Origin of the sequence: Streptomyces cyaneofuscatus (assembly GCF_042718795.1) — a bacterium.
In the GTDB taxonomy this organism is placed as follows: Bacteria; Actinomycetota; Actinomycetes; order Streptomycetales; family Streptomycetaceae; genus Streptomyces; species Streptomyces cyaneofuscatus_A.
Genome location: NZ_JBHXOX010000009.1, coordinates 79,227 through 135,602, shown reverse-complemented (window position 1 = coordinate 135,602; position 56,376 = coordinate 79,227). Strand labels below are relative to the sequence as shown.

Annotated in this window: 51 protein-coding genes (1 of these 51 cut by a window edge); 23 read left to right on the top strand and 28 right to left on the bottom strand. The window is 70.2% G+C overall.

What is annotated here, in order from left to right:
- From ACFWRT_RS12345 to ACFWRT_RS12325, 5 genes are all read right to left on the bottom strand, one after another.
- Positions 1-683: the 5' portion of a hypothetical protein gene (locus ACFWRT_RS12345; protein ID WP_380951702.1), read on the bottom strand. Its footprint begins 25 nt before the window's first position; 683 of the gene's 708 nt are visible here — the first part of the coding sequence; it begins with the start codon at positions 681-683; its stop codon lies beyond the left edge, outside the window.
- A 326-nt stretch (positions 684-1,009) separates the two neighbouring features.
- A complete protein-coding gene (locus ACFWRT_RS12340; protein WP_380951700.1) occupies positions 1,010-1,729 on the bottom strand; it encodes an ABC transporter permease in 720 nt (239 codons plus the stop codon).
- A 30-nt stretch (positions 1,730-1,759) separates the two neighbouring features.
- Complete coding sequence (locus ACFWRT_RS12335; protein WP_356755977.1) at positions 1,760-2,671, bottom strand: ABC transporter ATP-binding protein; 912 nt, start codon at positions 2,669-2,671, stop codon at positions 1,760-1,762.
- A complete protein-coding gene (locus ACFWRT_RS12330) occupies positions 2,668-3,576 on the bottom strand; it encodes an ABC transporter permease (protein ID WP_380951699.1) in 909 nt (302 codons plus the stop codon). The genes ACFWRT_RS12335 and ACFWRT_RS12330 overlap by 4 nt, the downstream gene beginning before the upstream one ends.
- Positions 3,573-4,655, bottom strand: coding sequence for an ABC transporter ATP-binding protein (locus ACFWRT_RS12325; RefSeq protein WP_380951800.1), 1,083 nt, complete (start codon positions 4,653-4,655; stop codon positions 3,573-3,575). The genes ACFWRT_RS12330 and ACFWRT_RS12325 overlap by 4 nt, the downstream gene beginning before the upstream one ends.
- Before the next feature lie 220 nt (positions 4,656-4,875).
- On the opposite strand from ACFWRT_RS12325, the gene ACFWRT_RS12320 reads away from it, so the two are divergent.
- From ACFWRT_RS12320 to ACFWRT_RS12305, 4 genes are all read left to right on the top strand, one after another.
- Entirely contained in the window at positions 4,876-5,799 is a 924-nt protein-coding gene (locus ACFWRT_RS12320) for a M24 family metallopeptidase (protein WP_380951698.1), read from the top strand.
- A complete protein-coding gene (locus ACFWRT_RS12315; protein WP_380951697.1) occupies positions 5,796-7,568 on the top strand; it encodes an SDR family oxidoreductase in 1,773 nt (590 codons plus the stop codon). The genes ACFWRT_RS12320 and ACFWRT_RS12315 overlap by 4 nt, the downstream gene beginning before the upstream one ends.
- Complete coding sequence (locus ACFWRT_RS12310) at positions 7,565-8,572, top strand: MerR family transcriptional regulator (RefSeq protein WP_380951696.1); 1,008 nt, start codon at positions 7,565-7,567, stop codon at positions 8,570-8,572. Before ACFWRT_RS12315 ends, ACFWRT_RS12310 begins: the two co-directional genes overlap by 4 nt.
- Before the next feature lie 148 nt (positions 8,573-8,720).
- On the top strand, positions 8,721-9,263 hold the full coding sequence (locus ACFWRT_RS12305) for an RNA 2'-phosphotransferase (RefSeq protein WP_380951695.1): 543 nt from the start codon (positions 8,721-8,723) through the stop codon (positions 9,261-9,263).
- Between the two features lie 13 nt (positions 9,264-9,276).
- Here ACFWRT_RS12305 and ACFWRT_RS12300 read toward each other — a convergent pair whose 3' ends face one another.
- Positions 9,277-10,179: an LLM class flavin-dependent oxidoreductase gene (locus ACFWRT_RS12300; RefSeq protein ID WP_380951694.1), complete on the bottom strand. Its 903-nt coding sequence runs from the start codon at positions 10,177-10,179 to the stop codon at positions 9,277-9,279.
- Between the two features lie 148 nt (positions 10,180-10,327).
- Here ACFWRT_RS12300 and ACFWRT_RS12295 point away from each other — a divergent pair, with 148 nt between their 5' ends.
- Complete coding sequence (locus tag ACFWRT_RS12295) at positions 10,328-11,173, top strand: Cof-type HAD-IIB family hydrolase (protein ID WP_380951693.1); 846 nt, start codon at positions 10,328-10,330, stop codon at positions 11,171-11,173.
- A gap of 154 nt (positions 11,174-11,327) precedes the next feature.
- On the opposite strand, the gene ACFWRT_RS12290 is transcribed toward ACFWRT_RS12295, so the two are convergent.
- The 5 genes from ACFWRT_RS12290 to hisC form a co-directional block, all read right to left on the bottom strand.
- Positions 11,328-13,040 (bottom strand): sensor histidine kinase, encoded by a 1,713-nt coding sequence (locus ACFWRT_RS12290; protein ID WP_380951692.1) that lies wholly within the window; start codon positions 13,038-13,040, stop codon positions 11,328-11,330.
- 122 nt (positions 13,041-13,162) lie between these two features.
- The gene (gene cydD, locus ACFWRT_RS12285) at positions 13,163-16,732 is read right to left on the bottom strand and encodes a thiol reductant ABC exporter subunit CydD (protein WP_380951691.1); all 3,570 of its coding nucleotides are present in this window, start codon (positions 16,730-16,732) and stop codon (positions 13,163-13,165) included.
- Between the two features lie 81 nt (positions 16,733-16,813).
- Entirely contained in the window at positions 16,814-17,815 is a 1,002-nt protein-coding gene (cydB, locus tag ACFWRT_RS12280; protein WP_324794806.1) for a cytochrome d ubiquinol oxidase subunit II, read from the bottom strand.
- A gap of 18 nt (positions 17,816-17,833) precedes the next feature.
- Positions 17,834-19,345: a cytochrome ubiquinol oxidase subunit I gene (locus ACFWRT_RS12275; RefSeq protein ID WP_380951690.1), complete on the bottom strand. Its 1,512-nt coding sequence runs from the start codon at positions 19,343-19,345 to the stop codon at positions 17,834-17,836.
- Between the two features lie 274 nt (positions 19,346-19,619).
- Positions 19,620-20,699, bottom strand: a complete 1,080-nt coding sequence (gene hisC / locus ACFWRT_RS12270) for a histidinol-phosphate transaminase (RefSeq protein WP_359528954.1) — start codon at positions 20,697-20,699, stop codon at positions 19,620-19,622.
- 409 nt (positions 20,700-21,108) lie between these two features.
- On the opposite strand from hisC, the gene ACFWRT_RS12265 reads away from it, so the two are divergent.
- From ACFWRT_RS12265 to ACFWRT_RS12255, 3 genes are all read left to right on the top strand, one after another.
- Entirely contained in the window at positions 21,109-22,221 is a 1,113-nt protein-coding gene (locus ACFWRT_RS12265; RefSeq protein WP_076967683.1) for a LacI family DNA-binding transcriptional regulator, read from the top strand.
- A 224-nt stretch (positions 22,222-22,445) separates the two neighbouring features.
- Complete coding sequence (locus ACFWRT_RS12260) at positions 22,446-23,624, top strand: metallophosphoesterase (protein ID WP_380951689.1); 1,179 nt, start codon at positions 22,446-22,448, stop codon at positions 23,622-23,624.
- Positions 23,625-23,805: 181 nt separating this feature from the next.
- Positions 23,806-24,627 carry a hypothetical protein gene (locus ACFWRT_RS12255; RefSeq protein ID WP_380951687.1) on the top strand — a complete coding sequence of 274 codons (822 nt, stop codon included), beginning with the start codon at positions 23,806-23,808 and terminating at the stop codon, positions 24,625-24,627.
- An 88-nt stretch (positions 24,628-24,715) separates the two neighbouring features.
- On the opposite strand, the gene ACFWRT_RS12250 is transcribed toward ACFWRT_RS12255, so the two are convergent.
- Positions 24,716-25,072 carry a DUF805 domain-containing protein gene (locus ACFWRT_RS12250; protein WP_380951686.1) on the bottom strand — a complete coding sequence of 119 codons (357 nt, stop codon included), beginning with the start codon at positions 25,070-25,072 and terminating at the stop codon, positions 24,716-24,718.
- Between the two features lie 303 nt (positions 25,073-25,375).
- Positions 25,376-27,166, bottom strand: a complete 1,791-nt coding sequence (gene thiC, locus ACFWRT_RS12245; protein WP_380951685.1) for a phosphomethylpyrimidine synthase ThiC — start codon at positions 27,164-27,166, stop codon at positions 25,376-25,378.
- A gap of 196 nt (positions 27,167-27,362) precedes the next feature.
- On the opposite strand from thiC, the gene ACFWRT_RS12240 reads away from it, so the two are divergent.
- Positions 27,363-28,715 (top strand): YibE/F family protein, encoded by a 1,353-nt coding sequence (locus tag ACFWRT_RS12240; protein ID WP_380951684.1) that lies wholly within the window; start codon positions 27,363-27,365, stop codon positions 28,713-28,715.
- A 30-nt stretch (positions 28,716-28,745) separates the two neighbouring features.
- On the opposite strand, the gene ACFWRT_RS12235 is transcribed toward ACFWRT_RS12240, so the two are convergent.
- The 4 genes from ACFWRT_RS12235 to ACFWRT_RS12220 all read right to left on the bottom strand — a co-directional run bounded on the left by ACFWRT_RS12235 (position 28,746) and on the right by ACFWRT_RS12220 (position 31,024).
- On the bottom strand, positions 28,746-29,183 hold the full coding sequence (locus ACFWRT_RS12235) for an SsgA family sporulation/cell division regulator (protein WP_015609883.1): 438 nt from the start codon (positions 29,181-29,183) through the stop codon (positions 28,746-28,748).
- 101 nt (positions 29,184-29,284) lie between these two features.
- A complete protein-coding gene (locus ACFWRT_RS12230) occupies positions 29,285-30,055 on the bottom strand; it encodes an IclR family transcriptional regulator (protein WP_380951683.1) in 771 nt (256 codons plus the stop codon).
- A gap of 270 nt (positions 30,056-30,325) precedes the next feature.
- A complete protein-coding gene (locus ACFWRT_RS12225; protein ID WP_380944861.1) occupies positions 30,326-30,538 on the bottom strand; it encodes a DUF5326 family protein in 213 nt (70 codons plus the stop codon).
- 168 nt (positions 30,539-30,706) lie between these two features.
- Complete coding sequence (locus ACFWRT_RS12220) at positions 30,707-31,024, bottom strand: cupin domain-containing protein (protein WP_380951682.1); 318 nt, start codon at positions 31,022-31,024, stop codon at positions 30,707-30,709.
- Between the two features lie 87 nt (positions 31,025-31,111).
- Between ACFWRT_RS12220 and ACFWRT_RS12215 the strand changes: the two genes are divergently transcribed.
- The 4 genes from ACFWRT_RS12215 (at position 31,112) to ACFWRT_RS12200 (ending at position 34,206) form a co-directional block, all read left to right on the top strand.
- On the top strand, positions 31,112-31,489 hold the full coding sequence (locus ACFWRT_RS12215) for a phage holin family protein (protein ID WP_380951681.1): 378 nt from the start codon (positions 31,112-31,114) through the stop codon (positions 31,487-31,489).
- A 55-nt stretch (positions 31,490-31,544) separates the two neighbouring features.
- Positions 31,545-32,669, top strand: coding sequence for a cystathionine gamma-lyase (locus ACFWRT_RS12210; RefSeq protein WP_380951680.1), 1,125 nt, complete (start codon positions 31,545-31,547; stop codon positions 32,667-32,669).
- A gap of 44 nt (positions 32,670-32,713) precedes the next feature.
- The gene (locus tag ACFWRT_RS12205; protein ID WP_380951679.1) at positions 32,714-33,193 is read left to right on the top strand and encodes an NUDIX domain-containing protein; all 480 of its coding nucleotides are present in this window, start codon (positions 32,714-32,716) and stop codon (positions 33,191-33,193) included.
- Positions 33,194-33,321: 128 nt separating this feature from the next.
- Positions 33,322-34,206 carry a GNAT family N-acetyltransferase gene (locus tag ACFWRT_RS12200; RefSeq protein ID WP_380951678.1) on the top strand — a complete coding sequence of 295 codons (885 nt, stop codon included), beginning with the start codon at positions 33,322-33,324 and terminating at the stop codon, positions 34,204-34,206.
- 24 nt (positions 34,207-34,230) lie between these two features.
- Here ACFWRT_RS12200 and ACFWRT_RS12195 read toward each other — a convergent pair whose 3' ends face one another.
- Positions 34,231-34,653: a GlcG/HbpS family heme-binding protein gene (locus ACFWRT_RS12195; RefSeq protein ID WP_380951677.1), complete on the bottom strand. Its 423-nt coding sequence runs from the start codon at positions 34,651-34,653 to the stop codon at positions 34,231-34,233.
- 56 nt (positions 34,654-34,709) lie between these two features.
- On the bottom strand, positions 34,710-35,921 hold the full coding sequence (locus ACFWRT_RS12190; protein ID WP_380951676.1) for an MFS transporter: 1,212 nt from the start codon (positions 35,919-35,921) through the stop codon (positions 34,710-34,712).
- Positions 35,922-36,061: 140 nt separating this feature from the next.
- On the opposite strand from ACFWRT_RS12190, the gene ACFWRT_RS12185 reads away from it, so the two are divergent.
- Together ACFWRT_RS12185 and ACFWRT_RS12180 are read left to right on the top strand one after the other, a co-directional pair.
- Entirely contained in the window at positions 36,062-36,520 is a 459-nt protein-coding gene (locus ACFWRT_RS12185) for a MarR family winged helix-turn-helix transcriptional regulator (protein ID WP_380951675.1), read from the top strand.
- A 28-nt stretch (positions 36,521-36,548) separates the two neighbouring features.
- Entirely contained in the window at positions 36,549-37,001 is a 453-nt protein-coding gene (locus tag ACFWRT_RS12180; RefSeq protein WP_380951674.1) for a GNAT family N-acetyltransferase, read from the top strand.
- Between the two features lie 85 nt (positions 37,002-37,086).
- On the opposite strand, the gene ACFWRT_RS12175 is transcribed toward ACFWRT_RS12180, so the two are convergent.
- Together ACFWRT_RS12175 and ACFWRT_RS12170 are read right to left on the bottom strand one after the other, a co-directional pair.
- Positions 37,087-38,466 (bottom strand): serine hydrolase domain-containing protein, encoded by a 1,380-nt coding sequence (locus ACFWRT_RS12175; protein WP_380955822.1) that lies wholly within the window; start codon positions 38,464-38,466, stop codon positions 37,087-37,089.
- Between the two features lie 71 nt (positions 38,467-38,537).
- Positions 38,538-39,122 (bottom strand): dihydrofolate reductase family protein, encoded by a 585-nt coding sequence (locus ACFWRT_RS12170; protein WP_380955823.1) that lies wholly within the window; start codon positions 39,120-39,122, stop codon positions 38,538-38,540.
- Positions 39,123-39,279: 157 nt separating this feature from the next.
- Between ACFWRT_RS12170 and ACFWRT_RS12165 the strand changes: the two genes are divergently transcribed.
- Positions 39,280-39,855 carry a TetR/AcrR family transcriptional regulator gene (locus ACFWRT_RS12165; protein WP_380955824.1) on the top strand — a complete coding sequence of 192 codons (576 nt, stop codon included), beginning with the start codon at positions 39,280-39,282 and terminating at the stop codon, positions 39,853-39,855.
- A 20-nt stretch (positions 39,856-39,875) separates the two neighbouring features.
- On the opposite strand, the gene dnaB is transcribed toward ACFWRT_RS12165, so the two are convergent.
- Positions 39,876-41,351: a replicative DNA helicase gene (gene dnaB, locus ACFWRT_RS12160; protein ID WP_380955826.1), complete on the bottom strand. Its 1,476-nt coding sequence runs from the start codon at positions 41,349-41,351 to the stop codon at positions 39,876-39,878.
- A gap of 459 nt (positions 41,352-41,810) precedes the next feature.
- On the opposite strand from dnaB, the gene ACFWRT_RS12155 reads away from it, so the two are divergent.
- Positions 41,811-43,148 carry an MATE family efflux transporter gene (locus ACFWRT_RS12155; protein ID WP_380955828.1) on the top strand — a complete coding sequence of 446 codons (1,338 nt, stop codon included), beginning with the start codon at positions 41,811-41,813 and terminating at the stop codon, positions 43,146-43,148.
- 127 nt (positions 43,149-43,275) lie between these two features.
- On the opposite strand, the gene rplI is transcribed toward ACFWRT_RS12155, so the two are convergent.
- The 4 genes from rplI to rpsF form a co-directional block, all read right to left on the bottom strand.
- Positions 43,276-43,722: a 50S ribosomal protein L9 gene (gene rplI, locus ACFWRT_RS12150; protein ID WP_018513854.1), complete on the bottom strand. Its 447-nt coding sequence runs from the start codon at positions 43,720-43,722 to the stop codon at positions 43,276-43,278.
- A gap of 18 nt (positions 43,723-43,740) precedes the next feature.
- Complete coding sequence (rpsR, locus tag ACFWRT_RS12145) at positions 43,741-43,977, bottom strand: 30S ribosomal protein S18 (protein WP_003967857.1); 237 nt, start codon at positions 43,975-43,977, stop codon at positions 43,741-43,743.
- Between the two features lie 43 nt (positions 43,978-44,020).
- Positions 44,021-44,650: a single-stranded DNA-binding protein gene (locus tag ACFWRT_RS12140; protein ID WP_326704764.1), complete on the bottom strand. Its 630-nt coding sequence runs from the start codon at positions 44,648-44,650 to the stop codon at positions 44,021-44,023.
- Between the two features lie 73 nt (positions 44,651-44,723).
- The gene (rpsF, locus tag ACFWRT_RS12135; protein ID WP_015609864.1) at positions 44,724-45,014 is read right to left on the bottom strand and encodes a 30S ribosomal protein S6; all 291 of its coding nucleotides are present in this window, start codon (positions 45,012-45,014) and stop codon (positions 44,724-44,726) included.
- A 409-nt stretch (positions 45,015-45,423) separates the two neighbouring features.
- Here rpsF and ACFWRT_RS12130 point away from each other — a divergent pair, with 409 nt between their 5' ends.
- From ACFWRT_RS12130 to ACFWRT_RS12120, 3 genes are all read left to right on the top strand, one after another.
- Entirely contained in the window at positions 45,424-45,765 is a 342-nt protein-coding gene (locus ACFWRT_RS12130) for a hypothetical protein (protein WP_380955829.1), read from the top strand.
- 162 nt (positions 45,766-45,927) lie between these two features.
- The gene (locus ACFWRT_RS12125; protein ID WP_380955831.1) at positions 45,928-47,046 is read left to right on the top strand and encodes a lipid II:glycine glycyltransferase FemX; all 1,119 of its coding nucleotides are present in this window, start codon (positions 45,928-45,930) and stop codon (positions 47,044-47,046) included.
- Positions 47,047-47,125: 79 nt separating this feature from the next.
- Positions 47,126-48,157 carry an alanine racemase gene (locus tag ACFWRT_RS12120; protein ID WP_018513858.1) on the top strand — a complete coding sequence of 344 codons (1,032 nt, stop codon included), beginning with the start codon at positions 47,126-47,128 and terminating at the stop codon, positions 48,155-48,157.
- A gap of 47 nt (positions 48,158-48,204) precedes the next feature.
- Here the strand turns inward: ACFWRT_RS12120 and ACFWRT_RS12115 are convergent, their stop codons facing one another.
- Together ACFWRT_RS12115 and ACFWRT_RS12110 are read right to left on the bottom strand one after the other, a co-directional pair.
- Complete coding sequence (locus ACFWRT_RS12115; protein ID WP_380955832.1) at positions 48,205-49,707, bottom strand: glycosyltransferase family 87 protein; 1,503 nt, start codon at positions 49,705-49,707, stop codon at positions 48,205-48,207.
- A 171-nt stretch (positions 49,708-49,878) separates the two neighbouring features.
- The gene (locus tag ACFWRT_RS12110) at positions 49,879-52,347 is read right to left on the bottom strand and encodes a transglycosylase domain-containing protein (protein WP_380955836.1); all 2,469 of its coding nucleotides are present in this window, start codon (positions 52,345-52,347) and stop codon (positions 49,879-49,881) included.
- Positions 52,348-52,992: 645 nt separating this feature from the next.
- On the opposite strand from ACFWRT_RS12110, the gene ACFWRT_RS12105 reads away from it, so the two are divergent.
- The 3 genes from ACFWRT_RS12105 (at position 52,993) to ACFWRT_RS12095 (ending at position 56,212) form a co-directional block, all read left to right on the top strand.
- Complete coding sequence (locus ACFWRT_RS12105) at positions 52,993-53,676, top strand: PadR family transcriptional regulator (protein ID WP_356062753.1); 684 nt, start codon at positions 52,993-52,995, stop codon at positions 53,674-53,676.
- A 59-nt stretch (positions 53,677-53,735) separates the two neighbouring features.
- A complete protein-coding gene (locus ACFWRT_RS12100) occupies positions 53,736-54,818 on the top strand; it encodes an inositol-3-phosphate synthase (protein WP_380955834.1) in 1,083 nt (360 codons plus the stop codon).
- Between the two features lie 125 nt (positions 54,819-54,943).
- The gene (locus ACFWRT_RS12095) at positions 54,944-56,212 is read left to right on the top strand and encodes an MFS transporter (RefSeq protein WP_380955835.1); all 1,269 of its coding nucleotides are present in this window, start codon (positions 54,944-54,946) and stop codon (positions 56,210-56,212) included.
- The last annotated feature ends 164 nt before the right edge of the window (positions 56,213-56,376 follow it).

Sequence of the window (56,376 nt, the reverse complement as noted above, 5' to 3'; positions counted from 1 at the left end):
AGGTCCTTCAGCTGATGCGCGAAGGCCTCCAGGCGCGCGTCGAAGCGGGCGTCCATCCGTACGACGTCCTGTGACAGGTCCGAGAGCCGCACGCTCATCGCGCCGACCAGTTGCTGCGTGACCTCCACCTTCCGGTCCAGGCTGTCCAGCCGCTCCGACATCCGGCAGAGCACCGGCCCGAGCTCCTGGAGCGCACTGCCGACATCGGCGAGGCAGCTCTCGATCCGGGTGACCCGCCCATCGAGCGTGTCGTACTGGGCCCGGAGCGTCTCCTCGGCGTCGAGGAGGTAGGTACGGACGCAGCGGGCGATGTCGCTGTCGCGAAGAAGCATGGCGACGTTGAGGACGGTCCGGCGGGTGTAGAGGGTCAGCTGAGTGGCCGCCTGTGGATAACTTTCACCCTCCCCACCTCCCCATAGGGACAACATGTCCCTATGGAATACATGCAGATCGGAGCCTCGGAGCACTCTGAGGCCATTCTCTGTGACCTCTTCCCGATGGCGCTGGGTCACCTTCTTGACTGCCTCTGTGGATACTTCGAAGTAACGTGCCACGTCCTCTGTGCGAACGTGAATTCCGTCCGGGAGCATGACAAGGCTCTTCACCTTGTCGAGGATGTCGACGCGCCCCATCTGCTCGACGCGCAGCGCGCGCGATTCGAGCAGGGCGATTTCCGTGGGCATGGGCATGCCTTCCGTACGAGGGAATGACAAGGGACGGCCCCTACCCCGGGCTGCAGGGGTGGAGGACGCTCACGGTTGCCACTCACTCGATGACCGGACCGGTGGGCTTCGGCCTCACCCGGGTCCGGCACTCCCCGATTTCACGAACGCTACGACGCCACGGATTCCAGTTGCCTCCACGCACCCTGCTCAACGACCCGATAAACGTACGGTTACGCGCACATCTGTCCCGCTCGTACGACTGTCCCGGTCATACGACAGCCCCCGCCCCGGAGAACCGGAGGGCGGGGGCCGCGTGGAAGGCGTACGGGATCAGGCTGGAGGGCTCACTCCTCCCCGGCCAGCTTCAGCGCGCGCAGCTTCTGGCCCGCGTACCAGGTGGCGGCCACCGTGACGGCGGCCAGCAGGACCGTCGCGAGCGGCAGCCCCACCTCCGAGGTGACCATGCCCTGACCGGCCACCTTCTCCGCGACGGCCAGGGACCACTGCTGGACGCTGAGCGTCCGCGCGCCCGGCACCAGGCTGCCGAAGAGGGCCTCCCAGACCAGCGCGTACACCAGGCCGATGACCACCGCGTGGCGGCTGACCGTGCCGAGCAGCAGGAACAGCGCGCTGTACGCGATCGAGGCGACGAGCGCCGCGATCGTGTAGGCGATCGCGATCTGCTGGCCGTTGCCGTTCAGGATCAGCCCCGCGAGCAGGGTCGGCAGGGCGGAGAAGACCATGGTCACCGCGATGGCGACGATCAGCTTGGTGAAGATGATCGTGGGGCGCTTCACCGGCTTGGCCAGCAGGTAGACGATCGAGCCGTCGTCGATCTCGGGACCGATCGCCCCGGTACCGGCGATCACCCCGATCAGCGGCACCATCGTGGCGATGGCGAACCCGCCGAGGACGTTGGCGGCGACCTGGTCATCGGCCCCGGCGAACATCCGTACCGCCGCCGCGAGGAGCAGCAGCAGCGCGGGGAGGACGAACAGGATGGCGGCCCGGCGCCGGCCGAGCAGGGCCCGGTAGGTGAGCCGGGCGACTGTGGGGTCGTACATGACGGTGCACAGCTCCTTTCAGGCCACTACTCAGGCCGCTACGAGGTAGGAAAAGACCGATTCGAGGGACTCGTCGGACGGGGAGACGGTCAGCAGCCGGATGCCCTGTTCGCGGGCGACCTTCGGCAGCAGTTCGGTGAACCGTCCGAAGTCGACGGCCTGGATCCGCAGGGCCTTCTCGGTCAGGTCGACCTCGATACCGGCCGTCGACGGGTCCGCGATGAGCGCGGCCGCGAGCGCCCGGTCGTCGCTGGAGCGGACCAGGTAGCGGTGCGGCCGGTCCGTCATCAGGCGGCGGATCTTGCGGAAGTCGCCGGAGGCGGCGTGCCGTCCCGCCACGATCACCTCGATGTGCGAGGCCAGTTGCTCGACCTCCTCCAGGATGTGCGACGAGAACAGGACCGTACGGCCCTCGGCCCCCATCCGCCGCAGCAGCTCCATCAGCTGCATCCGCTGCCGCGGGTCCATCCCGTTGAACGGCTCGTCGAGGAGCAGCACCGAGGGCTCGTGGACCAGCGCGGACGCCATCTTGACGCGCTGGCGCATGCCCTTGCTGTACGTGGAGATCTTGCGGTCCTGCGCGTACTCCATCTGGACCGTGGCCAGCGCCCGCTGCGCCTCCGCGCCGCCCAGGCCCTGGAGTTCGGCGTTGGCGACGACGAACTCCTTGCCGGTCAGGAAGTCGTACATCCCCTCCCGCTCCGGGACGATGCCGATCTTCGTGTAGACGCTCTCGTTGCGCCAGATCGGCTCCCCGTCGAGCGTGACCTTCCCCGTCGAGGGGGCCAGGAATCCGCCCATCATGTTGATGAGCGTGGACTTTCCGGCACCGTTCGGGCCGAGCAGCCCGGTGACGCCGGGGCCCACCGTCATGGAGACGTCGTTGACGGCGACCACATTGCCGAACCAGCGCGAGGTGTGGTCGATCTCGATGGTGGTCACAGCCCGACCCTCCGGTAGCGGCGCATCAGGACGGCGTACGAGCCGGCGACGAGCGCGAGAACAACGAACAGGTAGACCACGCCCGTACCGGCCCCCGGGCCTTCCCCTCCGGGGAAGGCGGAGGTGGCGCCGAGGAACGCGGTCTGTACGCCGTCGATCAGCGTGATCGGCGAGAACAGGCCCAGCCACTCCACGGCCCCGGGCGAACCGGTCTCCCAGGCGATGGCCTGGACCGTCGAGACGGCACCGTAGGAGATGGTCAGCACCGCGATCACCGCGGCGACGCCGAAGCCCCGGCGCGGGGTCAGGGCGGCCATCACCAGGCCGAGCCCGGCGAACAGCACGGACAGCAGCGCCACCGACACCAGCCCCTGGCCGAACCACTTGGTCTGGTCGACGAAGTCGAACTTCGCGAGCAGAGAGCCCACATAGAGGATGAGCAGCGGCGCCCCGGTGAGGATGAAGAGCGCGGACGCCGTGGCGGCGAGCTTCGCCAGCACGTAGTCGGCCCGTTCGATCGGCCGCGAGAAGTACAGGGGGACGCTCTTGAAACGGAGGTCCCTGGAGACCGCCTGCGGGGCCTGTGCGGCGATGAAAAGGCCGATGACCGCCTGCAGATAGATCGCGTACGACGTGTACTTGATGACGAGCTTGGTGGAGTCCGGCGCGGCCATGGAGACGGCAACCAGGATCGCCGCGACCAGGGCCATCACCCCGAACAGCAGCATCGGCAGCACCTTGGACTTGGCAGAGCGGCCGAGTCCGAAGGAGCCGCGCAGGGTCTGCGAGTAGAGCGAGCGGCGGGCGTAGGCCCGGCCGAGCCGCCTGCCGTCGTAGGAGCGGTAGCCGATGTTGTGGATCCGGGAGGTGTCGCGCCCGGCCGCGGCCTTGGTCTCGGTGCTCATCGCGACCGCTCCCCTTCCTTCTGGTACGGCCCCGGAGCGGCGGCCTGCTGTACGACGCCGGCGGCGGCCGGAGCCGGGACGGCGTCGGTGCGCGCGGCGCCCTGTTCCGTACGGAAGACCTCGGCGATGTGGTGGCGGCGCTGCTCCATGCGGATCAGGCCGAGTCCGAGCCCGGCGACGCTGTCGCGGACCAGGTCGTACGTCTCCTCGCCGGTGGCCTCGATCAGCAGGATGTGGCCCGCGCCCGGCAGGCCTTCCGCGTCGAGCCCGTCCTGGCCGACCAGCGCGACGCCGGCCTTCGTGAGGGCCTGGCGCAGGGCGTCGGTGCCGTCGGGGTGGGTGTCGCTGTCGGTCACCTCGACCGCGAGGGTGGTGGTGATCTGGGTGAAGTCGCTGGTGGAGCTGGAGCGCAGGAGGGCCCCGCCGTCGATGACGACGACGTGGTCGCAGGTGCGTTCCAGCTCGCCGAGGAGGTGCGAGGTCACCAGGACGGAGATGCCGAAGTCGGTGTGGATGCGGCGGATCAGGCCGAGCATCTCGTCGCGGCCGACCGGGTCGAGGCCGTTGGTCGGCTCGTCCAGGAGGACCAGTTGCGGGTCGTGGACCAGGGCCTGGGCCAGCTTCACCCGCTGCTTCATACCGGTCGAGTAGCCGCCGATGGGGCGGTAGCGCTCCTCGTAGAGGCCGACGTGGCGCAGGGTGTCCGCCGTGCGCTCACGGGCGGCGGTCGGCGGCAGCCCCGACATGCGGGCCATGTGCACGACGAACTCGGTGGCCGACACATCGGGCGGGAGGCAGTCGTGCTCCGGCATGTACCCCACCCGCTCCCGGATGGCGGCGCCGCTGGTCGCCACGTCGAGCCCGAGCACCGCGGCCCGGCCCTCGGTGGCGGGGGAGAGACCAAGAAGGATCTTGATCAGCGTGGACTTGCCGGCTCCGTTGGAACCCACCAGACCGGTCACACCTGGTCCGATGTCCAACGTGAGCCGGTCGAGCGCGGTCACCCGGGGGAACCGCTTGCTCAGGGCTTCGGTAGCGATGACGGCATTCACGGGTACGACGGTAGTGGCGCGGGCCACAGGGATCGTCAGCCCTGACGGCTGGATCGGCATCAGACTCCAGGCGTACGGGCCCGTAGGGGGACCCCGCGAAGGAGGAGTCCCGGGCTCCGTGTACAGCCGCGCCCGGAGTTGTCCACAGCCTCCGTGCACACCCCTTGACGTAGCCGCTGGACATTGTCACATTCATCAGTGTCACGTTACGGGCACGTACCGCACACGGCAGGGAACGGACGGTGGCATGGTCGCGGCAGCACAGCACGAAAACGCCCCGGAGCGGCGGGGGTTCAGGGCCCCGGGGCTGCGAGGTTCCAGTGCACCGGAACCGGGGGCTTTCAGCGCATCGGAGCTGCGGGGGTTCCGGGAGGTGCAGCGCCTCGCCTATGCCTGCGCCGAGGCTGTCGCGGGTCAGCTCCGGTCGGGCGTGACCGAGCGCGAGGCGGCCCGGATGCAGCGGGTGTGGCTGCGGGAGCGGGGCGTACGGGACTGGTTCCACCTGCCGTTCGCCTGGTTCGGCGACCGGACGGCGTTCGCCGGGTTCAAGGTGCCGCTCCAGTTCTTCCCGACCGACCGGAAGTTGGAGCCGGGCATGCCGTTCATCCTCGACATGGCCCCCGTCTACAAGGGCTTCACGGCCGACATCGGGTACTCCGGCTGCCTCGGCCTCAACCCCCTCCACGACAAGCTCCTCGCCGACCTGGAGACGCACCGCGAGCTGATCCTGCGGGAGGTGCGCGAGCGCCGTCCGCTACGCGAGATCTATGAGGACGTCGAACGCCTCATGACCGCCCAGGGATACGCCAACAGGCACCGTGCGTACCCCTTCGGCGTCATCGCGCACAAGGTGGGCCGCGTCACCGAACGGCTCTGGTCCCCCAGCGTGTTCGGGTTCGGCACACAGTCCCTCAAGGGGCTGGTGAGCGACGCGGTGCACGGCCACCGGGACGGCTGGTCGCCGCTGTGGAGCCCGTACCACTTCTCCGACCATCCCCCGCGGCCCGGTCTGTGGGCGGTCGAACCCCACCTCGGATTCCGGGGTACGGGCGCGAAGTTCGAGGAGATCCTGGTCGTCACCGACTCCGAGGACCCCGAACAGAGCGCCTTCTGGCTGGACGACGATCTGCCGCATGTGCGGCGCTGGGCCGAGGAGAAGGTGGCGGCGTGAATCTGCCGGGAGCGCGTGAGCGCCGGGTGCGTACGGGTGGCGTGGAGCTGTGCGTCGCCGAGCTGGGGGACGGGGACCGGCCGACGGTGGTGCTGGTCCACGGGTATCCGGACAGCAAGGAGGTCTGGTCCGAGGTCGCCGTGCGGCTGGCCGAGGAGTGGCACGTCGTGCTCTACGACGTCCGGGGCCACGGCAGGTCGACGGCGCCCAAGCCGCTGCGCGGTGGCTTCACGCTGGAGAAGCTGACCGACGACTTCCTCGCGGTGATCGACGCGGTCAGCCCGGACCGGCCGGTCCATGTGGTGGGGCACGACTGGGGGTCCGTGCAGTCCTGGGAGTTCGTCACGGTCGGCCGGACCGAGGGCCGGATCGCCTCGTTCACCTCCATGTCCGGCCCCTCCCTGGACCACTTCGGGCACTGGATCAAGCAGCGGATGGCCCGGCCCACTCCGCGCCGGGTCGGTCAACTGCTGGGCCAGGGCGCCAAGTCCTGGTACGTGTACATGCTCCATACGCCGGTGCTGCCGGAGCTGGCCTGGCGCGGCCCCCTCGGCAAGCGGTGGCCCGGGATCCTCCAACGGCTGGAGAAGGTGCCGGCCGGCGACTACCCGACCGCGTCCTTGCCCGACGACGCGGCCCACGGGGCCTGGCTCTACCGGGACAACGTACGGGCCCGGCTGGGCAGGCCGCGCGCCGACGCCTACGCCCACGCGCCGGTCCAGCTCATCACACCGACCGGCGACTCCTTCCTCTCCGAGCGGCTCTACGACGACCTGGAGCAGTGGGTCCCCCGTCTGGTACGCCGGTCGCTGCCGGCCAAGCACTGGGTGCCGCGTACCCGGCCGGACCAACTGGCCGCGTGGATCAGTGGGTTCGCCGCCGCCCAGGGGGAGGGCGGACAGGAGGGGACACCGGTCCAGCAGTCGGCGGCGCAGGGGCGGTACGCGGAGCGGTTCGGCGGTCAGCTGGTCCTGGTGACGGGTGCCGCCTCCGGGATCGGGCGCGCCACGGCCTTCGCGTTCGCCGAGGCGGGCGCCCGCGTGGTGGCCGTCGACCTGGACGCGGAGGGGGCCGCCAGGACGGCGGAGCTGGCCCGGCTGGTCGGGGCTCCGGCCGCCTGGGGCGAGGCGGTCGACGTCAGCGACGAGGCGGCGATGGAGAAGCTCGCCGCCAAGGTCGCCACCGAGTACGGCACGGTCGACGTCCTGGTCAACAACGCCGGGATCGGCCTCTCCGGTCCCTTCCTGGAGACCACGAGCGAGGAGTGGAAGAGGGTCCTCGACGTCAATCTCTGGGGCGTCATCCACGGCTGCCGGATCTTCGGCAAGCAGATGGCCGACCGGGGCCAGGGCGGCCATATCGTCAACACGGCTTCGGCCGCCGCCTTTCAGCCCTCCCGCGCCCTGCCCGCGTACAGCACGTCGAAGGCGGCCGTGCTGATGCTGAGCGAGTGCCTGCGGGCCGAGCTGGCGGAGAAGTCGATCGGGGTCAGCGCCGTCTGCCCCGGCATCGTCAACACCAACATCACCGCCACCTCCCGCTTCGCCGGGGCCGACGCGGCGGAGGAGGAGCGGCTGCGGAAGCGGGCCACCCGGCTCTACGGCCGACGCAACTACCCGCCCGAGAAGGTGGCCGACGCGATCCTGGACGCCGTCGTACGGGACCGGGCCGTGGTGCCGGTGACCCCGGAGGCGCGCGGTGCCCGGCTGCTCTCCCGGGTCAGCCCCGGGGTGCTGCGACGGCTCGCCCGGCTGAAGCCGCCGCTGTGAGCGGGCGCGGACCGGGGGCGGCTTCCGGACCGGGCGCGGGCTCCGGACCGGGGCCCGCGGCGGCGGGGGGCCGGAGCGCCACCGAGTACCGGATCGAGGACCTGGCCCATGCCAGCGGGGCGACGGTGCGCACGATCAGGGGGTACCAGGACCGGGGGCTGCTGCCGACGCCCGAGCGGCGCGGGCGGGCCAATGTGTACGGGGAGGCGCATCTGGCCCGGCTCCTCCAGATCGCGGACCTGCTGGAGCGCGGCTACACCCTGGCCAGCATCAAGGAGCTGCTGGAGGCGTGGGACGCGGGGCGAGGGCTGGGCGGGGTGCTCGGCCTGGTCGCCGAGGTGCACGGCCCCTGGACGGACGAGGAGGCCGACCGGATCACCCGGACGGAGCTGGACGCGAGGTTCGGCGGCTCGCAGGACGACGAGGCGATCGACGAGGCGGTGGAGCTCGGAGTGCTGGAGCGCGTCCCGGGCAAGACCGACGAGTTCCTCGTACCGAGCCCGCAAGAGCTGGCGGTGGCCGTCGAGTTGTACGCGGCCGGTGTCCCCCTGCTCGCGATCTCTTCTCACCTCAAGGAACTTCGCGGCCAGGTCGAGCACATAGCCTCCCGTTTCCTGGAGTTCACCACCGAGCACGTCTTCGCCCGCTACTTGGGCCACCGGCCGCCCACCGACTCCGACGCGGCCGAGGCGGCGTCGATGGTGCGCCGGCTGCGGCCGCTCGCGCAGCAGACGGTGGACGCCGAACTGGCCCGTGCGATGAGGATGTTCGCCACCCGGCACCTTCATCACCACCTCGGCTCGCAGGAGAACGCCATCGAGGGGAGCGAGACCCGCCCGGTGCTGCTGCCGGCGAGGACAACGCAGGCCGTGCAGGATCTTGTTGGCGCCGATCAGGTGGCGGCCTTCGTGACTGCGGCCGCTGAACGTGAGGTCCAGGCACGTACGTTGGACGCACTTGCCTCATCTCACGCGATAGCGAGCAAAGTTAACGAAAAGGGTTAAATCACACACCAGTTGTCCACAGAACCGCCAAATAGCCTGTGGATAACTAGAGTTGGCTGTGGATCAAACGTGGGTGCGAAGAAAGACGAAAAGAATCCTGTAAGAAATCCGGATGCACCGACGAACGGCCCACGGGCACTCTGGCGGGATGGACGAACGCCGCACCGTCAAGGTGTCCAAGTACCTGTCGAAACATCTGCGCCATGAGCCGGAGCGCATCGGCATCACCCTCGACGACAACGGCTGGGTGAGCGTCGAGACACTGCTGGGCGCGGCGGCCCGGCACGGTTTCGCCATCACCCGCGCCGAGCTCGACCAAGTGGTCGCCGCCAACGACAAGCGCCGCTTCACGGTGGCCGGCGACCGCATCCGCGCCAACCAGGGCCACACCGTCACGGTGGACCTGGACCTGCCGCCCGCGGAGCCACCGGCGTACCTCTACCACGGCACGGTGGCCCGGGTGCTGGACGCGATCCGGGCCGAGGGCCTGCGCCCCATGGCCCGCCACCACGTCCACCTCTCCCCCGACCACGAGACGGCCACCCGGGTCGGCGCCCGGCGCGGCCGCCCCCTGGTCCTCACCGTGGACGCGGGCGCCATGCACCGCGCCGGCCATGTGTTCCGGGTCAGCGCCAACGGGGTGTGGCTCGCCGACGCCGTACCGCCTCAGTTCCTGCTGCTCGGCGGGTGACCCCTCCCGGCTGTCAGGCCAGTTGGGCGGGTGCCTCCGTCGCGATGCGCTCGTAGACCGCCGGATCGATGGCGAAGTCGGAGTCCGGGATCGGGGCGTGCACGGCGATCTCGGTGAAGCCGAGCTCCGCGTGGCGGCCCGCGAAGTCGACGAAGGCGTCCACCGACTCCATCGGGGCGTTGCGGTCGGGGGTGAACCCGGTGAGCAGGATCCGGTCCAGCTCCGCGGCGTCCCGGCCGACCTCATCGCAGGCGGCGGCGAGCCTCTTGCTCTGCTGCCGCAGGGCCTCCGAGGACTGCTCGGGGGTGCCGGTCTCGTACAGCTTCGGGTCGCCGGTGGTGACCCACGCCTGCCCGTGGCGGGCGGCGAGCCGCAGGCCGCGCGGGCCGGTCGCGGCGACCGCGAAGGGCAGCCGGGGGCGCTGGACGCAGCCCGGGATGTTGCGGGCCTCCACGGCGGAGTAGTGCGTCCCCCGCCGGGTCACCGCGTCCTCGGTGAGCAGGCGGTCCAGGAGCGGCACGAACTCGCCGAAGCGGTCGGCCCGCTCGCGCGGGGTCCACGCCTCCTGCCCCAGCGCGGTGGCGTCGAACCCGCTGCCCCCGGCGCCGATGCCGAGGGTGATCCGGCCACCGGAGATGTCGTCCAGGGAGATCAGCTCCTTGGCCAGGGTCACGGGGTGGCGGAAGTTCGGCGAGGTGACCAGCGTGCCGAGGCGCAGCCGGCTCGTGGCCGTCGCGGCGGCGGTGAGCGTGGGCAGCGCGCCGAACCACGTCCGGTCCCGGAAGGACCGCCAGGAGAGGTGGTCGTACGTGTACGCGGTGTGGAACCCCAGCTCCTCCGCCCGCTGCCAGCGCTCCCGCCCCCCTTCGTGCCAGCGGTGGACGGGCAGGATCACAGTGCTCAGGCGCAAGGTCATGCCTCTGAGCCTACGGCCGCGCCGAGTGTCGCGACCCCTCCAGGCCGCTTGGCATATGCCTGAGGAATGTTCCGCAGATCAGGGGCGCGCCCACTCAAATGTGCGCCCCTCCGCACGCACGTGCACCCCGGTGGGCGAGAATGGCGGGGTGACCTCAGCTACCGATGCGCCTCTGCCCGCCGTGACCCGGCTGATCGCGACCGACCTCGACGGCACCCTGCTGCGCGACGACAAGACGCTCTCCGCGCGCACCGTCGCCGCGCTCTCGGCGGCCGAGGAGGCCGGGATCGAGGTCTTCTTCGTCACTGGCAGGCCGGCCCGCTGGATGGGCGTCGTCAGCGACCATGTGCAGGGCCACGGGCTGGCGATCTGCGCGAACGGCGCCGTGGTCACCGATCTGCGGGCGGACCGCGAGCTGATCACCGTACGGGCGCTGGAGCGCGAGGCCGCCCTGCACGTCGTGCACGCCCTGCGCGACGCCGCCCCCGGCACCTCCTTCGCCGTCGAGCTGACCACCGGCATCCACTACGAGCCGTCCTACCCGCCCTTCCACCTGGACCCGGGCGCCACGGTCGCCGTCGCGGAGAAGCTGCTGCACGAGGACGTGCCGGGTGAGGGCGCCCCCGTACTCAAACTCCTCGCCCACCACACCGAGATGCCCCCGGACGCCTTCCTCGCCCTGGCCCGTACGGCGGCCGGCGAGCGGGCCTCCATCACCCGGTCCAGCCCCTCCGCGCTCCTGGAGGTCAGCGGGCTCGGGGTCTCCAAGGCCAGTACGCTCGCCGCCTGTTGCGACGAGCGCGGCATCTCCGCCGCCGAGGTGGTCGCCTTCGGCGACATGCCCAACGATGTCGAGATGCTCGGCTGGGCCGGTGCCTCGTACGCCATGGGCAACGCCCACCCCGCCGCGCTGGCCGCCGCCTCGGGGCAGACCCTCACCAACGAGGAGGACGGTGTGGCCGTGGTCATCGAGCGGATCCTCGCCACCCGCTGACGAGCCACCCGCCGACAAGCCACGCACTGATGAGCCACCCGCCGACGACCCACGCGCCGACAAGCCACGTGCTGATGAGCCGCCCGCTGACGCGCCGCCCGACTGGCGCGCCCCCCGCCGACGAGCCATCCGCCGGCCGCGCGCACCGCCCGGCTCACAGCGGCGCCTCCCACACCACCGTCGTCCCGCCCCCGTCCTCCCCGATGCCCGGACCGAACCAGCTCGCCCCGCCCAGCGACTCGGCCCGGCGCGCCAGATTGCGCAGACCGCTGCGGCGGCCGCCCTCCGGGATGCCCACCCCGTCGTCGGACACCGTCAGCCGCACCGCGGCCCGGCCGTCCGGCAGGACCGCCGTGGCGTCGACGACCACGTCGATCACCGAGGCTCCGGCATGCCGGAACGCGTTGGACAGGGCCTCGCGGAGCGCGGCGACGAGGTTCTTGCCGGTCAGCTCGCCGACGAGCGCGTCCACAGCGCCCAGGAAGCGGTGCGAGGGCTTGAAGCCGAGCGGCACCGCCGCCATGTTGATCTCCCGCAGGACGCGGGTGCGGAGCCCAGAAGGGGCCTCGGCCGGTTCCTGCTGGAGCGCGAAGATGGCCGTACGGATCTCCTGGATGGTCACGTCCAGCTCGTCGACCGCCCGGCCCACCCCGGTCCGCACCTCGGGGACCACCGACCGGCGCTGGGCGCTCTCCAGCATCATCCCGGTGGCGAACAGCCGCTGGATGACGAGGTCGTGGAGGTCGCGGGCGATCCGGTCCCGGTCCTCGTAGACCGCGAGCCGCTCCCGGTCGCGCTGCGCCTCGGCCATCATCAGCGCGAGCGCGGCCTGCGCGGCGAACTGGGTGGCGAGCGTCCGCTCGGTCCGGCTGAACGGGCGTGCCCCCCGTGCCCGGGGCGTAGCCAGGGCGCCGAGCACCCGGCCGCCGCTCTGCAGCGGCAGCAGCATGCTCGGCCCGAACCGGCCGGCCAGCCTGGTGACCATCCGGCTGTCGGTGGCCGAGTCGTCGATGAAGACCGCCTCGCCCGCCAGCAGCTTCGCCACCACCGTGGAGCGGGCCGGGATGATCACCCCGAGCGAGTCCGAGGGGTCGTCGGCGGAGACGGCGACGATCTCCAGACCGCCGTCCTCCGTGGGCAGCAGCACGATCCCGGCCGCCGCATCGGCGAGGCGGCGGGCCTGCTCGGCGACGACGGAGAGCGCGTCGTCGGCGTCGCCGCCCGAGAGGAGGGCGGTGGTCACCGCCACCGACCCGTCGATCCAGCGCTCCCGCTGGCGGGCCGCCTCGTACAGCCGGGCGTTGCCGATGGCGATCCCGGCCTCGGTGGCGAGCACCCGCACCATGTGCAGGTCGTAGTCGCTGAACTCGCCGCCGTCCTGCTTCTCGGTCAGGTAGAGGTTGCCGAAGACCTCCCCCTGGACCCTGATGGGTACGCCGAGGAAGCTCCGCATCCGGGGGTGGCCCGCCGGGAATCCGGCGGACCGGGGATCGCCGGTCAGATCGGCCAGCCGCACGGGTTCGGGGTCGTGGATCAGCGCGCCCAGCAGGCCCCGGTGGCCGTCGGGTCTGCGCCCGATCGCCCGGGCCACGTCGTCCGGGACCCCGTGGGTGACGAAGTCGGCGAGCCCCTCGCCCGCCTCGTCGACGACGCCGATGGCGGCGTACCGCGCGTGGGCGAGCTCGGCCGCGGTCGCACAGATGCGGTCCAGGGTGGAGTGCAGCTCCAGCCCCGTGCCGACCGAACGCATCGCCTCCAGGAGCTGCGGGACCCGGGCGGTGAGCTCGGCGGAGAGGCCCTGCAGGCTGCGGGCGGCCTGGGTGGCGGCATCGAGTGAGTCCTGCGGGTCCGGCTCCGGCTCTGCCATGACCTGAGCCTAGTTAGTGGCGATTGGGGAGGAAAGTCGGGTTTCCTCCGTAGCCGGTGCCAACGGAGGGCCGGCCCTCCGCAGCCGGTGCCAACGGAGGGCCGGCCCGGTGCCGGGAGGGCTCAGGCCACCGCCACTGTCGCCGCCACCGTCTCCGCCTCCCGCTCCAGCATCCGGCGCAGCGGACCGTCCTCGGCGGCGAGCTCCGCGTACGGGCCGCGCTGCACCACCCGGCCCGCGTCCAGCACCAGCACCTCGTCGACCGCCTCGACCCCGGCCAGCCGGTGGGTGATCAGGACGGTCGTCCGCCCTTCGGTCGCCGCCAGCAGGTCGGCGGTGAGCGCGTCGGCGGTCGCCAGGTCGAGGTGCTCGGCCGGCTCGTCCAGGATGAGGACGGGGAAGTCGGCCAGCAGCGCCCGGGCCAGGGCGAGGCGCTGGCGCTGGCCGCCGGAAAGCCGGGCGCCGTGCTCGCCCACCGGGGTGTCGAGCCCCTCCGGCAGGGAGCGGACCCACTCCAGCAGCCGGGCCCGGACGAGCGCGTCGTCCAGCTCGGCGTCGGTGGCGCCGGTACGGGCGAGGCGCAGGTTCTCCCGGATGGAGCTGTCGAAGACGTGGGCGTCCTGGGCGCACAGGCCGACGGAGCGCCGTACGGTGTCGCCGTCCAGGTCGGCCGCCTCCACACCGCCGATCCGGTACGTCCCCGAGGACGCGTCCAGGAAGCGGAGGAGGACCTGCGCGAGGGTCGTCTTGCCGGAGCCGGAGGGGCCGACGACCGCGATCCGGCGCCCGGGCACCAGCGTCAGGTCGAGCGACTCCAGGGCGTTGCGCCGGGCGCCCGGGTAGCGGGCCGAAAGACCCCGCACCTCCAGCGGGAACGGCGAGGCGGGCGCGTCGGCCGGGCTCGCGGGCTCCCGTACGGGTACGGGGGCGTCGAGCACCTCGTACACCCGCTCCGCACTCCGCAGCACCCGCTGGCGGTACTGCACCGCGAGCGGCATCCCGGTGACGGCCTCGAAGGCGGCGAGCGGGGTGAGCACCACCACCGCGAGCGCGACGCCGGTCAGGCGCCCGTCGTTCACGGCGGGGAGAGCGACGGACGCGGCGGCCACCACCGTCAGCCCGCAGACCAGGGCGGAGAGCCCGCCGCCCAGGGCCGTCGCGGTGGCCGCGCGGGAGGCGATCCGGGTCAGCAGGCCGTCGGCGGCCCGCATGTGGGCCTGCCGGGCCGGGAGCGCCCCGGCGACGGTCAGCTCGGCCGTGCCGCCGAGGAGATCGGTGACCCGGGTGGCCAGGGCGGCGCGCGCGGGCGCCAGTTGACGCTCCGTACGGCGGGCGAAGGCACCGCTGACCAGCGGCACCCCGGCCCCGGCGACCAGCAGCCCGACCGCCAGGATCACGCCCGCCTCGGGCAGCAGCCAGCCGGTGAACCCGGCGGCGGCCACGGAGACCGTGAGCGCGGTCCCGGCGGGCAGCAGCCAGCGCAGCCAGTAGTCCTGGAGCGCGTCCACGTCGGCGACGAGCCGGGAGAGCAGGTCGCCCCGGCGCACCGTGCGCAGCCCGGCGGGCGCGACGCGTTCGAGGCCCCGGTAGACCGCCACCCGGAGTTCGGCGAGCAGCTTGAGCACGGCGTCGTGGGAGACGAGGCGCTCCGCGTACCGGAAGACCGCCCGGCCGATACCGAAGGCGCGCGTCGCGGTGACGGCCATCATCAGGTAGAGGACCGGCGGCTGTTCGGAGGCGCGGGAGATCAGCCAGCCGGAGACGGCCATGAGCCCCACGGCCGAGCCCACGGCGAGGCTGCCGAGGAGCAGCGCCAGGGCGAGCTGTCCGCGCTGTGCGCCCGCCGCCTCCCGGACCCGGGCGAGGACGCGTCCGGGGCGGGCGTCGGTCTCCCGCAGGACGCCGGTCGTGGCCTCCCGTACGTCCCCGGCCTCCAGCAGGTCCGCCGCCTCCAGCACATCCCCGGGGCGCCGCGCGTCCAGCGGCTCACCCCCCGCGAGGGGCTGCGGAACGGGCAGCCCGGGCGCGGTGGTCGCGGCAGGCCCGGAAGCCTCCACCTCGCGCGGCTCCAGCGTCACGACCCGGTCCGCCACCGCCAGCAGCGCCGGGCGGTGGACGACCAGGAGCACGGTCCGGCCCGCCGCCAGCCTCCGTACGGCCTCGACGATCCCTGCCTCCGTCTCGCCGTCCAGGCTCGCGGTCGGCTCGTCCAGGAGCAGCATCGGACGGTCGGCCAGGAACGCGCGGGCCAAGGCGAGGCGCTGGCGCTGGCCGGCGGAGAGTCCGGCCCCGTCCTCGCCCAGCAGGGTCCGCTCGCCGTCGGGCAGCTCCGCGACGAAGTCGCACGCCCCCGCCTCCCGCAGCGCCGCCACCACCGCCTCGTCGTCGGCGTCGGGCCGGGCGAGGCGTACGTTCTCCGCGATCGTGCCCGCGAAGAGGTGCGGGCGCTGCGGGACCCAGGCGATCCGGCTCCGCCAGCGCTCCGGGTCCACCGCCGCGAGGTCCCGGCCGCCGACCCGGACGCGCCCCTCGTCGGGTACGGCGAACCCCAGGACCACGTTCAGCAAGGTGGACTTGCCGACGCCGCTCGGGCCGACCAAGGCGACGGTCTCCCCCGGCTCGACGGTGAGCGAGGCGGCGTCCAGCGACGGAGCGGTGCGGCCCGCGTGACGTACGGTCACGCCCTCCAGCTCCAGGCGAGTGGAGTCCGGGACGTCCTCGGTGCCCGCTCCCCGGGGCTCGGTCTCCAGGACCGCGAAGATCTCCTCGGCGGCCGAGAGCCCCTCCGCCGCCGCGTGGTACTGCGCCCCGACCTGCCGGATCGGCAGATACGCCTCCGGGGCCAGGATCAGGACCACCAAGCCGGTGTAGAGGTCGAGCTCCCCGTGCACGAGCCGCATCCCGATGGTGACGGCGACGAGGGCGACCGACAGGGTGGCCAGCAGCTCCAGGGCGAACGAGGAGAGGAAGGCGATCCGCAGGGTGCGCAGGGTGGCCCGGCGGTACTGCGTGGTGATGGTGCGGATCGATTCGGCCTGGGCCTTGGCGCGGCCGAAGACCTTGAGCGTCGGCAGCCCGGCGACGACGTCCAGGAAGTGGCCGGAGAGCCGGGAGAGCAGCCGCCACTGCCGGTCCATCCGGGACTGGGTGGCCCAGCCGATCAGGATCATGAAGAGGGGGATGAGGGGCAGGGTGACCACGATGATCGCCGCCGAGACCCAGTCCTCGGTGACGATCCGGGCCAGCACCGCCACCGGCACGACGACCGCGAGCCCGAGCTGCGGCAGATAGCGCGCGAAGTAGTCGTCGAGCGCGTCCACTCCACGGGTCGCCAGCGCCACCAGGGAGCCGGTGCGCTGCCCGCTCAGCCAGCCGGGGCCCAGGAGCGCGGCCCGTTCCAGGAGCCGGCCGCGCAGTTCGGACTTGACCGCCGCGCTCGCCCGGTGGGCCGCCAGCTCAGTGAGCCAGGCGACCAGGGCGCGGCCGACGGCGACCGCCGCGAGCAGGAGCAGCGGGGTACGCAGCTCGGTGACGGTGAGCCCGTCCTCGAACCCGCCCACCACGATCTCCGCGATAAGCATCGCCTGGGCGATCACCAGCGCGGCGCCGACCAGGCCGAGAACCACCACGGCCGCCAGGAAGAAGCGGGTGGCCCGGGCATACCGCAGCAGTCGCGGATCGATCGGTTTCACGTGAAACATCCCCCAGCAGGGTCGACAGTGCTATCCGGGCGGTGTTTCACGTGAAACACCGCCCGTCGGGGCCGGTACGGATCAGTGCGCATCCGCGATGTGCTGGGTGCCGATCCGCTTGCGGAACACCCAGTACGTCCAGCTCTGGTACAGCAGCACCATGGGTGTGGCGATGCCGGCGCACCAGGTCATGATCTTCAGCGTGTACGGCGTGGACGAGGCGTTGGTGACCGTGAGGCTCCACGCCTCGTTCAGCGAGGACGGCATGACGTTCGGGAAGAGCGTCAGGAACAGCATCCCCACCGCCGCCACGATCGTCAGCCCCGAGAACGCGAACGACCAGCCCTCGCGCCCCTTGGCGATGGCCCCGATCGCCGCCACCAGCGCCACCACCGCCACGATCAGTGCCACCAGGCTCCAGCGGTCACCGCTCGCGGCCTGGGTCCAGAGCAGGAAGCCCAGCGCGAGCACCGCCGTGGCCAGGCCCAGCTTCAGGGCCAGCGAGCGCGCCCGGACCCGGATGTCCCCGGCCGTCTTGAGCGCGGCGAACACCGCGCCGTGGAAGGTGAAGAGGAAGAGCGTGACGAGCCCGCCGAGGATCGCGTACGGGTTCAGCAGGTCGAAGAAGGTGCCGACGTACTCCATGTCGGCGTCGATCTTCACCCCGCGCACGATGTTCCCGAAGGCCACGCCCCACAGGATCGCGGGGATCAGCGAGGTCCAGAAGATGGCGTTCTCCCAGTTGGTCTGCCACCGCTCCCCGGTCCGCTTGGCGCGGTACTCGAAGGCGACCCCGCGCACGATCAGGCAGAGCAAGATGATCAGCAGCGGCAGGTAGAAGCCGGAGAACAGGGTGGCGTACCACTCGGGGAAGGCCGCGAAGGTCGCGCCGCCCGCCGAGAGCAGCCAGACCTCGTTGCCGTCCCAGACGGGCCCGATCGTGTTGATGAGGACCCGCCGCTCCTTGCGGTCGCGGGCGAGCAGCTTGGTGAGGACCCCGATGCCGAAGTCGAATCCCTCCAGGAAGAAGTAGCCGATCCAGAGGACGGCGATGAGCACGAACCAGATGTCGTGGAGTTCCATCTCTCAGCTCCTGTGCTCTCAGTACGAGAAGGCCATGGGCCGGTCGGCGTCTTCGTCGTCGTGGCCGTTGATCCGGGTGGGCGGGTTGAGGTCGGACTCGGTGAGCTCCGGCGGCCCGGCCTTGATGTACTTCACGAGCAGCTTGACCTCGATGACCGCGAGCACGGCGTAGAGGAGGGTGAAGAAGATCATCGAGGTGAGGATCTCGCCCTGGGATACGCCGGGGGAGACCCCGTCGCGGGTCTGGAGGACCCCGTAGACCACCCATGGCTGGCGGCCCATCTCGGTGAAGATCCAGCCCCAGGAGTTGGCGATGAGCGGGAAGAGCAGGGTCCAGAGCGCGGTGAGCCAGTAGAGCTTGGTGAACTTCGGGCTGAGCGCCTTGTTCCGGAAGAGGACCAGGTTCGGGACCTCGTCCTCACCGGTCCGCAGCGCCGGTGGCAGCAAGAACTTCCGCCGGGTCAGCCAGAGCCCCAGGATGCCGAGGCCGAAGGAGGCCATCCCGAAGCCGATCATCCAGCGGAAGCTCCAGAACGCGACCGGGATGTTGGGCCGGTAGTCGCCGGGGCCGTACTTCTCCTGCTGCGCCTTGTTGATGTCGTTGATGCCCGGGACGTAGGAGTTCGGGTCGTTGTCGGCGAGGAAGGAGAGCACCCCGGGGAGCGAGATCTCGACGGAGTTGTGGCCCTCGCTGACATCCCCGTACGCGAAGATCGAGAAGGGCGCGCCGTTCTGGCCGTCCCAGAGCGCCTCGGCGGCGGCCATCTTCATCGGCTGCTGGCGGAACATCACCTTGGCCAGTTGGTCGCCGCTGACGGCGGTGAGCAGTCCGGCGACGACGACCGTGACCAGACCCAGCCGCAGCGAGGTCCGCATCACCGGGATGTGCTTCTTCCGCGCCAGGTGGAAGGCGGCGATCCCGACCATGAACGCACCGCCGACCAGGAAGGCCGCCGTGATGGTGTGGAAGAACTGCGTCACCGCGGTGTCCTGGGTGAGCACCTTCCAGAAGTCGGTGAGCTCGGCGCGGCCGCGCTCCTCGTTGATGCGGTAGCCGACCGGGTGCTGCATCCAGGAGTTGGCCGCCAGGATGAAGTAGGCGGAGAGGATCGTGCCGAGCGAGACCATCCACATACAGGCGAGGTGGATCTTCTTCGGCAGCCGGTCCCAGCCGAAGATCCACAGCCCGATGAAGGTGGACTCGAAGAAGAAGGCGATCAGCGCCTCGAAGGCGAGCGGAGCGCCGAAGACGTCGCCGACGAAGCGCGAGTAGTCGGACCAGTTCATGCCGAACTGGAACTCCTGGACGATGCCCGTCACGACGCCCATGGCGATGTTGATCAGGAACAGCTTGCCCCAGAACTTGGTGGCCCTGAGGTACTTCTCGTTGTTCGTCCGCACCCAGGCGGTCTGCAGGCCGGCGGTGAGCGCGGCGAGCGAGATCGTCAGCGGAACGAAGAGGAAGTGGTAGACGGTGGTGATGCCGAACTGCCAGCGCGCCAGTGTCTCCGGCGCCAGAGCGAGGTCCACGTCGTCTTTCTCCTTACGTCGCCGTGGTGACGCCACGTCGCTGTGGCCACACCGGGCACTCCGCCCCTTTAATCCCACCGATCACGGGATCAAACGGGGCACGCTTGTGAACGCGTTCACATTCACAAGCAATTATGGCGCACACACTTTCGGGCCGTTCGCCGGGGGTACCCCTTTCGGCCGCACGCGCCCCTGGACGTACGCAAAAGGGCCCCTGACCTCGCCGAACGAGGTCAGGGGCCACCGGCCGCACTGGCGCCGAAGCGCCGGGCCGCTACAGCTCCGCGCGGAACGCCTCCGCCGCCTTCAGGAAGAGGTCGTTGCCCTCGCTCTCCCCGATCGAGACCCGTACGCCCTCGCCCTTGAACGGGCGCACCACCACGCCGGCCCGCTCACAGGCGGCCGCGAAGTCGAGGGTCCGCTCGCCGAGCCGCAGCCAGACGAAGTTGGCGTGCGACTCCGGCACGGTCCAGCCCTGCCGCACCAGCTCCTCGCTCACCCGGCTCCGCTCGGAGACCAGCGAGCCGACCCGGCCCAGCAGCTCGTCCTCGGCGCGCAGCGAGGCGACCGCCGCGTCCTGGGCGAGCTGGCTGACGCCGAAGGGGACGGCGGTCTTCCGGAGCGCTGCGGCCACCGGCTCATGGGCGACGGCGAACCCGACCCGCAGCCCGGCCAGCCCGTACGCCTTCGAGAAGGTCCGCAGCACCGCCACATTGGGCCGGTCCCGGTAGATCTCGATGCCGTCGGGCACCTCGGCGTCGCGGATGAACTCCTTGTACGCCTCGTCCAGCACCACCAGCACATCGCTCGGCACCCGGTCCAGGAACCGCTCCAGCTCGGCCCGGCGCACCACGGTCCCGGTCGGGTTGTTCGGGTTGCAGACGAAGATCAGCCGGGTCCGGTCGGTGATCGCCGCGGCCATCGCGTCGAGGTCGTGCACCTCACCGCTGGTCAGCGGGACCTTCACCGAGGTCGCGCCGCTCACCTGCGTGATGATCGGGTACGCCTCGAAGGACCGCCAGGCGTAGATGACCTCGTCGCCCGGGCCCGAGGTGGCCTGCAGCAGTTGCTGGGCCACGCCGACCGATCCGGTGCCGGTGGCGAGGTGCGAGAGCGGCACACCGAACCGGTCGGACAGCTCGTTCATCAGCCCGGTGCACGCCATGTCCGGGTAGCGGTTGAAGCTTCCCGCCGCGGCGAGCGCCGACTCCAGGACCCCCGGCAGCGGCGGGTAGGGGTTCTCGTTGGAGGACAGCTTGTACGCGACCGGTCCGCCGGCCGCCGCAGGCTTGCCCGGCACATAGGCAGGAACGCCGTCCAGTTCGGCGCGCAGCTTGGGGCTCGTCTCGCTCACCGCAGGTCCTCCTCGACCGTCGTACACATCCATACCGTCGTACACATCAATACTGCTCACCTTATGAGGATTGGGCGCCGCTGCGAATGGCCCGGGCGCGGAATCTCCCGCAGTGCCGGGAATGGTCCGCGCGGTGGGCCTCCTCAGGGGGGAGCATTTCCGGTTCCGGCGCGCGCCCGTGTCTCACGCCGTGGCGCGCGTCCCCCGAAGTGGTGAGTTGAGACCTCTTCGAGACATCGACCATTCAGCAGGCCGTCAGCCGCCAGCACCTGACACACTGACGCCGAATTCCCCAACAACCTTTCATTGCAAGGCTTTTGATGCTTAACGATCATGCAAAAACGTGCCTGTCAATGGGTGCATATGCGACCGGACCGACCGCCCCCCGGAGCCCTACTATCGGCTCGCCATGACAGCAGCAGGGAAGCACCAGGTGAGCCGGACGGAGACCCCCCGGCGCAGCGGCCGGCCAGGACGGGCGGGGATCCGTGACGTGGCCGCCGCGGCCGGAGTCTCGATCACGACCGTCTCCGACGCGCTCAACGGCAAGGGCAGGCTCCCGGACGCCACCCGCAGCCATGTCCGCGAGGTCGCAGAGCGCTTGGGCTACCGCCCCTCCGCAGCGGCCCGAACCCTCCGTACGGGCAAGTCGGGGCTGATCGGCCTGACCGTGACCACGTACGGGGATGAACCTTTCACCTTCACCGAATTCGCGTACTTCGCGGAGATGGCGAGAGCCGCGACCTCGGCGGCGCTCGCCCGGGGCTACGCCCTGGTCATCCTCCCCGCCACCTCCCGGCACGACGTCTGGTCGAACGTCGCGCTCGACGGGACCGTCGTCATCGACCCCTCCGACCAGGATCCGGTCGTCACCGAACTCGTCCGCCAGGGGCTGCCCGTCGTCTCGGACGGCCGCCCGGCCGGGACGCTCCCCGTCACCGCCTGGGTCGACAACGACCACCGGGCCGCCGTGCTCGACCTCCTCGACCACCTCGCCGCCGCCGGCGCCCGCCGCATCGGCCTGCTGACCGGCACCACCACCGACACGTACACCCGGCTCTCCACCACCGCCTACCTCCACTGGTGCGAGCGGGTCGGCCAGGATCCCGTCTACGAGTCCTACCCGGCGCACGACCCCTGCGCGGGCGCGGTCGCCGCCGACCGACTGCTCGCCCGCCCGGACCGCCCCGACGCGGTCTACGGGCTCTTCGACCCCAACGGGACCGACCTCCTCGCCGCCGCCCGCCGCTACGGCCTGCGCGTCCCCGAGGACCTGCTGCTGGTCTGCTGCAGCGAGTCCACCGTGTACGCGGCCACCGAACCGCCCATCACGACGCTCTCGCTGAAGCCCCGCCGCATCGGCACGGCCGTCGTCCAGCTCCTCATCGACGCCATCGAAGGCGTGGAGCACGACGGGCCGGTGGAGCAGGTGATACCGACGGAGCTCATCGTCCGGACCTCCTCGCAACGCCGTCCGCCGCGCACCACGGTCAGCGCGCCACGCTCACCGAGCAGGGACTGACGCCTCTTGAGCAGGGACTGACCGCCTCTTGAGCAGGCACTGACCGCCTCTTGAGCGGGAACCGATCGGCTTTTTTCGGACCAATCGGCCGGTGAACCGTACGTGCGCCCGGATTCACCACCCCTGGTGCGTCACACAGATCGATCCGCATTCCTATGATGGGCGCACGACACCGCGGACCACCTCTGCCAGGCAGGGCCCGTCAGGTGTAGGGCGGCGCGACGGTGGTGGAGGGGTCGATGACTCAGGGGGCCGGTCAGGAACCCGTGGTGCGGACGGCGACGTTGCGCGACTTCAGAGTTCCGCCGTACGCACAGACGCCCGTACCACCGCAGACGCCCGGCGCGGCGCCGCACCCACCCGTGCTCCCGCATGCGCCGGCGCCGCCCACCCCGGTCCCGCACGCCGCCGTGCCCCCGCACGCGCCGGCGCCGCCCCCTCCGCCGCACCCCGGCAACGTGAACGTCGGCGACGAGCCTCCGGAGGGGTACACCCCCACCGAGCGCGACCTCCCCGTCATCAACCGCGGTGACACCGTCAAGATGGACACGGTCCCCCAATCCCGCCCCGTCACCGGGGAGGGGCGCGGCCCGCTCTTCGTCGTCGGCGACGTCCACGGCTACCTGGACGAGCTGGTCGCCGCACTCGCCGCCCAGGGCCTCATCGACGCCGACGGCAACTGGGCCGCGGGAAACGCCCGGCTCTGGTTCCTGGGCGACTTCACCGACCGGGGCCCCGACGGCATCGGGGTCATCGACCTCGTCATGCGGCTCTCCGCGGAGGCGGCCGCAGCGGGCGGCTACTGCAAGGCCCTGATGGGCAATCACGAGCTGCTGCTCATCGGCGCCAAGCGGTTCTCCGACACCCCGGTCAACTCCGGTGCGGGCACCGCCACCTTCCAGGCCGCCTGGCTGCTCAACGGCGGCCAGAAGAGCGACATGGACCGCCTCCAGGACGTGCACCTCCAGTGGATGTCCCGGCTCGACGCGGTCGTCGAGGAGGACGGGCACCTGCTGATGCACTCCGACACGACGGCCTACCTCGACTACGGCACCACCATCGACGCCGTCAACGACACCATCACCGACATCCTCACCCGCAACGACGCCGACGAGTGCTGGGACCTCTTCCGCAAGCTCACCAAGCGCTTCGCCTTCCGCGACGAGGGCGGCGCCGACGCGGTGCGCGAGCTGCTGACGACGTACGGCGGACAGCGCGTCGTCCATGGTCACAGCCCGATTCCGTACCTCCTGGGCGAGGTCGGCACCGAGGACGGCGAGGACGGTTCGGGGCCGGTGGTGAACGGTCCGCACGTCTACGCGGACGGGCTCGCCATCGCCATGGACGGCGGAGTGACCATGGCCGGAAAGCTACTGGTCGTCCAACTCCCCCTGCATGACTGAGGTCTGACGGGGAAGGCGCTTCCGGATCGGACCGCACCGATCATCGGGCCTATTTCCGGAAACACCCTGTCACCCCGTGCCGTGAGCGCTCTACCATCGGCTCATCAGTAGCAGGCTCTCCTCCGTTTCCGCCCGATCGCCCGGTCCACGCGGGCTGCCGGGCCCGACGGAGCATCGGGGGATGCAGATGACAAGCGCTCCGCACCTGCAGGCCGAGGACGGTCCCGAGTACGCCCGGATCCTGGGCGACGCACTGCGTCACGCCCATGAACGCCCGGACCTGGAAGGCGTCGGTGACCGGCTCAACACCGAACAGCTGCGCACGATGGCGCTCAACGCCACAGCGCTGATCACCGCGGCCGCGGCCACCGAGTACGAGCACTACGTGAAGGCCCGCGCCGAGCTGCGCGCGGCGAGCGCCGCCGTCCCCGAGGGCGAGAGTTACGCGGACACCTCGCCGGCCACCGGGCCGGGCGCCGGCGTAGGAGCGGTCCTCACGGTCCTGACGCCGATCCTGGCGGGCACCGCCGCCGTGATCTTCCTGCTCGTCGGCTATCTGATGAGGGCGGTCAGCCCGTCGGTCGGCTTCGGCACCACCATGGTCGCGGCCGGGTGGTTCTTCGCGGCCGTCGCCGCCGCGGCCATCCTGGTCGCCGCCGTGGGGCTGCTCGTCACCGCCCTGCGCAACGGCTCGACCTCACTGGCCGCCGAGGACGAGGAGCAGGAGATGCCGGAGGAGGTCGCCCGGGCCCGGGAGGCCTGGCGCCACGCCCTGCTGGAGCGCGGCATCTTGCCGTTCCTGCGGGACGCCCTGGCCGACCCGACCGCGGGCCCCGCCGCACGGACCCCGCACCGCTCACCGAACCGGATCCCGAAGGTCGGCTACAGCAGGCCGGACTTCTCCGGCCCGGAGGAGGGCCCCTCGGCCGGTCCCCGCCCGACGTTCACGAGCCCCGACTTCACCAGCCCGGACTTCGGCGGCCCGGACCACCGGCCGGAATAAGACCCCGGGGTTCCGGAAACGCCACAGGCCGGGGCGGCGAGTGCCACGCCCGGCCTGTGCGGTGCTCCGGCCCTGCCGGAGCGGTGGATCAGCCCACCTGCGGGGCGAGCTTCGGGTTGGTGCCGTACTGGTTCGGCTCCTGCTTGCCCTCGGAGGCGACGAAGACCAGCAGAATGATGCCGCCGACCACCGGGACGAACGCGATGAAGAACCACCAGCCGGACCGGCCGGTGTCGTGCAGGCGGCGCACCAGCACGGCAAGCGACGGGACGAACGTCGCGAGGACGTAGATGAGGTACGGGATCGTCGTGTCGATCGCCAGGCCGATACCGAACAGGACGGCCGCGATGATCAGGTGGATGAGCGTGAACATCCAGTACTCCTTGCGGCGCGCGCGTCCGCTGAAGCCTGCGTAGTTCTTGAGTACGGCCAGGTACCAGTTCACTGTGTTCCCTCCCCAGGCCCCCGTGCGAGGGCCACCAAATTTCAGCCAAGCAAGCCGGAAAGTAAGGCACAGATAAGGAACGGGTCAAGCTCAGTTGACGCGGCCGCGAAACGTACATCCAGCCGCCACACGACTGTGTCCATACTGTCGCTTAACAAGACCTGCTATCACGCCAGATGGTGTCCAAGGCGGTAAGTCGCCCATAGGTGACGGCCCTTGGCGTCACGCCATCGGGCGCCGGGCGTACGCAAGCCGTCCCCGACGCCGGACTGGGCGTCGGGGACGGAGAGGCGGCCTGCGGCCCTAGTCGGCGATCGGCAGGTAGACCCGGTTGCCGGCGGCCGCGAACTCCTTCGACTTCTCGGCCATCCCCTCCTCGATCTCCTCCTGCGAACCGCCGTGCTGCCGGCGGATGTCCTGGGAGATCTTCATCGAGCAGAACTTCGGCCCGCACATCGAGCAGAAGTGCGCCGTCTTCGCCGGTTCGGCGGGCAGCGTCTCGTCATGGAACTCCCGGGCCGTGTCCGGGTCGAGGGCCAGGTTGAACTGGTCCTCCCACCGGAACTCGAACCGCGCGTCGGAGAGCGCGTCGTCCCACTCCTGCGCGCCCGGGTGCCCCTTGGCGAGGTCGGCCGCGTGGGCGGCGATCTTGTAGGTGATCACGCCCGTCTTCACGTCGTCCCGGTTGGGCAGCCCCAGGTGCTCCTTGGGCGTGACGTAGCAGAGCATCGCCGTCCCCCACCAGGCGATCATCGCGGCGCCGATGCCCGAGGTGATGTGGTCGTAGGCGGGCGCGACATCCGTGGTGAGCGGGCCGAGCGTGTAGAACGGCGCCTCCTCGCAGATCTCCTGCTGGAGGTCGATGTTCTCCTTGATCTTGTGCATCGGGACGTGCCCGGGGCCCTCGATCATCGTCTGAACGCCGAACCGCTTGGCGATGGTGTTCAGCTCGCCCAGCGTGCGCAGCTCGGCGAACTGCGCCTCGTCGTTGGCGTCCGCGATCGAACCGGGGCGCAGCCCGTCACCGAGGGAGTAGGTGACGTCGTACGTCGCGAGGATCTCGCAGAGCTCCTCGAAGTGCTCGTAGAGGAACGACTCCTTGTGGTGCGCCAGGCACCAGGCCGCCATGATCGAGCCGCCCCGCGAGACGATGCCGGTCTTACGGCGGGCCGTCAGCGGGACGTACGGCAGGCGCACTCCGGCGTGCACCGTCATGTAGTCCACGCCCTGCTCGGCCTGTTCGATGACGGTGTCCTTGTAGATCTCCCAGGTCAGCTCCTCCGCTCGGCCGTCCACCTTCTCCAACGCCTGGTAGAGCGGCACCGTTCCGATCGGTACGGGGGAGTTGCGCAGCACCCACTCGCGGGTGGTGTGGATGTTGCGGCCGGTGGACAGGTCCATGACCGTGTCGGCGCCCCACTTGGTCGCCCAGGTCATCTTGTCCACCTCCTCCTCGATGGAGGAGGTGACGGCCGAGTTGCCGATGTTGGCGTTGACCTTCACCAGGAACCGCTTGCCGATGATCATCGGCTCGATCTCGGGGTGGTTGACGTTGGCCGGCAGCACGGCCCGGCCCGCCGCGATCTCCTCCCGTACGACCTCGGCCTCGACGTTCTCCCGGATCGCGACGTACTCCATCTCCGGGGTGATCTCGCCCCGCCGGGCGTACGCGAGCTGGCTGACGGGCCGTCCGTCGCGGCTGCGGCGCGGCTGGCGCGGCCGGCCGGGGAAGACCGCGTCCAGGTTGCGCAGCCCGCCGCGCGGCGAGGTGTGCTTGAGCCCGTCGTCCTCGGGGCGGACCGGGCGGCCCGCGTACTCCTCGGTGTCGCCGCGCGCGATGATCCAGTTCTCCCGCAGGGGCGCGAGGCCCCGGCGGACATCGGTGTCGATCCCGGGATCGGTGTACGGCCCCGACGTGTCGTACAGCGTCACGTCCTTGCCGTTGGTGAGGTGCACCTGTCGGACCGGCACCCGGAGGTCCGGGCGCGAGCCCTGGACGTACCCCTTGTGCCAGCCGATGGACTTCCCGGCATCGTCGCCCGTGCTCTCGGCGCTCTGTTTCGAGGCAGGCGTGCGTGCGTCCGCTGTGGTCATGAGACCTACTCCCTACGCCGGCATTACCCGGTAACAGGTTCGGCGGTCGGCGCAGCGTGTCCCGTACGGATGTACGGCGGTCAGCGCCCTCTCAGCCCGGTGCTCCGAGCTCCCGCGTGTGCAAAGGTGCCTCCACGCTAGCGTCCTTTCCGGCGAGCTGACCAGAGGGCCCTCCTGTTCTTGCGATGATCGCCCCGTGACCTCCCCCCAAAGCGACCCCGCGCCCCAGCCGCCCCAGCCGCCCCAGGGCCATGTACACGGCCACACGCACAGCCACGGACCAGCCGCTCCCGTCTCCAAGCATCTGCGCAAGGTGATCGCCGCTGTGGTGATCCCGTTCGCCACGGCGGTCGTCGTCGGCCTGATCGCGTTCTGGCCCGGCGGCGCCCCCGACCACGAGCGCACCGGCGTCGGATTCGACCGGCAGACCCAGGACGGCAAGGTCGTCCAGGTCGTCAAGGTCGACTGCGCCGACGTCAACGCCGCACAGGTCCCGCCGACCGGTGACACCTCGACCCCCTCGGGCCGGGAGGCCGTCAACGAGCAGGAGGGGGAGTGCGCGAAGGCGACCGTCGAGGTGACCAGCGGGAACGACAAGGGCCGGAAGTTCGTCGAGGTGGTCCAGCCCGACGCGCCCCGCCAACTGCGCGAGGGCCAGGGCGTGGTCGTGGCGTACGCCCCCGACGCGCCGCGCGACCTTCAGTACAGCGTCACCGATGTGAACCGGAAGATCCCGATGACGCTGCTGGCCGCGATCTTCGCGCTGGCGGTGATCGCGGTGGGCCGGCTGCGCGGGGTGATGGCGCTGGTGGCGCTGGCCGTCTCGTTCGCCGTACTGACGCTGTTCATCCTGCCGGCGATCCTGCAGGGCTCGAATCCGCTGGTGGTGGCGGTGATCGGGGCCAGCGCCATCATGCTGGCGGCGCTCTACATGTGCCACGGGGTGACGGCACGAACATCTGTCGCGGTCGTCGGCACGCTGATCTCGCTGCTGCTGATCGGACTGCTCGGCTCCCTGTTCATCGGCTGGGCGGACCTGAGCGGCAACACCGACGACAACACCGGCCTCATCCACGGCCTTTATCCGGACATCGACATGAGCGGTCTGCTGCTGGCCGGTGTCATCATCGGATCGCTCGGGGTGCTCGACGATGTGACGGTCACCCAGACCTCCGCCGTCTGGGAGCTGCACCAGGCGGACCCGCGGATGGGTTGGCGCGGGCTGTACCGGGCAGGTATCCGCATCGGACGGGACCACATCGCCTCGGTCGTGAACACCCTGGTGCTGGCGTACGCGGGCGCGGCGCTGCCGCTGCTGCTGCTCTTCTCCATCGCCCAGTCCAGTGTGGGCACGGTGGCCAACAGCGAGCTGGTCGCCGAGGAGATCGTCCGGACGCTGGTCGGTTCGATCGGTCTGGTCGCCTCGGTGCCGGTGACGACGGTGCTCGCCGCACTGGTGGTCTCCGCGGACCGCCCGGGCGCCTCCCCCTCCTCGTCCACGGCCGCCGCCCCCGCACGGACGGGCAGGGGCCGCCGCCGTAAGGCGTGAAGGACGCGAGGCCGGGGGTACGTGCCGCGCTCAGCCCGCGTTCTGCTCCTCGGCGAGGATGCGGCCGAGCGCCTCCTCCAGGTTCCCGTCGAAGTCACCCAGCGTGTGCTCCTGACCGAGGGGCACCAGCTTGTCGGTTCTGTCGAGGAAGGCGACGAGCGGTGCCGTACCGGCCCGGAACAGCGCGCGATCCGCGCCGACCTGGAGGCGGATGTGCACGTCGCCGAGACCCTCGGGTTCGGTCGGCCCGATGTGCACATCGCCGTCGCCGCTCGGGCTGTTGAGCCCGTCCAGCAGCAGCTCGCGGCCGAATGCCCAGGTCACCGGGGCATCGCCGGGCAGATGGAACGTCATCCGGATGGCATAGGGATCAGCCACCTCGTACCGGAGCTCCACCGGAATACGGAACGAGAGCTCCTCGGAGACGAGGAAGCTCATCATGACCTCTGCTTGAACCGACTCGCGCATCGTTCAACCCCGCAGTAGATGAAACTGGCCAGGAATGATCCCCTATGGCCCTATTGACGCCATCGTGGTGCACGCGATAGCAGATCACAAGGAGTGATTTTTCAGATACTGATAGAGAACACGAACGAACGCAAGAGGCTCGCCACTTCGCCACGTAGCTGTTCGACTGCGGGCAGCAACCGTTCTTCACGGTCCAGGGGTACGGAAATGGCCATCGCCGCAATGGTGGCACCGGCTGTGACGGGAATGGCGGCGCAGACGGTCCCCAGTGCGTACTCCTGGCGTTCGATGACCGGTTCACCCCGCCGCAACGTTCGCAGCCGCTCCAGAAGTGCCGCGCGATCTCGCACTGAGTAACGAGTGAGGGGCCGTACGGGGTGCCGGTCGAGGTGGTCCTCGCGGTCCTTCTCGTCGAGCTGGCCGAGAAGACACTGCCCGATCGCGTGCGCGTGGCCGGTCTCCCGGAAGGAGGCCCACTCGTCCACCGCCGGGGCTTCGGGGGCGTCCGCGACCGCGATGAGCTCGATCTCACCGTCGCGGTAGACGGCGCAGTACACCGGGACCCCGATGGCGTCCCGCCAGTGCGCGAGGGATTCGGTGACGGAGGCGGGGCGGTGTCTCGCGGCCCGGGCCGCGGTGAGGTTCTCGGCGGCCGCCCCGAAGAGGAAGACGCCGTTCTCGCGGCGGAGATATCCCTCATGGGTGAGGGTGCGGAGCAGGTGGTACGCGGTCGGCAGCGGTAGCCCGGCCTCCCGTGCGAGCTGCTTGGCCGGCGCCCCGTCCCGATGGGTGCCCACAGCCTCCAGCAGCCTCAACGCCCGCTGAACCGAACCGATCAACGTCGGGGCAGTGGTGCTCGATGCCGTGGTCAAAGGTCACCCCCAGGCATGGTGACGGGCCGTCAGCCCTCCCGTGGGGGCCGCCCCCACGGGCCCGCCGCACCCACGACCGGACTGTCGTTCAGACCACTGGTCACTCGGTCGGTTCGGTGACAGAAGGTCACATTCCAGATGGCGGCAGCGTTATGTCACTGTATCGGCCGCCTCCGACGGGAGGGGGTTTTCCTCTTGGACTTAGCTCAGCTGGGCTAATCCGCAGGCCTGTGCCCACCCCCGGTCCCGCACCGGCCCGCGGCGGCCTTCCTACCAGTCACCCCGTGAGGACGACGAGGACGTGAACTTGCGTACGACGAAGATCAGACCGCCGACCAGGACGACGAAGACCAGCGCCTTGAAGAGCAGGCCGATCACGAAGCCGATGACGCTGGCGATCAGACCGCCGAACACGAAGATCGCGATGACGGGCACCGCGATCCACTTCACCCACCAGGGCATCCCCGCGTATATCTCCCGCACGGCCATCGCCATCTACCTCGTCTCTCTGGGTTCCTGCCTCGATGCTAAGGGCGCGGGGGACCCCGGCGGGGGCCTCGCAGCCCTTGAAGACCCCTGATCGAACCCTTAGGGAACCCGAGGCCCCGGAGACCTCCGCCGGGGAGTCCTCAGCCCTCCGCCGGCGAGGTCTCAGCCCTCCGGTGGCGAGAAGACGACCATCACCCGCAGGTCCTCGGTGATGTGGTGGAACTTGTGGGCCACCCCGGCCGGCACATAGACGACGCTCCCCCGGCCGACCTGCGTCGTCTCCGTCCCGACCGTGATCGACGCACGGCCGCTGACGACGAAGTACACCTCGTCCTGCTGGTGCGGCTGCTGCGGATCGAGGTCGCCCGCGTCCAGCGCGTACAGGCCGACGGACATGTTCCGCTCCCGCACGAACTGCAGGTAGGCGCCCTCGTTGGCGGCCCGCTCCGCCTCCAGCTCGTCCAGTCTGAATGCCTTCATCGGCTCGTCCGCCCCTTGTGACCTGTGCAGTCGGTTCGCGTGCGCTGTCGGTGTCCACCACCGATCATGTCTGCCACGATCAGACACATGAAGAATTTCGCAGTCAAGACGATCGCCAACGCGGGTGCGCTGGCCGTGGCCATCTGGCTGATCGGGAACATCACTCTGGAGGGCGGCTCCACCGGCCGCAAGGTCCTCACCCTGATCCTGGTCGCGCTGATCTTCGGTCTGGTGAACGTCCTGGTCAAGCCGCTGGTCCAGCTCCTGACGTTTCCGCTGTTCATCCTGACCCTCGGACTGATCACCCTGGTGGTCAACGCCCTGATGCTGCTGCTGACCTCCTGGCTGGCCGGCGTCTTCGACCTCAGCTTCCACGTCGAGGGCTTCTGGACCGCCGTACTCGGCGCCCTGATCATCTCGGTCGTCTCCTGGGCCCTCAACATGGTCCTGCCGGACGAGGACTGAACACGGCCTCTCCCCGGGCCGCCCGACCACTTACGGACACGGATTACGGAGCAGCATGAGCACCATGGGCGACGGAACGCGCGCGGTACGCGCCGGCCTTCCCGAACCGGAGCAGTACGAGCCGACCCTGCCCGGGCCGGTCTTCGCCGCGCACTTCCACCTCTCCGGCGAACCGGTGGGCCCCTATACCTACGGCCGGGACACCAACCCGACATGGACCCACCTGGAGCGGGCCATCGGCGAGCTGGAGGCGCCCGGCGAGGACGTGAGCACCACGGTGTTCGCCTCCGGCATGGCGGCGATCACCGCCGTACTGCTCTCCCACGTCCGCACCGGCGACACCGTGGTGCTGCCGGAGGACGGCTACCAGGCGCTGCCGCTCGTACGGGAGCAGTTGACGGCCTTCGGCGTCGAGGTGCGGACCGCGCCGACCGGTGGCGACGCCCAGTTGGCGCTGCTGGAGGGGGCGAAGCTGCTGTGGATCGAGAGCCCCTCCAACCCGGGCCTCGACGTCTGCGACATCCGGCGGCTCGTGGCCGCCGCGCACGAGGCGGGCGCGCTGGTCGCCGTCGACAACACCCTGGCCACACCGATCGGCCAGCGCCCGCTGGAGCTCGGCGCGGACTTCTCGGTCGCCAGTGACACCAAGGGCATGACCGGGCACGGCGACATCCTGCTGGGCCATGTCACCTGCCGCGATCCCCTGCTGACCGCCGATGTACGGCGCTGGCGCAAGGTGGTCGGAGCGATTCCGGGCCCGATGGAGGCCTGGCTCGCCCACCGGTCGCTGGCCACGCTCCACCTGCGCATCGACCGGCAGTGCACCACCGCTCTGGCCCTCGCCGAGGCGCTGGCCAAGCGGACCGAGGTCACCGGGCTGCGGTATCCGGGGCTCCCCGCCGACCCGTCGTACGGGATCGCCGTGCGCCAGATGCGGCGCTTCGGTTCGGTGGTGTCGTTCGAGCTGGCCGACCGGGAGACGGCGGAGCGCTTCCTCTCCGCGCTGCGGCTGGTCGACGACGCGACGAGTTTCGGGGGTGTACGGTCCACCGCCGAACGCCGGGGGCGCTGGGGCGGCGACGCCGTGCCGGAGGGCTTCATCCGCTTCTCCGTCGGCGCGGAGGACCCGGAGGACCTGCTGGCGGACGTCGAGCGGGCGCTGGACGAGGCGGCCCGGTAGGCCGGAGGAGTTTCAGACGGGCCCGCGCGGGCCACTCTCTTGCCATGACCGAACGTCCTGTGGTCAAGCGCACCGCACGCGCCGTCCTGCTCGACGGCGACGACCTCGTCCTCATCAAGCGCACGAAGCCGGGGGTCGATCCTTACTGGCTCACGCCCGGCGGCGGGGTCGAGCCGGAGGACGCCACCGTCGTCGACGCCCTCCACCGCGAGGTCGACGAGGAGCTCGGCGCCAAGATCGTCGATGTGGTCCCCTGCTTCGTCGACACCGTCGAGCACATCGCGGACGGCGGCGTCACCGGAGTGAAGGTCCAGCACTTCTTCGTCTGCCGGCTCGTGTCGATGGACGTCACCCAGCGGCACGGCCCGGAGATCGACGAACCCTGCGGAGAGTACGAGATCGTCCGGGTGCCGTTCAGCCGGGTCGGGATCGCCGCCGTCCACCTCGTACCGCTCTCCCTGCGCCACTATCTGGACGGCAACATCGAGGGCGTACGGGCGATGCACGCGCCCGATCTGAGCTGACGGCCGTTGGCCTGCCATAGGCGTCCGCCGCCGTGTTTCACGTGAAACATGACGGCGGACGCTTCGGTTCTCGGCCAGTTCCGGGAAACCGGTAGACGGGCGATCATCGCGTCGGACAGCCTGACCCCATGCACAGCCCCTCACCCCTGCCCCTCATCGACCTGCCCGTACGGCGCCTCACCCGGGGAGACCTGGTCTCCTGCGCCGACCTCTCCGAGGACCGGGGCTGGCCACGCGACGAGCACCGATGGGGGCTGCTGCTCTCCGCGGGCACGGGATACGGGATCGCGGAACCGGACGGGAAGGGTCTGGTCGCGGCCTGTGTGGTGACGTCGTACGGGCCCCGCCTGGCGGCCGTCGGCATGCTGCTCGTCGCCGGCCGCCACGCCCGCCGGGGGATCGCCCGACGGCTCATGCGCCATGTGATGGAGGAGACCGGGTCCACCCCGCTCGCCCTGTACGCCACGCCCGAGGGACAGCGGCTCTACGAGGAGCTCGGCTTCGCCCAGGTGGGCCGGACCGAGCGGGTCCTCGGCCGGTTCCGGGCGGAGGACCGGCCGTCGGCCGTGGCCCGGGATTCGGCGGTGACCATCCGCCCGGCCGCCGCGGACGACCTCCAGGCGATGGTCCGCCTCGACCTGCCGGTCTTCGGTATCGACCGTACGCACATCATCGCCCGGCTCCCGGCCTTCTCCGACCGGCTCCAGGTCGCGGAGGAGAACGGCGAGCTGACCGGTTACGCGGCCCTCTGGCCGAGCGGCGACGCCCATGTCGTCGGCCCGCTCGTCGCGCGCGACACAGCGACCGCCAAGGCCCTCGTCACCGCGCTGGCCGCCACGACGGACCGGCCGCTGCGGGCCGATGTCGACGCACGCCACGAGGAGCTGCTCGGCTGGCTGGTGGAGCGCGGCCTCGAACCGAGCTCCCGTACGGCGGTGATGACGTACGGCATCGAGGACCTCCCGGGCGACGCCACCCGCAGGTTCGCCCCGCTCACCATCGCGACGGGCTGACGCCCCTGCTGCGAGTGCCCGGCCTCAGACGAGGCAGTCCGCCGCGGCGGACGCGAACCCGTGGTCCTGCTCCGGCGCTCCTCCGCCGACCCCGATGGCGCCGATCAGCCGGCCGCCGCGGTGCAGCGGAATACCGCCGGCGATGAAGAGCAGCGGGCGGTCCAGCGCGGTCGGCAGGGTGTGGAAGAGCCCGCCGGGCTGCACGGCGTCGACCAGGTCCGCGGTGGGGGCGTCGAGCTGCAGCGCGGTGAACGCCTTGCGGGTGCTGGTCTCCCCGGCGATGAGGACCGCGCGGTCGTCGCGCCGGAAGGCCAGCAGGTGGCCGCCCGCGTCCACGACGCTCACGGCGACGGCGACACCGGCCGCCTCGGCGGCGCCGCGGGCGGCTGTGACGAGAGCCTCGGCGTCCTGGATGGTCAGCGGTGCGACAGCGGTGGTGGTGCTCATGGGACTGCTCCTGATCGTTGTGCGGTGGGGTGAGTGGTGCGGGGCCCCGGGGGGCCTCAGTGCCGGGCCGGGGCGGTGACCGGCGCGGGACTGCTCCCGGCGACGATCCGACCTTCGGCTCCGGCGGTACGGCGCTCCAGCAGGCCGGAGACCACGGCCAGCACCAGGGCGGACGCGGCGAGGACCGCGCCGACCCAGTTGGGGGCGGTGTAGCCGAGACCGGCGGCGATCACGAGGCCGCCTAGCCAGGCGGAGAGGGCGTTGCCGAGGTTGAAGGCACCGATGTTGACCGCGGAGGCCAGGGTGGGGGCGCCCGCCGCCTGGTCGAGGACCCGCTTCTGCAGCGGGGGCACGGTCGCGAAGCCGAGGGCACCGATGAGGACGATGGTGACGGCCGCGGCGACCTTGTTGTGGGCCGTCACGGTGAACAGGCCGAGGACGAGGGCGAGCGCGCCGAGCGAGACGTACAGCATCGGCATCAGATGGCGGTCGGCGAACCGGCCGCCCACCAGGTTGCCGCCCACCATGCCGAGGCCGAAGAGGACCAGCAGCCAGGTGACGGAGGAGGCCGAGTAGCCGGCGATCTCGGTCATCATCGGGGTGATGTAGGTGATCGCGGCGAAGACTCCGCCGAAGCCCAGGACGGTCATGGCCATCGCGAGCAGGACCTGGACGTTGCGGAACGCGGCCAGTTCGTGGCGGACGCGTACGCCTTCGGGCTTGGGCTGCTCGGGGACGAGCTTCGCCACTCCGGCGAGACCGATCGCCCCGAGGAGCGCCACGAGGACGAACGTGGTCCGCCAGCCCGCGGACTGCCCGATGTAGGTGCCGAGCGGGACGCCGACGACGTTGGCGACGGTGAGTCCGGTGAACATCATGGCGATGGCCCCGGCCTTCTTCTGCGGGGCGACGAGATCGGCCGCGACCACCGAGCCGATGCCGAAGAAGGCACCGTGCGCGAGGGAGGCGACCACCCGGCCGGCGAGCATGACGCCGAAGACGGGGGCGAGGGCGGACACGACGTTGCCCACGATGAACAGCCCCATCAGGAGCATCAGCATCCGCTTACGGGTGACCCGGGTACCCAGCAGGGTCATCAGCGGGGCGCCGAGGACGACCCCGAGCGCGTAGCCGGTCACCAGGAAGCCTGCGGTCGGGATCGAGACCTGGAAGTCCGCCGCGACCTCGGGGAGCAACCCCATGATCACGAACTCGGTCGTTCCGATCCCGAATGCCCCGATGGCCAGCGCGAGGAGCGCGAGCGGCATGGGTTTTCACCTTCCCTGAAGATTGCGTCTGCGCCTTACAAGCGTTCACAATAATTGCAGACGCTGGTTAATTGCAAACGCGGGCTATTGCAGGCGTCCCCTATCCTGGAACCACGCAGCTCCCGCCCGGAGGAGAGACCATGACCGCGACCGACCCCGCCCTGACCGCCCTCGCCCAGGGCTGGTGCGCCCTCTCCCTGCTCCACGGGAGGATCGAGGCCCGCATCGAGCGCGCCCTCCAGTCGGGCCACGGGCTCAGCGCGCGGGAGTACTCGCTGCTCGACGTGTTGAGCCGGCAGCACAGCGGCCCCGGCGGCCATCTCCAGATGAAGCAGGTCGCCGACGCCGTGGTCCTCAGCCAGAGCGCCACCACCCGGCTGGTCACGAGGCTGGAGGACCGCGGGCTGCTGACCCGGTATCTCTGCGACACCGACCGGCGGGGCATCTACACCGATGTCACCGAGGCCGGGCTCACCCTGCTCACGGAGGCCCGGCCGACCAACGACAGCGCCTTGCGAGCGGCGCTGGACGAGGCGTCGGAGAACCCTGAGCTCGCCCCTCTGGTCCGGGCGGTCGAAGAGCTGAAGGCCCCGGTCTGACACCTGCGGAGCGCGTACGCTGCCGCTCATGAGCGATCTTGAGATACGCCCCGTTGCCGAGACCGATCTCGACGCCGTGGTGGCCATGCTGGCCGACGACCCGCTCGGCGCGCAGCGCGAGTCGCCGGACGACCTCACCCCGTACCGCGCCGCCCTCCGACGGCTGGCGGACGACCCGAACCAGCACGTCGTCGTCGCCGTCCGCGAGGACCGCGTGGTCGGGACCCTCCAGCTCACCGTGGTCCCCGGGCTGTCCCGGCGCGGCGCCACCCGTTCGATCATCGAGGGCGTCCGCGTCCACACCGACGAGCGGGGCAGCGGGCTCGGTACGCAGCTCATCCAGTGGGCGGTCGACGAATCCCGCCGCCAGGACTGCCAGTTGGTGCAGCTGACCTCGGATGTCACCCGCGAGGACGCGCACCGCTTCTACGAGCGGCTCGGCTTCACGGCCAGCCACGTGGGCTTCAAGCTGGCTCTCTGAGGGGCCCACTCTGCGAACGACAACGGCCGGTGGGGTGGGTGTTTCACGTGAAACACCCACCCCACCGGCCGTCACCGCTCAGGCGTCAGCCGCTGATCCCCCGCCAGCCCGCCGGGTCCAGTCCACCCGGAACATCGGCGCCCGCCTCATAGGGCTCACGGGTGAAGGCGAACGAGCCGAGGTCGAGGTGGTCGACCGAGCCGTCCTCCCTGCGTACGACGCGAAGGATCTCCCCCGCGTAGTAGTCGTCCTGGCCCGTCCAGGTGCCGTCCGGCCGGGGCGTGAAGGCCGCTCCCCGACCGGTGCCGCCCAGCGGCCTGAGCTCCAGCCCCCGGCCCCCGGTCAGCCGCAGCGTGAACGTGTGGGTCCCCCAGTGCCAGATCCCGGTCAGGGCCAGCAGCTCCTCGTCGGCCTCGGGCAGCGGGCGCCAGGGCTCCGGGATCCGCGGCTCCGCGTCCGCGACGATGCTCAGGAGTTCGGCGGCCACCGTGGCGGCGGGCAGCCCCGAGGTGGCGTTGGCGAGGGCGACCGCGGCGACGTCGTCGTCCTCGCTGAACCACAGGCCGGCGACGAACCCGGGCAGCGAACCCGCGTGCCCGAACAGGACGCGACTGTCGGTCTTCACCACCTGCAGCCCGAGGCCGTAGGCGTTGCCCCCGCCCTCGGCGGCGGGCGCGGCGGGCGTCCGCATCTCCCGTACGGAAGCGGCCGACAGGACCCGGTCGTCGCCCTCGACCAGGAAGGCGGCGAAGCGCAACAGGTCGGCCGCGGTGGACCAGAGCTGACCGGCGGGCGCCATCAGTCCCAGATCCTCGGCAGGCTCGCTCACCACCACATCGGCCCAGGGATGAACGGCCCAGCCCTCCGCGTACGGAGCGACCGGCCCGCCCGTCGTACGGTGCATGCCCAGCGGCTCCAGGACCTCGCGGCGCAGCGCCTCCTCCCAGGAGACTCCGCGGACCGCTTCGATCAGCGAACCGAGCAGGGTGTAGCCGGGGTTGGAGTAGTGGAAGCGGTGGCCCACCGGGTGCATGTGCGGCCGCTCGCCGAGCACATCGGACAGCTCCGGCCGCAGGGTCCCCGGGGTCCGCTCCCACCAGGGGGCGGGCGCCTCGGCGCCGAGCCCCGCGCTGTGGCCGAGCAGTTGGAAGACGGTCGCGCCGCCCGCTCCGGTGCCGGGAAGGTGCTTCTCCACCTGGTCGTCCAGGTCGATCAGCCCCTCGTCCCGCAGCCGCAGAACCAGAACCGCGGTGAACGTCTTGGTGATCGAGCCGATCCGGTACTGCGTATCGGCGTCCGGTACCTGCCCCTCCAGGCCCGTACGCCCCCCGCTCCACGCGATCCGGCCCTCCCGCTGCACGGCGGCCGCGAGGGAGGGCGCCCGGCCGTCCCGCTGTGCTGTGGCAAGGCGGTGGAGGAGGGAGCGCCGGGTGCTGGGGAGCAGTTCTTCACGGGGAGAAGTCATGGTCAACCCTTACCCGACGGGCTGCCGCCTGACGAGGGGATTACCGGGCGCGCAACCCCTGCGAGAAGGCGTCAGCGCTTCCGGCCGTACGTCCGCACCACAGTCCCGTTCCCGAAGGTCCGCGCCTTCTCCAGCGTGAACTGGTGGGGCGTGAACCCGGACCCGAACATCGGCATCCCGGAGCCGTACACCAGCGGATAGGTCTTGATCACGAGCTCGTCGATCTCGTCGGCCAACTGCCCCGCCAGCTGAGATCCGCCGCAGAGCCAGATATCCAGCCCGCTCTCCTCCGCCTTCAGCTCTCCGACCCTACCGACCACGTCCTCCGCGATCAGCTCCACGTTCGGATCCGGCGACTCGGTGAGCGTCCGGGAGGCGACGAACTCGCGCATATGGCCGTAAGGGCTCGTCACCCCTATGTCCAGGCCCACCTGATAGGTGGCCCGGCCCTGGACCACGGTGTCGAAGCGTCGGTTCTCCAGGTGCTCGATCCCCAGGGCCTTGCGGCCCGGAGCCGCGATCGTCTCCGGATACTCCTCCTTGAGGAAAGCGATGAACTCCTCGTCGACGAAGGCCATCATCGCCTCGGCATCACCCTGCGGGTCACCGATGAAGCCGTCGATCGAACAGGCGATGAAGTAGGTGAGCTTGCGCATGTGTTCCCCGTTCCGCGTGCCGACGCGGGCTCGACGGCCCAGGACGAGGCGGCGGCCGGGTCACCAGGGTGACGCGCCGCAACCACGACACTTATAGTGCTTCAGGTGTAGTGGTCGCGCAACCTCTTTCCGGGGACGACGAGCAGGAGAAGAACTCATGGCGAAGAACCCCGAGCGCAGGGTGGCTCTCACGGACGCCGCGATCGAGGTCCTGGCGCAGGAGGGGGCCCGGGGGCTCACCTTCCGCGCCGTGGACGCCCGGGCCGGCGTGCCGATGGGCACCGCGTCGAACTACTTCAGCAGCCGTGACGACCTGTTCATGCAGACAGGCGCCCGCATCCACGACCGGATGGCCCCGGACCCGGCCCAGGTCGAACAGGCACTGCGCCCCGCACCCTCCCGTGAACTGGTCGCCGAGCTGATGCACTGGCTGGTCCGGCGGATGGCCGACGACCCCACCGGCTACCTGGCCCTGCTGGAACTCCGTCTGGAGGCGACCCGCCGCCCCGAGCTACGGGCGCAGCTGACCCGGACCGTCCGGACGGCCTTCGAGGAGAGCGCCGCCTTCCACCGCGACACGGACCTCCCCGGCGACCACTCCGCGTTCCTCGTCCTCTACCTGGCCATGACCGGCGTACTCCTGGAGCACTTCACCCTGCCGGACATGCTTGGGGACATCGCCCTCGACACCTTGGTGGACACGGTCGTGGAGCGGATCATTCCGGTCCTGTGACGCGGCTGTGCTGCGGGCCCTCAGGTCTGCGCCATGTCCACGAAGCGCGAGTAGTGGCCCTGGAAGGCCACGGTGATGGTCGCCGTCGGGCCGTTACGGTGCTTGCCGACGATGATGTCGGCCTCGCCCGCGCGCGGGGACTCCTTCTCGTAGGCGTCCTCGCGGTGGAGCAGGATGACCATGTCGGCGTCCTGCTCGATGGAGCCGGACTCACGCAGGTCGGACACCATCGGCTTCTTGTCCGTACGCTGCTCGGGGCCACGGTTCAGCTGCGAGAGCGCGATCACCGGGACCTCCAGCTCCTTGGCCAGCAGCTTGAGGTTTCGGGACATGTCCGAGACCTCCTGCTGGCGGCTCTCGGACCGCTTCGACCCGCCGGCCTGCATCAGCTGCAGATAGTCGATGATCACGAGCTTGATGTCGTTGCGCTGCTTGAGCCGACGGCACTTCGCGCGGATCTCCATCATCGACAGGTTGGGGGAGTCGTCGATGTAGAGCGGAGCGGCCGAGACCTCGGGCATGCGGCGCGCGAGCCGCGTCCAGTCCTCGTCCGTCATCGTGCCGGACCGCATGTGGTGCAGGGCCACCCGCGCCTCGGCCGACAGCAGGCGCATCGCGATCTCGTTGCGCCCCATCTCGAGGGAGAAGATGACGCTGGGCAGGTTGTTCTTGATCGACGCGGCCCGGGCGAAGTCCAGTGCCAGCGTGGACTTGCCCATGGCGGGGCGGGCCGCGATGACGATCATCTGGCCGGGGTGCATGCCGTTCGTCAGGGCGTCGAGGTCGGTGAAGCCCGTCGGGACGCCGGTCATCTCGCCGCTGCGCGACCCGATGGCCTCGATCTCGTCGAGCGCGCCCTCCATGATGTCGCCGAGGGGGAGGTAGTCCTCGCTGGTGCGCTGCTCGGTGACCGCGTAGATCTCGGCCTGGGCGGAGTTGACGATCTCGTCGACGTCCCCGTCGGCCGCGTATCCCATCTGCGTGATCTTCGTGCCGGCCTCGACGAGCCGCCGGAGGACCGCCCGCTCGTGGACGATCTCCGCGTAGAAGGAGGCGTTGGCGGCGGTCGGGACGGACTGCACCAGGGTGTGCAGGTACGGCGCCCCGCCGACCTTGGTGATCTCCCCGCGCTTGACCAGCTCCGCGGCGACCGTGATCGGGTCGGCGGGCTCGCCCTTGGCATAGAGGTCGAGGATCGCCGTGAAGACGGTCTCGTGCGCCGGGCGGTAGAAGTCGTGCCCCTTGATGACCTCGACGACCTCGGCGATGGCGTCCTTGGACAGCAGCATGCCGCCGAGGACCGACTGCTCCGCGTCCAGGTCCTGGGGAGGCACCCGTTCGAACGAGGGGGAGCCACCGCCCCAGCCCTCGTCGGAGCCTCGGTCGTGCCGGTCCTCGCGGCCCCCCTTGCGCTCCCCGCGACGCTGGCGGGCGGGCAGACGGTCGCCGGGACCGGCCTCGGTCCAGGGGTCGTCCAAAGGCTCGGGGATGCTCACCCGGCCCACCTCCTCCCGTCCGCTTCGCGGACCTAGCCGTGCCACTCTTTCTTACGGCACGGCGCTGACAAACAAGTCGCCCGACTCCGCTTCCGGCGCGTCTGGTTCTGGTGATTCCGGTGCCGGAACGGAGTGCGGGCGCCGGACCACGGTAGGCCTGTCCGCACCGTCAGCCAATCTGGTTATCCACAGGGCATGTGGATGACGGACCAGATGCTGTGGAGAAGTCCGCAGAACCTGTGCACGGAACGGGGGACAGCACTGTGGACAAACTCATAGCAGGACCACCATCACTGGCTTGACCTGCATGTTCTCCATCCACTGACTGTGGGGGAGAAAAACTTTCGCCCCAATTTCAAGATCACTGCGAACGGCTCCAGGATGAAGACCCCAGCAGGGCTCAGGTAAGGGGCACAGGGCCATTGCATCTCTTACCTGTGGAAGATTAGATTAACCCTCATGACTCCGGCCCCCACCACTCCCCGAACAGGCCGTCGACGGCACGACCGCGAGATCATCGCCCTCGCCGTACCGGCGTTCGGCGCGCTGGTCGCCGAGCCCCTGTTCGTCATGGTCGACAGCGCCGTCGTCGGCCACCTCGGCACCCCGCAACTGGCCGGTCTCGGGATCGCCGCGGCCCTGCTGATGACCGCCGTGAGCATCTTCGTCTTCCTCGCCTACGCCACCACGGCCGCCGTCGCCCGCCGTGTCGGGGCGGGCGATCTGCCCGCCGCGATCCGCCAGGGCATGGACGGCATCTGGCTCGCCCTGCTGCTCGGCGCCCTCGTCGTGGCACTCGCCATCCCCTCGGCCCCCTGGCTCGTCGACGTCTTCGGCGCCTCCGACACCGCCGCCCCGTACGCCATCACGTATCTGCGGATCTCCAGCTTCGGCATCCCGGCGATGCTCGTCGTTCTCGCCGCCACCGGCGTGCTGCGCGGACTCCAGGACACCCGTACCCCGCTGTACGTCGCCATCGGCGGCTTCACGGCGAACGGCATCCTCAACGTGACCCTCGTCTACGGGGCCGGGCTCGGCATCGCCGGATCCGCCTGGGGCACGGTGATCGCCCAGGTGGGTATGGCCGTCGCCTACCTCGTCGTGGTCGTACGCGGAGCCCGTAGGCACGGCGCCTCCCTCCGCCCCGACGCCGCCGGCATCCGGGCCAGCGCCCGCGCCGGCGTGCCGCTCCTGGTCCGGACCCTGTCGCTCCGGGCCGTCCTCATGATCGCCACCGCCGTGGCCGCGCGGCTCGGCGACACCGACATCGCCGCGCACCAGATCATCCTCTCCCTCTGGAGCCTGACCGCGTTCGCACTCGACGCCATCGCCATCGCCGGTCAGGCGATCATCGGCCGGTACCTGGGGGCGAACGACGAGAAGGGCGCCCGCGAGGCCTGCCGTCGCATGGTGGAGTGGGGCATCGGCTGCGGCATCGCACTCGGGGTGCTGATCATGCTCGCCCGGCCCCTCTTCATCCCGCTCTTCACCAGCGATCCTGCGGTGAAGGACACCCTGCTCCCCGCGCTCCTGGTCGTGGCGGTCTCGCAGCCGATCGCCGGGGTGGTCTTCGTCCTGGACGGTGTCCTGATGGGAGCGGGAGACGGACGCTACCTCGCGGTGGCCATGCTGGTGACGCTGGCCGTCTTCGCCCCCGTCGCGCTTCTGGTGCCTGCCCTCGGCGGCGGCCTCACCGCCCTCTGGTGGGCGATGACGCTGATGATGGCCGTCCGGCTGATCACCCTCTGGGTGCGTACCCGCTCCGGCCGGTGGATCGTCACCGGAGCGACCCGCTGATCCGCGGGCTCCGCGGACCGTTTCACGTGAAACATGTGGGTGTGTTTCACGTGAAACACACCCACACAGCAAAGGGCCGCACCCCCAACGGGATGCGGCCCTTCACCTGCTCTGCTGAGCTCTGCCCTTAGGCAGCAACGACCTCGACGGCCAGCTTCGCAGCGACCTCGGGGTGCAGACGGACGGACACCTGGTGCCCGCCGAGCGTCTTGATCGGCGAACCGAGCTCGACGCGACGCTTGTCGACGTCCGGACCACCGGCGGCCTTGATCGCCGAAGCGACGTCAGCCGGAGTGACCGAGCCGAAGAGACGGCCGGCGTCGCCGGAGCGAACAGCCAGACGGACCTTCACGCCCTCGAGCTTGGCCTTGATCTCGTTGGCCTGCTCGATCGTCGCGATCTCGTGGATCTTGCGGGCGCGGCGGATCTGCGCCACGTCCTTCTCGCCGCCCTTGGTCCAGCGAATGGCGAAGCCACGCGGGACCAGGTAGTTGCGGGCGTACCCGTCCTTGACGTCGACGACGTCGCCGGCGGTGCCGAGGCCGGAGACCTCGTGGGTGAGGATGATCTTCATGCTGTTGTCACCCTTCCCTTATCGCGCGGTGGACGTGTAGGGCAGCAGCGCCATCTCACGGCTGTTCTTGACAGCCGTGGCGACGTCACGCTGGTGCTGCGTGCAGTTGCCGGTGACGCGGCGGGCACGGATCTTGCCGCGGTCGGAAATGAACTTCCGCAGCATGTTCGTGTCCTTGTAGTCCACGTACTGGGTCTTGTCCTTGCAGAACGCGCAGACCTTCTTCTTAGGCTTGCGCACAGGCGGCTTCGCCATGGTGTTTCTCCTGTGTGATCAAGAAGTGGGGGTACGAGCCGCCCTAGAAGGGGGGCTCGTCCGAGTAGCCGCCGCCGGAGCCACCGGAGCCGCCGGAACCACCGGGGCTTCCGCCCCAGCCGCTCCCGCCACCCTGCTGGCCACCGCCCTGCTGGCCGCCGGACGGCGCGCCGGTCGCCCACGGGTCGTCGGCGGGAGCACCGCCGCCGCCCTGCTGGCCACCGCCACCGGGACCGCCGCCCCAGTTGCCGCCACCCTGCTGGCCGCCACCGCCGCCGTATCCGCCCTGGCCGCCCTGACCGCCGCGACCGGTGGTCTTGGTGACCTTGGCCGTGGCGTTCTTGAGGCTGGGGCCGACTTCCTCGACGTCCAGCTCGTAGACCGTGCGCTTGACGCCCTCACGGTCCTCGTAGGACCGCTGCTTCAGCCGGCCCTGCACGACGACGCGCATGCCTCGCTGGAGCGACTCCGCGACGTTCTCCGCCGCCTGACGCCAGACCGAGCAGGTGAGGAACAGGCCTTCGCCGTCCTTCCACTCATTGGTCTGCCGGTCGAAGATGCGGGGAGTGGACGCGACACGGAACTTCGCGACCGCCGCACCGGACGGGGTGAAGCGCAGCTCGGGGTCGTCGACGAGATTGCCGACGACCGTGATGACGGTCTCGCCTGCCATGGGTGAACCTCTCGGCGGGATTGCTTCTGGCTGCTTGCTGCTACTCGGACCCGAAAACCGCTGAGCTAGATGCTCAGTGGATCTCGGGACGGAGGACCTTGGTCCGGAGGACCGACTCGTTCAGGTTCATCTGGCGGTCGAGCTCCTTGACGACCGCAGGCTCGGCCTGCAGGTCGATGACCGAGTAGATGCCCTCGGGCTTCTTCTTGATCTCGTAAGCGAGCCGACGACGGCCCCAGGTGTCGACCTTCTCCACCTTTCCGTTGCCCTCACGGACGACGGAGAGGAAGTTCTCGATCAGCGGGGAGACTGCTCGCTCCTCGAGATCGGGGTCGAGGATGACCATCACCTCGTAGTGACGCATGTGGAACCCACCTCCTTTGGACTCAGCGGCCACGGTCGTTCCGTGGCAGGAGGGTCGTGATGCGTAGCGCAACGGCGTCTGGCGAAAAGAACGACCCGGCACTGACGATCCGCTCCCGGGAAGATTCCTGGGGGAGGGGCTCGCCGCGCTGGCCTGGGCAGACACCGGTGCAGACCGTACAGACTACCCGCAGACCGGCTTCCGGTTGAAATCCGGAGGTCAGCGGCACATCCGGTCCGGATTCAGCGGCACATCCGGTCCGGATTCCGGAGGGCGCACACCGCGGGACACCGGAGGGCGGATCCTGCGGAATGCCGGAGGGCGGATCCGGAGTCCCAGGGGCACAATCGAGACAGATGCGGTGTGAGAGGCGCTACATTCCACCGCCCGTCCGGCCAGGAGGTCATCCATGGCACAGACCATTCGTCCCGCCGGCTCCCGGTCCACGACCGGCCGCCCCGCCACCGGCTCGCTCTTCGCGACGGACGGCGGGCCGCACCCCGTCCAGGACGTCCTGATGGCGGTGACCGGGGTGCTCGGTGTCCTCGCCTTCGTGACGGCGATGTTCCACCATCTGCACCTGATCAGCTCCTGGGCGGGGCTGATCGGGATCCTCACCGGCGTCTACGGCCAGTACATCTCGAAGACCACCTGGGAGAGGTTCGGCCTGATCATGGGGATCGGCGCCTCCGCGGTCGGCTTCTACCTCGGTATGGCGCACGGCGGCCTCTTCGGCGGCGTCATCACCTGACCGGCGCAGGACCCGGTGCGCCCGTCCACGCGGCCGCACCGGCCCGTCGCGGGCGTTCCGGCCCTACGCGGCCAGGCCGGGTGCCCCTCGGTCACAGTAGGCTTCGGCGCGAGAGCCGGAGCCCCTGACCGATGGGGACACACCTGCCGAGGAGCGCCCCGCATGAGCCTGACCCTGAGGACCATCAGCCGAGAGCAGCATCTGGCGTACATCCAGAGCCTGCCCTCGGCCAGTCACTGCCAGGTCCCGGCGTGGGCTGATGTGAAGACCGAATGGCGCTCGGAGAACCTGGGCTGGTTCGACAGAGACGGCGAGATGGTCGGTGCGGGCCTCGTCCTGTACCGCCAGCTTCCCAAGATCAAGCGCTACCTGGCGTACCTGCCTGAGGGCCCGGTCATCAACTGGTACGCGCCCAACCTGGACGACTGGCTCCAGCCGATGCTCGCCCACCTCAAGCAGCAGGGCGCCTTCTCCGTGAAGATGGGCCCGCCGGTGGTCATCCGGCGCTGGGACTCGGCGGCCATCAAGTCCGGCATCCAGGACCCGGACGTGAAGCGCCTGCGCGACGTCGAGGCCACCCACATCGAGCCGCGCGCCTTCGAGGTCGCGGACCGGCTGCGGAAGATGGGCTGGCAGCAGGGTGAGGACGGCGGCGCCGGATTCGGTGACGTACAGCCGCGTTACGTCTTCCAGGTGCCGCTGGCCAACCGCTCCCTGGAGGACGTCCTCAAGGGCTTCAACCAGTTGTGGCGCCGCAACATCAAGAAGGCCGACAAGGCCGGCGTCGAGGTCGTCCAGGGCGGCTACGAGGACCTGGCCGAGTGGCAGCGGCTCTACGAGATCACGGCCGTGCGCGACCACTTCCGCCCGCGCCCCCTCTCGTACTTCCAGCGCATGTGGACCGTCCTCAACTCCGAGGACCCCAACCGGATGCGGCTCTACTTCGCCCGCCACAACGGCGTGAACCTCTCCGCCGCCACGATGCTCGTCGTCGGCGGACACGTCTGGTACTCCTACGGGGCCTCGGACAACATCGGGCGCGAGGTCCGGCCGTCGAACGCCATGCAGTGGCGGATGCTCCGCGACAGCTACGCGATGGGCGCCACCGTCTACGACCTGCGCGGCATCAGCGACTCGCTGGACGAGAACGACCACCTCTTCGGCCTGATCCAGTTCAAGGTCGGCACCGGTGGCGAGGCGGTCGAGTACGTCGGCGAGTGGGACTTCCCCCTCAACAAGCTGCTCCACAAGGCGCTCGACATCTACATGTCGCGCCGCTGACGCGCTTCGATACGGCACGCGCTTCACCGCAGCACCAACCCAACGCATCCACCGCCACCAGAAAGGTTCCGGGCCGGCCATGGCGCTCTCCCTCTACGTCGACACCGCGCGCTGGCGGGCGCACCAGAAGTCCGTGATCGACCAGTTCCCCGGCCTCGTACCGGTCTGCAAGGGCAACGGGTACGGCTTCGGCCACGAGCGGCTCGCCGACGAGACGATCCGCTTCGGCTCCGACACCCTCGCCGTCGGCACGACGTACGAGGCCGCCACGATCAAGGACTGGTTCAGCGGCGACCTGCTCGTCCTGACCCCGTTCCGGCGCGGCGAGGAGCCCGTCCCGCTGCCGGACCGCGTCATCCGGTCCGTTTCCTCCGTCGACGGGGTGCACGCCCTGGTGGGCGCCCGGGTCGTCATCGAGTGCATGAGCTCGATGAAGCGCCACGGGGTCAAGGAGGAGGAGCTCGGGCTGCTGCACGCGGCGATCGAGGACGTACGCCTCGAAGGCTTCGCGCTGCACCTGCCGCTGGACCGTACCGACGGCTCGGACGCCGTCGAGGAGGTCATAGGGTGGATGGACCGGCTGCGCGCGGCCCGGCTGCCGCTGCACACCATGTTCGTCAGCCATCTGCGCGCCGAGGAGCTGGCCCGGCTCCAGCAGCAGTTCCCGCAGACCCGCTTCCGCGCCCGCATCGGGACCCGGCTCTGGCTGGGGGACCACGAGGCCACGGAGTACCGGGGGGCCGTCCTGGACGTCACGCCCGTCACCAAGGGCGACCGGTTCGGCTACCGCCAGCAGAAGGCGGCGTCCGACGGCTGGCTTGTCGTCGTCGCGGGCGGTACGTCCCACGGGGTCGGCCTGGAGGCGCCCAAGGCGCTGCACGGGGTGATGCCGCGGGCCAAGGGCGTCGCGCGCGCCGGTCTGGCCACGGTCAACCGCAACCTGTCGCCGTTCGTCTGGGCGGGCAAGCAGCGGTGGTTCGCCGAGCCGCCGCACATGCAGGTGTCGATCCTGTTCGTGCCCTCGGACGCGCAGGAGCCGCGGGTCGGTGACGAGCTGGTCGCCCATCTGCGCCACACGACCACGCAGCCCGACCGGCTCGTTGACCGCTGAGCGGGCCGCCCCGGGGCCGTATCGACCGCTGAGCGGGCCGCCCCGGGTCAGCGCTCCCGGGCCGCGCCCCACTCCACCTGAGGCCCGGTGACCGTCGGGGCCGTGTGCCCGGACGTCCGGGCGTCGGGGCCCAGCACGAACGCGTCCGGCGCCCCGTCGAGCACACCGCCCGACGGGTCGTCCGACCCGTCCCGGCGCACCGGGTCCTTCTCCGGGAGCAGGATGTCCCGGACGACCAGGGCGCACAGGTACAGCGTGCCCAGCAGGTGCAGGGCGATCGCGAGCTGGTAGCCCTCCTGCGGCAGCCCCTGGTGCTTGTCTCCGCCGCTCGTGTACGCGAGGTAGAACCAGATCCCCAGGAAGTACATGACCTCGCAGGCCTGCCAGATGAGGAAGTCGCGCCAGCGCGGCCGGGCCAGGACGGCGAGCGGGATCAGCCAGAGCACGTACTGCGGTGAGTAGACCTTGTTCGTCAGGATGAACGCGGCCACCACCAGGAACGCCAGTTGGGCGAAGCGCGGCCGGCGGGCGGCGGTGAGCGCCAGACCGGCGATGCCCGCGCAGAACACCACCATCAGGACCACGGAAGCGGTGTTCACCGTCTCCACGTCGATGGGCTTCCCGGTGCGCTGGGTGATGATCAGCCAGAAGGAGCCGAAGTCGATGGGCCGCTCCTGGCTGAAGGTGTAGAACTTCCGCCAGCCCTCGGGGGCGTAGAGCATCACCGGCAGGTTCACCGCCAGCCAGGCCGCCCCCGCGCCGAGCAGGGCGGTGCCGTACTCGCGCCATCTGCCGGCCCGCCAGCAGAGCACCAGGAGCGGGCCGAGGAGCAGGACGGGGTAGAGCTTGGCGGCCGTCGCGAGGCCGATGAGGACGCCGAACACGAGCACCCGGCCCCGCGACCACATGAGCATCGCGGCGGCCGTCAGGGCGACGGCCAGCAGGTCCCAGTTGATCGTGGCGGTGAGGGCGAACGCGGGGGCCAGCGCGACCAGCAGGCCGTCCCAGGGGCGCCGCCGGTGGGTGCGTACGGTGCACACGGCGATGACCACCGCGCAGATCATCAGCATGCCCGCGTTGACCATCCAGTACATCTGCTCGCGCTGCTGGATCGGGTCGCTGTCCGGCGTGAGGGTCAGCCAGGCGGCCACCTGCATGAAGACCCCGGTCAGTACGGGGTACTCCAGGTACTGCATGTCGCCGCTCAGCCGGTCGAAGTACGGCACCAGGCCGTCGGCGAAGCCGCGCCCCAGGAAGAGGTGCGGGATGTCGGAGTAGCAGGCGTGCGTGTACTGGGAGGTGGCTCCGCGGAACCACGCCCACTCGTAGCAGGGGATCTTCTGGACCATGCCGAGCGCGAACATCCCGATCATGGTCAGGGCGACGACCCGTACGGGCGTCAGCGGACCGTCGCCGAGCCGTGCCCAGCGCCCCGCCCGCCCGCCGAACAGCTCACTGCCGGCCGCCGCGACCTCGTCCTGATCGGTGGGCCGCACGACGGGCCGCTCCTGCTGCTGCACGCTCGTGTCCTCTGCGCTGGGGCTTGGCATGCCGCACATCCTGCCGTACGGGGCTGTGGCCGGGGCATGGACCGGCCCGGGACACGGGAGGAGGGCCCTCTGGCGGCCCGGAACGCGACGAGGGCCGCCGTACCCTTTCCGGTGCGGCGGCCCTCGTCCTACGGGCGTCCAGGGCCTGTCACGAGCCCTGCTGCGGTGCGGCTATCCGCCGTTGGCGCCGCTCCATAGAGTGCCGCCGCCATCGGCCCCGGCGTTCCCGCCACTGGCTCCTTCGGTGGTGCCGGTGTTGGCGCCGCCGTCGGCCCCCGCGGTGGCACCACCGTCGGCTCCGGCGTTGGCACCACCTTCGGTGGTGCCGGTGTTGGCGCCGCCGTCCGCTCCCGCGTTCGCGCCCCCGTCGGCTCCTTCGTTCGCTCCACCCCCGTTGGGGTTCTGGCACTCCCGGTCCCAGAAATCGCAGGTCTTGCTCGGCGTGGGTGACGGGGTGGTGGGCGTCGGGGACGGCTTCGGCGGCTCCGGCTTCTCGGTGGAGGGCGTCGGCGAAGGCGTCGGGCTCGGCGTCGGGGACGGGGTCGGGCTCGGACTGGCCGCGCCACCGCCCCAGACCTCCTCGCCGATGGGCTGCGGCTTCGGGAAGGAGAGGACCTTCTTGTTCTTCATCGCCGCGGTCATGTAGTCGTGCCAGATGGACGCCGGGAACGAGTTTCCGTGGATCTTCTTCTCGCCGCCGGTGCCGAACATCTTCTCGAACGTGCGCTTGGTGTTGGTCTCGTCGTCGTCCAGGCGGAACATGCTGATCGCCGTCGAGAGCTGCGGGGTGTAACCGACGAACCAGGCGGACTTGTTGCCGTCCGTCGTACCCGTCTTCCCCGCCGCCTCCCGTCCTTCGAGCCGCGCGGGCTGGCCGGTGCCGTTCTCCACCACGTTCTTCAGCACGTCCGTGACGTTGTCCGCGATGAGCGTGGAGAAGGCACGCTTGGACTGCTTCCGGTGCTGGAAGACGGGCTTGCCGTTCTGCTTCACCTCGGTGACGGAGTACGTGGGGTTCTGCTGGCCGCTCGTGGCGAAGGTGGCGTAGGCGCCCGCCATCCGGATGGCGCTGGGCGAGGACGTACCGATCGAGAACGACGGAACGGTGGAGTCCGCCATCATCCCGTCGTCCTTCAGGCCGGCGGCGACGGCGGCCTCCTTGACCTTGTCCGTCCCGACGTCCATACCGAGCTGCACGAAGGGGGAGTTGGCCGACTGCTCCATGGCGTGCCGCAGGTCGATCTCACCGTGGTCGTAGTCGCCGTCGTTCGTCTGGAGCCACCCCTTGTCGTCCTTGCCCTTCCAGACCTCGCCGTTGTAGTTCTTGATCTCCAGCTTGTTGTCGCCGTTGTAGATGCTCTCCGGCGAGACGATCGTGCGCTGGGAGTTGTCCTGCTGCGGCCCGAGCTTCGGATCGCGTACGCCGTACTGCATCGCCGCGGCCAGGACGAAGGGCTTCCACGTCGAACCGACCTGGGCGCCGGTGGCGTCGGCGTTGTTGGTGAAGTGCTTCGTCGCGTCCTGCCCGCCGTACGTGGCGAGAATGGCGCCCGTCCTGGTGTCCACCGAGGCACCGCCGAACTCCACGTGGGTGTCCGTCTCCGGGCGCTCCTCGGGACGGATCTTGGCCTTGTAGACCTTGTCCACCGCCTTGGCGAGGGCCTTCACCTTGCCCTCTTCGAAGGTGGTGTGGATCTCGAAGCCGCCGAGCTCCATGTCCTTGGCCTTGATGTTCTCGGTGTTGTTGGCGAGGAAGTACTTACGCGCCAGCTCCACCAGGTAGCCGGTCTGACCGCCCAGCTTGGCGTTCTTCTTCGGCTTCTGGGGCTCGGGGAAGTCCTTGTACTTCGCCCGCTCCTCCGCCGACATCTTGCCGTCCTTGACCTGCTCGTCGAGGATCCACTTCCAGCGGTCCTCGGCGCGTTCGCGGTTCTTCGCCGGGGTCGCGCCCTTAGGGTCGATGTCGGTGGCACCGGCCGGGTCGTAGTAGCTCGCACCCTTGAGCAGCGTCGCGAGGAACGCGCACTCGCTCGGGTTCAGGTCCGTGGCGTCCTTGTCGTAGTACGTACGGGCCGCGGCCTGCAGACCGGAGGCGCCGCGTCCGTAGTAGGAGACGTTGAGGTAGCCGGCCATGACCGTCTCCTTCTTCTCCTCCCCGGCGACCTTGAGGGTGATGAAGAGCTCTTTGAACTTCCGCGAGAGCGTCTGGTCCTGGTTGAGCCGCGAGTTCTTCACGTACTGCTGGGTGATGGTCGAACCACCCTGGGTCTGACCGCCCGTGGCCATGTTGAACACCGCGCGGCCGATGCCCTTGGGGTCGATGCCCTTGTCCGTCCAGAAGCTCTTGTTCTCGGCCGCGACCACGGCGTTGCGCATCGCCACGGGGATCTGCTCGTAGCTGATCTCCTGGCGGTTGGCCACCCCTCCGGTCGCCACCATCTGGTCGCCGTTGGCCCAGTAGTAGACGTTGTTCTGCGCCTTGGCGGCATCCTGGATGTTCGGCTTGTCGACCAGGGCGTACGAGACGCCTGCCACGCCGATCAGCGCGCCGAGGAAGCCCACGCAGAGGCCCGAGACGAGCTTCCACGAGGGCAGCCAGCGACGGAATCCGTACCGGCCGTGCCGCGGGTAGTCGATCATGCGCTTCTTGCCGGGAGGCACGGCGTCGCCGCCACCCCGCCGCCGGCCCCCGCCGCGCTGAGCCGCACGGCGGGCCTCAGCACGGCTGCCGTACTGGGGCTCCTCGCCCTGCGGCTCGGCATGTGACACGGAGGTGGCTCTGCGTGACGGCGCTGCTCGGCGTCCTGCCGACTGCTGGGCGGCTCGTCTGGCCGCGGCCCGCCCGCCACCTTGCGGCTGGGACGATTTGCGACGGTGCTCGCTCATGGAACGACTACTCCTCGGGCAGGCGAGAGCGCCTGGAAGCGGCAGTTGAGATCCGGTCCCCCCGAATTACGGACCAGCCCTGCGGAAGGCTCATCCGCAGTACATCCGGCAGTCCGCGATTACTGACGCACAACGGCGCCTCACGGTTCCCGGTGGTCTGCATGCCGCACAGACTACGCACGGTCAAAACCCTCCTAGGGCCGAACTTCACCCCAAACAACGCAAGTCGCTCCCTACGAATTGGCGATGTGACGCCGCTCACGAAGGTCACCCTTGTCGAACCTGTCGTACCGATCTATCGTGCTGATGTATCGAGTCGATACATCAGCACGACATAAGTACGTCGGTGGATCCGGCAGACGGTTCCCGCGGAACCAGCGGCAGAAGGAGGAGAAGCACGTGAGCCGACGCTCCGGCATCCTCGAGTTCGCCGTTCTCGGGCTGCTCCGCGAGTCGCCGATGCACGGCTACGAGCTGCGCAAACGCCTCAACACCTCGCTCGGCATCTTCCGCGCGTTCAGCTACGGGACCCTCTACCCGTGCCTCAAGACGCTGGTGGCCAGCGGCTGGTTGATCGAGGAGCCCTCCGGTGACGAGGCGGACACCACGCCCGCCTCGTCCCTCACCGGGCGCCGGGCGAAGATCGTCTACCGGCTGACGGCGGAAGGTAAGGAGCACTTCGAGGAGCTGCTCTCGCACACAGGTCCGGACGCCTGGGAGGACGAGCACTTCGCGGCCCGCTTCGCCTTCTTCGGCCAGACCGAACGCGACGTGCGGATGCGGGTGCTCGAAGGCAGGCGCAGCAGGCTGGAGGAGCGTCTGGAGAAGATGCGCGCCTCTCTCGCCCGCACACGTGAACGACTCGACGACTACACACTTGAGCTGCAGCGACACGGCATGGAGTCCGTGGAGCGCGAAGTGCGCTGGCTGAACGAGCTCATCGAGAGCGAGCGGTCGGGACGGGATCAGAGACGATCCTCGCCCGAGGGCTCTGCTCAGCAGGACACATCAGGAGAGACGGGCGGCCTGCCCCGGCACCGGGGTGACACCCCGCCGGATCCGTCCGACGACACCGCCAAGTGAAGTCACCGCATTCCGCGGGGACTTCATCGGAAACACCGATTACACAGGGAGCAACCGGAATGGGTTCGGTTCGCGTAGCCATCGTAGGCGTGGGCAACTGCGCCGCCTCGCTGGTGCAGGGCGTCGAGTACTACAAGGACGCAGATCCGGCCGGCAAGGTGCCCGGCCTGATGCACGTCCAGTTCGGCGATTACCACGTCGGCGACGTCGAGTTCGTCGCCGCCTTCGACGTCGACGCGAAGAAGGTCGGCCTCGACCTCGCGGACGCCATCGGCGCCAGCGAGAACAACACCATCAAGATCGCGGATGTGCCGAACACGGGCGTCACCGTCCAGCGCGGCCACACCCACGACGGTCTGGGCAAGTACTACCGCGAGACGATCGAGGAGTCCGCGGACGCCCCGGTCGACGTCGTCCAGGTCCTCAAGGACCAGCAGGTCGACGTTCTCGTCTGCTACCTCCCCGTCGGTTCCGAGGTCGCCGCGAAGTTCTACGCGCAGTGCGCCATCGACGCCAAGGTCGCCTTCGTCAACGCTCTCCCGGTCTTCATCGCCGGCACCAAGGAGTGGGCGGACAAGTTCACCGAGGCCGGTGTCCCGATCGTCGGCGACGACATCAAGTCCCAGGTGGGCGCCACCATCACGCACCGCGTGATGGCGAAGCTCTTCGAGGACCGCGGTGTCGTCCTGGACCGCACGATGCAGCTGAACGTCGGCGGCAACATGGACTTCAAGAACATGCTCGAGCGTGAGCGCCTGGAGTCCAAGAAGATCTCGAAGACGCAGGCCGTCACCTCGCAGATCCGTGACCGCGAGCTCGGTGCGGACAACGTCCACATCGGCCCCTCCGACTACGTGGCCTGGCTGGACGACCGCAAGTGGGCGTACGTCCGCCTTGAGGGCCGTGCCTTCGGTGACGTTCCGCTGAACCTGGAGTACAAGCTCGAGGTGTGGGACTCCCCGAACTCGGCCGGTGTCATCATCGACGCCGTCCGCGCCGCGAAGATCGCCAAGGACCGCGGCATCGGCGGCCCGATCCTCTCGGCTTCGAGCTACTTCATGAAGTCCCCGCCCGTGCAGTACTTCGACGACGAGGCCCGCGAGAACGTCGAGAAGTTCATCGCCGGCGACACCGAGAGCTGAACCGGCTCGCACGCATGACCGCATCACCGGAGCACTGAGCGGAGACGCTCACCTCCTCCTGCCGCACGTGGGGGGTCCCCGGGCAATCCGCCCGCGGACCCCCCACGTGTGTGACGCTTGCTCCCATGTCTGTCGCGCGTGATCTGGGCACTCTCCTGCGCCTGCGGAACTTCCGCCGCCTGCTCACCGTGCGGCTCCTCTCCCAGTCCGCCGACGGCGTCTACCAGGTCGCCCTCGCCGCGTACGTCGTCTTCTCGCCGGAGAAGCAGACCTCGGCGGCCGCCATCGCCTCGGCCATGGCGGTCCTCCTGCTCCCGTACTCGCTGATCGGCCCCTTCGCGGGCGTCCTGCTGGACCGCTGGCCCCGCCGCCAGGTCTTCCTGTACGGGAACCTCCTGCGGGCCGCCCTGGCCTCCTGCACGGCCCTGCTGATCCTCGCCTCGGTACCGGACTGGCTCTTCTACGCCTCGGCCCTCAGCGTCACCGCCGTCAACCGCTTCGTGCTGGCAGGGCTCTCCGCCGCACTGCCACGGGTGGTCGACGACGAGCGGCTCGTCATCGCCAACTCGCTCTCCCCGACGGCCGGCACCCTCGCCGCCACCGCGGGCGGTGGCCTCGCCTTCGTCGTACGGCTGGTGGCCGACGAGTCGGACGCGGCGGTCGTCCTGCTGGGGGCCGTGCTCTATCTGCTCTCCGCGCTGGCGTCGCTGAGCCTGCCGCGCACGCTGCTGGGGCCCGATCCCGACGGAACGCCCCTCCGGCTGCGGGCCGCACTGACCGTCACGGCCCACGGGCTCGTCGCCGGACTCCGCCACCTGGGAGAGCGGACCCACGCGGCCCGGGCGCTGGCCGCGATGACCGTGCTCCGCTTCTGCTACGGCGCGCTCACCGTGATGGTGCTCATGCTCTGCCGCTACGCCTGGTCGGACGGCGACTCCGACGGACTGGCCCTGCTCGGCCTGGCGGTCGGGGCCTCCGGCGCGGGATTCTTCGTCGCCGCCGTGGTGACCCCCTGGGCCGTGGGGCGGCTCGGACGGTACGGATGGATCACGGCCTGCGCCGGATCCGCGGCCGTCCTGGTTCCGGCTCTGGGGCTCTCCTTCACCCCCGTGCCGATGCTGATCGCCGCCTTCGTGCTCGGCGTCGTGACCCAGGGATCGAAGATCGCGACAGACACCGTCGTCCAGACGTCGGTGGACGACTCCTTCCGCGGCCGGGTCTTCTCGCTCTACGACGTGCTCTTCAACGTCGCGTTCGTGGGCGCGGCCGGGGTCGCCGCGCTGCTGCTCCCGCCGGACGGCAGATCCGTCGCCGTGGTGGCCGGAGTGGCCGTGCTGTACGCGGCCGTCGCGGTGGCCATGTTCCGTGGGCGCTACACGAGCAGCGGCGGGTAGCCGGCCTCGGATGTGTTGAGGGGATGTGCTGAGGGGCGTTGTTTCACGTGAAACAACGCCCCTCAGCACATCCGGTGGGGGGGTTTTTTTTAGGTTAAAAAAAACCCCCCCCCACCACCCCCGGCCCCGCCCCCCAAACATGAGAGGCCCCCCCCCCCCCGGCC

What these genes read in the sequence shown, in the direction of transcription:
- ACFWRT_RS12340 (WP_380951700.1), bottom strand. Translation starts at nt 1,729, where the DNA reads ATGTACGACCCCACAGTCGCCCGGCTCACCTACCGGGCCCTGCTCGGC.
- ACFWRT_RS12330 (WP_380951699.1), bottom strand. Translation starts at nt 3,576, where the DNA reads ATGAGCACCGAGACCAAGGCCGCGGCCGGGCGCGACACCTCCCGGATC.
- ACFWRT_RS12320 (WP_380951698.1), top strand. Translation starts at nt 4,876, where the DNA reads ATGGTCGCGGCAGCACAGCACGAAAACGCCCCGGAGCGGCGGGGGTTC.
- ACFWRT_RS12305 (WP_380951695.1), top strand. Translation starts at nt 8,721, where the DNA reads ATGGACGAACGCCGCACCGTCAAGGTGTCCAAGTACCTGTCGAAACAT.
- ACFWRT_RS12300 (WP_380951694.1), bottom strand. Translation starts at nt 10,179, where the DNA reads ATGACCTTGCGCCTGAGCACTGTGATCCTGCCCGTCCACCGCTGGCAC.
- ACFWRT_RS12290 (WP_380951692.1), bottom strand. Translation starts at nt 13,040, where the DNA reads ATGGCAGAGCCGGAGCCGGACCCGCAGGACTCACTCGATGCCGCCACC.
- cydB (WP_324794806.1), bottom strand. Translation starts at nt 17,815, where the DNA reads ATGGAACTCCACGACATCTGGTTCGTGCTCATCGCCGTCCTCTGGATC.
- ACFWRT_RS12265 (WP_076967683.1), top strand. Translation starts at nt 21,109, where the DNA reads ATGACAGCAGCAGGGAAGCACCAGGTGAGCCGGACGGAGACCCCCCGG.
- ACFWRT_RS12255 (WP_380951687.1), top strand. Translation starts at nt 23,806, where the DNA reads ATGCAGATGACAAGCGCTCCGCACCTGCAGGCCGAGGACGGTCCCGAG.
- thiC (WP_380951685.1), bottom strand. Translation starts at nt 27,166, where the DNA reads ATGACCACAGCGGACGCACGCACGCCTGCCTCGAAACAGAGCGCCGAG.
- ACFWRT_RS12235 (WP_015609883.1), bottom strand. Translation starts at nt 29,183, where the DNA reads ATGCGCGAGTCGGTTCAAGCAGAGGTCATGATGAGCTTCCTCGTCTCC.
- ACFWRT_RS12220 (WP_380951682.1), bottom strand. Translation starts at nt 31,024, where the DNA reads ATGAAGGCATTCAGACTGGACGAGCTGGAGGCGGAGCGGGCCGCCAAC.
- ACFWRT_RS12215 (WP_380951681.1), top strand. Translation starts at nt 31,112, where the DNA reads ATGAAGAATTTCGCAGTCAAGACGATCGCCAACGCGGGTGCGCTGGCC.
- ACFWRT_RS12210 (WP_380951680.1), top strand. Translation starts at nt 31,545, where the DNA reads ATGAGCACCATGGGCGACGGAACGCGCGCGGTACGCGCCGGCCTTCCC.
- ACFWRT_RS12205 (WP_380951679.1), top strand. Translation starts at nt 32,714, where the DNA reads ATGACCGAACGTCCTGTGGTCAAGCGCACCGCACGCGCCGTCCTGCTC.
- ACFWRT_RS12200 (WP_380951678.1), top strand. Translation starts at nt 33,322, where the DNA reads ATGCACAGCCCCTCACCCCTGCCCCTCATCGACCTGCCCGTACGGCGC.
- ACFWRT_RS12195 (WP_380951677.1), bottom strand. Translation starts at nt 34,653, where the DNA reads ATGAGCACCACCACCGCTGTCGCACCGCTGACCATCCAGGACGCCGAG.
- ACFWRT_RS12190 (WP_380951676.1), bottom strand. Translation starts at nt 35,921, where the DNA reads ATGCCGCTCGCGCTCCTCGCGCTGGCCATCGGGGCATTCGGGATCGGA.
- ACFWRT_RS12185 (WP_380951675.1), top strand. Translation starts at nt 36,062, where the DNA reads ATGACCGCGACCGACCCCGCCCTGACCGCCCTCGCCCAGGGCTGGTGC.
- ACFWRT_RS12180 (WP_380951674.1), top strand. Translation starts at nt 36,549, where the DNA reads ATGAGCGATCTTGAGATACGCCCCGTTGCCGAGACCGATCTCGACGCC.
- ACFWRT_RS12175 (WP_380955822.1), bottom strand. Translation starts at nt 38,466, where the DNA reads ATGACTTCTCCCCGTGAAGAACTGCTCCCCAGCACCCGGCGCTCCCTC.
- ACFWRT_RS12170 (WP_380955823.1), bottom strand. Translation starts at nt 39,122, where the DNA reads ATGCGCAAGCTCACCTACTTCATCGCCTGTTCGATCGACGGCTTCATC.
- ACFWRT_RS12165 (WP_380955824.1), top strand. Translation starts at nt 39,280, where the DNA reads ATGGCGAAGAACCCCGAGCGCAGGGTGGCTCTCACGGACGCCGCGATC.
- ACFWRT_RS12155 (WP_380955828.1), top strand. Translation starts at nt 41,811, where the DNA reads ATGACTCCGGCCCCCACCACTCCCCGAACAGGCCGTCGACGGCACGAC.
- rplI (WP_018513854.1), bottom strand. Translation starts at nt 43,722, where the DNA reads ATGAAGATCATCCTCACCCACGAGGTCTCCGGCCTCGGCACCGCCGGC.
- rpsR (WP_003967857.1), bottom strand. Translation starts at nt 43,977, where the DNA reads ATGGCGAAGCCGCCTGTGCGCAAGCCTAAGAAGAAGGTCTGCGCGTTC.
- ACFWRT_RS12140 (WP_326704764.1), bottom strand. Translation starts at nt 44,650, where the DNA reads ATGGCAGGCGAGACCGTCATCACGGTCGTCGGCAATCTCGTCGACGAC.
- rpsF (WP_015609864.1), bottom strand. Translation starts at nt 45,014, where the DNA reads ATGCGTCACTACGAGGTGATGGTCATCCTCGACCCCGATCTCGAGGAG.
- ACFWRT_RS12130 (WP_380955829.1), top strand. Translation starts at nt 45,424, where the DNA reads ATGGCACAGACCATTCGTCCCGCCGGCTCCCGGTCCACGACCGGCCGC.
- ACFWRT_RS12125 (WP_380955831.1), top strand. Translation starts at nt 45,928, where the DNA reads ATGAGCCTGACCCTGAGGACCATCAGCCGAGAGCAGCATCTGGCGTAC.
- ACFWRT_RS12120 (WP_018513858.1), top strand. Translation starts at nt 47,126, where the DNA reads ATGGCGCTCTCCCTCTACGTCGACACCGCGCGCTGGCGGGCGCACCAG.
- ACFWRT_RS12115 (WP_380955832.1), bottom strand. Translation starts at nt 49,707, where the DNA reads ATGCCAAGCCCCAGCGCAGAGGACACGAGCGTGCAGCAGCAGGAGCGG.
- ACFWRT_RS12110 (WP_380955836.1), bottom strand. Translation starts at nt 52,347, where the DNA reads ATGATCGACTACCCGCGGCACGGCCGGTACGGATTCCGTCGCTGGCTG.
- ACFWRT_RS12100 (WP_380955834.1), top strand. Translation starts at nt 53,736, where the DNA reads ATGGGTTCGGTTCGCGTAGCCATCGTAGGCGTGGGCAACTGCGCCGCC.
- ACFWRT_RS12095 (WP_380955835.1), top strand. Translation starts at nt 54,944, where the DNA reads ATGTCTGTCGCGCGTGATCTGGGCACTCTCCTGCGCCTGCGGAACTTC.